Origin of the sequence: Leifsonia stereocauli (genome assembly GCF_038432415.1) — a bacterium.
Classification (GTDB): domain Bacteria; phylum Actinomycetota; class Actinomycetes; order Actinomycetales; family Microbacteriaceae; genus Orlajensenia; species Orlajensenia stereocauli.
Map to the genome: position 1 here is coordinate 112545 of NZ_JBCAUN010000003.1, position 57671 is coordinate 170215.

Consider the following 57671-nt stretch of genomic DNA (forward strand, 5'->3'; position numbering starts at 1 on the left):
GTCACCGACTCAGGCGGGAGTGGAGAGGAGGGAGAACAGCAGGTAGCCGAGGCCGCCGACGGCCAGGACGGCGCCGAGCGTGCGCACGACGATCGACTCGATGCGCGCGAGCTTGGGCTGGAGCAGTCCGAGGGGGTTCAGGATGTCGGACATGTCACCCGGGTCTCCGAGGCGTGACTGCGCCGCGGTTTCCTCGTCGGTGACGGTGGTGCGAAGTGGAGTAGGGCTCACGTTTCAACGTTAACCACGGCGGTGCTCAGCCGACATTCCCCGTATGCGGGACAAATGGCGCGCGGATGCCCCCACAGTGCGGGGTCGCGCGCGATTCGTCGACGTGGTTCGGGGTACAGGGAGGCCATCCGTGTCGGCGCTTCTGCCGACCGGGGCGATTCGCTGGTGCGAACCGCCGGGGCCGTGCAGCGCCGATGTCGGTGGGCCGACGTACCGTCTCTTGCATGAGCACCATCGAGATCAACACCCCAACGGAGGCCCGCCGCTTCGCGTGCCCCGACTGCCGCTCGGGTGCCACGGTGCAGATCATCTACGGCGTCCCCGACGACGTGCTGCGCACGGCGGCCGACGAGGGCGACGTCGTGCTCGGCGGCTGGCTGACCGAGATCGACGCTCCCACCCGTCACTGCCGCGCCTGCGGCTCGGAGTGGGTCGACGCCGACGAGTACGTGGAGCGGTTGCACTCCTCCTGAGTCGAACGCAGCCCTAGGCTGGACGTGATGACGGATGCGCCGATCACGCAGAACATCCCGCTCACGCCGCAGAAGCGGTGGCGAGCCTATTGGGTCTGCGTGGCTGTCGCCGCTCTCACCATCCTCGATCTCTCCAAGGTCAACGTGGCCCTGCCGTCGATCGAGAAGTCGTTCGGCGCGACTTCCACCGAACTGCAGCTGATCGTCTCGGGCTACGTCCTCGCCTTCGGCCTCACCCTGGTTCCGGCCGGTCGCTTCGGCGACGTCCGCTCGCGCAAGGCGTTCTTCATCGTCGGCCTCACGCTGTTCACCCTCGCCAGCGTCGCCTGCGCCCTGGCCCCCACCAGCACCTTCCTGCTCGTCGCCCGCCTCGTCCAGGGTGTGGCAGCCGGAATCCAGATGCCGCAGGTGCTCGGCCTCATCCAGCAGCTGTTCCCCGGGGCCGAGCGCGCCAAGGCGTTCGGCCTGTTCGGAGCGATGATCGGCATCGCCACCGCCGTCGGTCCGACGCTCGGCGGTCTGCTCATCGCCATCGGCGGGGAGAGCGACGGCTGGCGGCTGATCTTCTGGATCAACCTGCCCCTCGGGATTGCGGCTCTTGCGCTGGCGATCTGGCTGTTGCCCCAGACGAGGGAGAGATCGTCGCGGTCGGTCAGCATCGATCCCGTCGGGATCCTGCTGTTCGGCATCACGATCCTCGCCCTGATGTGGCCGTTCCTCCTCACCACCGGCGCGCCCACCGACGACCCGGCCCGCTGGTGGCTGCTCGTGGTCTTCGTGCTCGGAGTCACGGCGTTCATCGCCTGGGAGACGCGCTACGCCGCCGCTGGGCGGGATCCTCTGATCCCGCTGAAGCTGTTCCGCATCAGTTCGTTCCGCAACGGATCGGCCCTCATCGCCGTCTACTTCGCCGCGCTGCCATCGGCCTTCCTGCTCACGACGCTCTACCTGCAGCAGGGGCTCGGACTGGCTCCGGTGTTCGCCGGCATGGTGTCGATCGGTTTCGCGCTCACCAGTGCTCTCTCGTCGTGGCGCGGCGGCACTCTCGTCTCGCGCTACGGACGGGCGCTCGTGGTGTGGGGACTGGTCGGCGTGCTGCTGGGCGCCGGCCTGCTCGTGGCCGCGGCCATCCTGACCCCGCCTGAGCTCACGCCGTGGTTCATGGCGGCGGCCATGCTGGTCGCAGGCACCGGCGGTGGCTTCGTGGTCTCGCCGAACCAGACGCTGACGCTCCACGACATCCCCGTGCGTCAGGGCGGGCTCGCCGGTTCGGTGGGGCAGCTCGGCCAGCGCATCGGAACAGCCATCGGCACGGCCGTCGCCCTGTCGCTGTTCTACTCGACCATCTACCGGGAGAAGGACAGCGGCGAGAGCGACCTCACGCTCTACCACCACGCCTACGGCTACGGGATGCTGTCGGTCGCGTTGTTCATCGCCGTCGCGTTCGCCATCGCGGTGCTCGACCTCGGCTCGCGCCGCAGGCGGGGTGCGGCGGCGGGCGAGGACGCCGCTTAGACCATTGTCGCGGCCGGGACCCTGTCGGGGTCCTCCGTGGTCGCACGCAATCGCGCCACGATGGTCACGATCACGATGACGACCACGGCGGTGATCGCGGCCATGGCCGTCGGAGTCGACATCAGGTCGCCCGTGAGGCGGGCGATCGCGACCCAGGCGATGCCCCAGCAGAGTGAGGCCGTCGGAGCGAGCCTGCCCTCACCCCGGAGCGCCAGCCCGATGCCGATCAGGCCGGCGACGGCGATGACGATCACGCCCCACACGTCGGGCTCGAGGCCGAATCCGTCGAAGCCGACGGCGACGAGACCGGCCGTGATGTTCGCGACTGTCGCGATGGTGACCCACCCGAGGTAGAGCCCGATGGTGCCGTCGGTGATGATGGCGTCGATCACCCCGTCTCCGCGGTACCGCCTGGCCAGCAGGAAGCAGCGGATGAGCACCAGGAGCAGAGCGATGATGATGGGGATGCTCAGCAAGAGCTGGTCGAACTGGATGCTGAGGATCCACGCCGCGTTCAGGATGAGCGACGCCGCGATCCAGTAACCGAGCCTGCGCTGGCGCTCGGCCGTGCGCTGCGCCGGGAAGAACTGCCAGACGGCGTAGGCGAGCAGCCCGGCGTAGATGACGCTCCAGATGCTGAATGCGCCCGAGCCGGGTGCGACCACCGTGGCGTCCGCTGCGAGGGCTCCGCCGGCGGCATCCTGGATCGGGGTTCCGCCAGCAGCACCCGAACCGATGAATGAGCCCACGACGGCGATGACGGCGCTCACCGCCACGGTGATCATGCGGGCGTAGTCGCTCCCCGTCGCCGATTGCTGTGTCTGCGGTGCCATGGTTCTCCCCGTCGTCTACCCGGGTTCCAGCGTAGGGCGCGTACCCCGTTCAGGGGGCATCCGTTCAGTGAATACACGGATGCGGTGAGCCTCCTCAGGCGCCGCCGTCCCCCGCGAGGTCGACGCCAGACGAGCGTCAGCGACCGACCGTGAGTGCGATGGCGCGGTGGTCCGATCCGTTGGCGTCGAGCACGTGAACGGATGCGGCGTCGATTCCGCGCGTCAGAGCGTGGTCGAGCGCCACCAAGGGGATCCCGGCCGACCACGTGAACGGGAACCCCGCCGTGTCGGTGCGCACCAGGGGTGCCTCATCCGTCACCGGAACGAGCATGTGGTCGTCGGTGGAGGTGTTGAAGTCGCCGATCACGACGAGGCGCTTCGACGTGTCATCGGCGAGGGTGCCGGCGAGGTTCTCGAGCATCCGGTCGCGATCCTCGTGTTCGCCAGGGCGGAAGGAGGCGAGGTGCACGGCGAAGAGCCGGGTGACTCCCTGCGCTGTGTCGACGTCGACGCTGAGGGCGCGCTTCCAGCCGAGGCCGAGGTCGAGTCGCTGCCCGTTCGAGAGTTCCGTCGTGCTCCAGACGCCCACGGTGCCGGCGACGAACGAGTACGGGTAGCGCTCGGCGAGGGCGGTTGCGACGGTGTCACGGATGTCGGCGCTGAGCTCCTGCAGCACGATCACGTCGGGCTGGTCGTCGGCGAGGGCGCTGACCATGGCCGCGGCGTCGCCATTGCCGGCCTCGAGGTTCTCGCTGACGATCGTGGTCGTCTCGGCCGTGGCGGCCACGGCCGGAACGGGGAGGGCGGCGGGCAGCACGACGAAGCACCACGCCAGCGCTGCGGCGCCGGCTCCGATGAACGCCGCCGGCGTTCGCGCGATGATCGCCCCGACGAGCAGCGCGATCACGATGACGCCCAGCCAGGGGAATGCGGCCTCGACGAGTGAGAGTGTTCCCGCGAAGCCGGGCAGCGCCCGATGGAAGACCAACAGCGCTGCGAGCACCAGACCCCACACGAGCACTGAGACTCCACGCGCTGTGCGTCGGCGGGCGCGTGTGGTCATCGGTCGATCATGGCAGCACCGGATGCCGCGAAAGTGAACGACAGCTGAGTGCGGGCTGCGCGCCCGGGAACGCAGCGAGAGTCGAGCGCGCTGCGAGCGCCCGACCCTCGGAGTACTGCGTGACTGTCTCTACAGCTTGGCCGTGACCTCCGACTTGCCGCGCTTGGGCTTGGACGCGAAGGTGACCTCGGCCTCCTCGAGCGCCATGCCACGGGTCTCCGGGATCTTGAAGAACACGAAGATGCCCGAGAGCAGGGCGAACGCCGCGTACATGCCGTAGGTGAAGGTGAGCGAGAACGCCGCCAGCGCGGGGAACGACACCGTGATGAGGAAGTTCGCGATCCACTGCGCTGCAGCGGCGAGGCCGAGGGCCTTGCCACGGATGCGGCTCGGGAAGATCTCGCCGAGAAGCACCCACACGATCGGGCCCCACGAGGCACCGAAGGAGATGACGAAGATGTTGGCTGCGACGAGCGCGATCGGGCCCCAGGCATCCGGCAACGAGACCTCGCCGTTCGATCCCGTGACGGCGAACGAGAACGCCAGCGCCATCGCGCCCAGAGAGAGGAACATGCCGGCGGAGCCGGCGAGCAGGATCGGACGGCGACCGAGGCGGTCGACGAGGAGGATGGCGACGACGGTGACGGCGACGTTGGTGATCGACGTGATGACGCTGATGAGCAGCGAGTCGGACTCAGCGAATCCGACGGCCTTCCACAGGGTCGTCGAGTAGTAGAAGATCACGTTGATGCCGACGAACTGCTGGAAGATCGACAGGGTCAGACCGATCCACACGATGGGCTTGAGGCCGAACGCCTTGCCGCGCAGGGTGGCCTTCTCGCCTTCCTTGTCCTCGTCGATCGCCTTCTGGATGTCCTCGACGGCACGGTCGAGATCGTCGGCTTCGACGAGGGTGGAGAAGATCTCGCGCGCCTCGTCGGTGCGGCCCTTGGTGAGCAGGTACCGCGGTGACTCCGGCAGTCGCAGGGCGATCACGCCGTAGACGACGGCCGGGATGGCGCCGACGAGGAACATCCAGCGCCAGGCCTCGAGCCCGAGCCACAGCACCTCGTCAGCGCCGCCGGCGACACCCGCGAGGAGGGCGTCCGACAGCAGCGCGGCGAAGATACCGATCGTGATGGCGAGCTGCTGCAGCGAGGCCAGGCCACCACGGATCTGCCGAGGCGCGATCTCGGCGATGTAGGCAGGGGCGACGACAGAGGCGATACCGATGCCGAGACCGCCGACGACCCGCCAGAGGGCGAGGTCCCAGACGGAGAAGGCGAGGCCGGCGCCGATCGAGCTGACGAAGAAGAGCACGGCACCGAGGAGCATGACCTTGAGGCGGCCCCAGCGGTCGGCGAGAGTTCCGGCGAGGTACGCGCCGAGGGCGCAGCCGAGAAGGGCGATGGCGACGGTGAAGCCCGTGATGACGTCGTTGAGGCCGAAGTCCTGCTGGATCGAGTCGACGGCGCCGTTGATAACCGACGAGTCGAAACCGAACAGGAATCCACCGACGGCAGCCGAGACCGCGAGGCCTATCGCCCTGCGTCGATACTTGCCGGTCGGGGCCTTGCCGCTCGTCTCCGTGGACTTGGCACCCTCATTGGAAGTCGTCACGACTCTCCCCTTCAATCGTTCCGGCGCGCTCGTCTGGGCGTGCTCGTGTCAGCTGCGCACTGCTGATGCGTGGACGTGGCTGAGCGGAGATTCATACGGACAGCAGACGGCTTCTTCGGCATCATCAGGTCCTCGGCTCGCACAGGAGCCGCCCTCTCCACGGCATCCATCGTATGCCCGCGTGAGGTTGCCGAGGTCAACTGGGGGGAGGGTTGACAACGGCGGTTCGGGCGCGCTCGATCGCGGCGATGCCGAAGAGGCATCCGGCGATCACGAGAACAGCGCCCGGCAGATAGCCGGTGCCGATGGGGGAGTCGTGGGAGGCGAGGAACAGGTTCGACAGGATCACGAACTCGGCGATCTGACTGCCGAGAACAAGCCCGAGAGCGAGCACGCCCCAGGCCAGGCGACCGCGGTGCGGCGGGGAGAGCAGGAGCAGGACGATGGAGGCGACGACCGGGGCGAGGAGTGCGATGAGGCCGAGAACGGATGCCGGAACCCAGCCGAGCACGCCGAGGGTGGCATCCGTCAGCGCCGCCAGAAGCTGACCGGTGCCGATGACGGCGCCCGATGCCGCTGCCACGAGGCAGGCGACCAGGGCTGTGCGCGACGCTGCAGCCCAGGACGCCCACAGCAGCCAGAAGCCCGTCATCACGAACGAGGCGAGGGCGGCGAGCACGACGGCGCCGAGGATCGGCTCGAACGGCGCGCTCACGATTCCGTAGTCGCGCAGGTGGTCCTGCGCCTCGACGCAGGCCAGGGAGTCGAGGTCGACGACGCACGGCTGCCATCTGATGCTGGCGGCGAGGATGAGGGCGGTTCCGGCGACCACGAGGAGGATGGCGGTCGGGGCCCACGGGGCGCGGGATGCCGAGCGCTGCGGGATCACCGCCGTCGCCGAGCCAGCCGAGCCAGCCGGGTCCGGCGCCGCCATCGCCGTCACCGCCGCCGGGCGTCGACGGCCAGAGCGCCGATGCCCGTGACGAACACGGGGAAGGCGGCCAGGACCAGCAGGAAGGCGATCTCCGTGCCCGTCATGACGATGGCTATCCCGGCGATGGCCGCGATGACCGACGACGCCACACAGAGCACACCGATGACGGCGGCCAGCGAGATCGAGCGCGGCATCCGCGTGTCACGTGCTCCCATGGCACGAGTCTGGCCTGATCTCGCCATCGGCGACAGGGCGTTCAAGTGAACTCTTGAACGCGTCGACGCTGTGACCCTACTGGTGCGCTTCGGGCGGTCGCTGCGCTCGGCCCTCAGCGAGCGGGAACTCCTCCCTTGCTCGCTGAGGGCCGGACGAAGTCCGCGCCCGAAGCGCAGCCAGACCGCTACGCGTTCGCCGGGTCGCTCTCCGATTCCGGAACGACATCGGTTCCGGATGCCGCAGACACCGATCCGGTGACGGCGGCGAGCTCGGCGTCGATGTCGGTCGCACCCTGGAACTGCGAGTTGTAGAGGCGGTAGTACGCGCCCTCCCGCGCGATGAGCTCCTCGTGCGACCCCTGCTCGACGATGTCGCCGTGCTCCATCACCAGGATGAGGTCGGCGTCACGGATCGTCGACAGGCGGTGCGCGATCACGAACGAGGTGCGACCGTTGCGGAGCGCAGCCATCGCGTGCTGGAGGAGCAGCTCGGTGCGGGTGTCGACCGATGAGGTCGCCTCGTCGAGGATGAGCACCGACGGAGCGGACACGAACGCTCGCGCGATCGTGATGAGCTGCTTCTCGCCCGCGGACACGTTCGACGCGTCCTCGTCGAGGACGGTGTCATACCCGTCGGGCAGCGAGTGCACGAACCTGTCGACGTAGGTGGCCTTCGCGGCCGCCACGATGTCGTCGTCCGTCGCGCTCTGCTGCCCGTAGCGGATGTTCTCGCGGATGGTTCCCGCGAACAGCCACGGGTCCTGCAGCACCATGCCCGTGCGCGATCGCACGTCGTGGCGCCGCAGGTCGGCGATGTCCTGACCGTCCATGAGGATGCGGCCGCCGTTCAGTTCGTAGAACCGCATGATGAGGTTCACCAGCGTGGTCTTGCCGGCACCCGTCGGTCCGACGATCGCCACCGTCTGGCCCGGCTTCACCCGGAACGACAGGTCGCGGATCAGGGGCCGATCCGGCGTGTAGGAGAAGGCGACGTTCTCGAAGGAGATCGTGCCGTCGCCATCGACCGGCTTCGGGGCGTCGGCTGCGTCCGGCTCCTGCTCCTCCTCGTCGAGCAGTTCGAAGACCCGCTCGGCAGAAGCGACACCGGACTGCACGACGGCGGCCATTCCGCCCAGCTCCGACAGCGGCTGGGTGAACTGCTGCGAGTACTGGATGAACGCCTGCACGTCGCCGAGGCGCAGCTGGCCGCTGGCCACCATGAGCCCGCCGAGCACGGCGATGCCCACGTACGTGAGGTTTCCGATGAACATCATTCCGGGCATGATCATGCCCGACAGGAACTGCGCCTTGAACGAGGCCTGGTACAGCTCCTCGTTCTCCGCCTTGAACTTCGCCATGGCGTCTTCCTCGCGGCCGAACACCTTGACGAGGGCGTGACCGGAGAACGACTCCTCGACACGGGCGTTGAGGCGGCCGACCTTGCGCCACTGGATGTTGAATGCCTTCTGCGACTTGGGCCCGATGACACCGAAGATCACTCCCATGAGCGGCAGGGAGACGAGGGCGACGATGCTGAGCTGCCACGAGATCGAGAACATCATGATCAGAACGCCGACCACTGTGAGCACGCTCGTGATGACAGTCGAGAGCGACTGCTGCATCGTCTGCGTGATGTTGTCGATGTCGTTCGTGACGCGCGAGATGAGCTCGCCGCGCTGCACCTTGTCGAAGTAGCTGAGCGGCAGGCGGTTGATCTTCGCCTCGACGGATTCGCGGAGGCGGTACATGGTGCGCATCATGATGATGTTGATCACGAAGCCCTGAATCCAGCTCAGCACCGAGGCCACCAGGTAGAGCGCCAGCACGAACATGAGCACCTGGCTGAGTCGGACGAAGTCGACCCCCTCGCCCGGTGTGATGTTCATGGCGGCGATCATGTTGGCCTGATCGGTCTGGCCGTCGGCGCGCAGGCCCTCCACGACCTGGTCCTGGGTGACGCCGGCAGGCAGTTGCGCGGAGACGACGCCCTCGAAGATGATGTTGGTCGCCTCGCCGAGCACCTTCGGTGCCGCGACGGTGAGGAGCACGCCGATCGCGCCGAGCAACGACACGAAGATGAAGGCGACGCGGTGCGGCTTCAGCAGGCCGATGAGACGACCGAAGCTCTCGCGGAAGTTCGCGGCCTTGCCCGGCTTGACGCTGTCCCAGTCGCCGGAGGCGAGGCGCGCCTGCTCGGCGAGTTCGAGTTCGAGCTGCTCCTCTGCGGAGATCGCGCTTGTGGTCCCGGTGCTCATGCGCCTGCCTCCACTCCGAGCTGCGATTCGACGATCTCACGGTAGGTCTGGCTCGACTCGAGCAGCTGCTCGTGAGTTCCGACTCCCACCATCCGTCCGTCGTCGAGCACGACGATGCGGTCGGCATCCGTGATGGTCGAGATGCGCTGGGCGACCACGATCTTCGTCACCTGTGGCAGCTCCCTCCAGAGGGCTTGTCGTAGTCGGGCATCGGTGGTGAGGTCGAGGGCCGAGAACGAGTCGTCGAAGACGAGCACGTCGGGCTGGTGCACGATCGCCCGCGCGATGGCGAGACGCTGGCGCTGGCCGCCCGAGACGTTCGTTCCGCCCTGGGAGATGCGGGCCTCGAGCTGGCCGTCCATCTCAGAGACGAAGTCGGCACCTTGGGCGATCTCGAGCGCCCGCCACAGCTCGTCGTCCGTCGCCTCCTCCCGGCCGAAGCGGAGGTTGGATGCGATGGTCCCGGTGAACAGGAACGGACGCTGCGGCACCAGTCCGATGCCGTTCCACAGCAGGTCGAGGTCGGCCTGGCGCACGTCGACGCCGCCGACCGACACAGTGCCGGCCGTCACGTCGAAGAGGCGGGGGATGAGCGAGACGAGGGTGGTCTTGCCGGCTCCGGTGGACCCGACGACGGCCACGGTCTCACCCGGTTCGGCCCGGAAGGTGATGCCGGAGAGCACGGGCTGCTCGGCGCCCGGGTAGGTGAAGCCGGCTCCATCGAACGACACCGACCCGGGCTCCGGGAAGGTCGTCGCGGGCTGGGTCGGGCGGATCAGCGTGCTCGTGCTGTCGAGCACCTCGCCGATGCGGTCGGCCGACACGGCCGCGCGCGGGATCATGATGGTCATGAAGCTCGCCATGAGCACGCCCATGAGGATCTGCATGATGTATTGCATGAAGGCGAACAGCGTGCCGACCTGGATGTCGCCGTTGTCGACCCTGATGGCGCCGAACCAGATCACGGCGACGACGGTGACGTTGAGCACCAGCATCGCGAGCGGGAACAGGACGACGAAGAGCGATCCGACCTTGCGGCCGACGACCATGATGTCGTAGTTCGCCGCGGCGAATCGCTCCTCCTCGATGGGCTCGCGCACGAACGCGCGCACGACCCGGATGCCGGTGAGCTGCTCGCGCATGATCCGGTTCACGGCGTCGAGGCGCTTCTGGTACGTGCGGAACAGCGGCACCATGCGGCTGATGATGAGACCGGCGACGATGAGCAGGGCCGGGACCGCGATCGCGATGATCCAGGTGAGCCCGATGTCCTGGCGGATGGCCATGATGACGCCGCCGATCGCCAGCAGCGGCGCCGAGACGAGCATGGTCGCGCCCATCATCGCGAGCATCTGCACCTGCTGGACGTCGTTCGTGTTGCGCGTGATGAGCGATCCGGCGCCGAACTGCGAGACCTCGCGTTCGGAGAACCCGCTCACCCTCTCGAAGATGTTGTCGCGGATGTCGCGGCCCATCTGCATGGCCGCGCGTGCGGCGAAGTAGGTGGCGATGATCGACGCGATGATCTGGCCGAGGGAGATGCCGAGCATCATGACGCCCGTCGACCAGATGTAGCCGGTGTCGCCTGTCGCGACGCCCTCATCGATGATCTGGGCATTGAGGGTGGGCAGGTACAGCGACGCGAGGGCGGCGATGAACTGGAAGACCAGCACGCCGAGCAGCGCCCAGCGATACGGCCTCAGGTAGCGGACGAGGAGTTTTCCGAGCATCAGATCTCCGAAGGGTGGTGGAAGGCAGGGCAATGCGGGATGTGAAGGCAGTATCCACGTACCCACCGACACTGCAGGATGCAGAAGCTGTCGCCGGTGGGACGAGCGCGGTAGGAGGGTGGTCCCCCGCGCGGCCGATCAGCCTTTCAGAATTGCACGCGCTCGCGAAGAGGTCAAGCGAACAATGCTCGTCTCAGGTGACGGATGCGGCGGACAGTGCTCGCGGGCGCCGCGAGATGGAGATGCTCACGACGGCGGCCACGATGCACAGGCCGGCAGCGCCGAACCAGGCCAGCGTGTACTCGCCGGTCGCATCGCGCACTGTCGCCGCCGCAGTGGCGGCGATGGCGGCCCCGACCTGGTGCGAGGCGAAGACCCAGCCGAAGACGATCGGGCCGTCCTTGCCGAACACCTCGCGGCAGAGCGCGACAGTCGGCGGAACCGTCGCCACCCAGTCGAGCCCGTAGATGACGACGAAGATGATGATGGGCGGAGCGACGGTGGCCGACAGCAGGAACGGAAGCACGAGCAGGCCGAGGCCGCGGCCGGCGTAGTAGACGGCGAGCAGGATGCGGGGGTTCACCCGATCCGTCAGCCACCCCGATGCGATGGTGCCGACGATGTCGAAGATGCCCACGACGGCCAGCAGGCCCGCGGCCGTCGTCTCGGCCATGCCGTGGTCGTGCGCGCTCGGGATGAAGTGGGTGCCGACCAGGCCGTTGGTGGTCGCGCCGCAGATGGCGAAACCCGCCACGAGGGCCCAGAAAGTGCGCACCCTGCTGGCCCTGGCGAGAGTCGACAGCGCGAGCTTCGCCGCGTTGCCCTTCGCCGGCGGCTGGTAGACGTAGGAATCCGGCGCGCCGAATGGCGTGAGCCCGAGGTCGACGGGGTTGTTGCGGAGGAAGAGGAGCACCAGCGGGACGACGGCGAGCGCGCCGCAGGCCACGAGCAGGGTGGCCTGACGCCAGCCCTGCTGCTCGACGAGGATCGCGATGAACGGCAGGAACGCCAGCTGGCCCGTCGCGCTCCCGGCCGTCAGGATTCCCACCACGAGGCCGCGGCTGCGCACGAACCACTGGTCTGCCACCGTCGCCGCGAAGACCAGCGCCATCGATCCCGTGCCGATGCCGATGAGGAAGCCCCACGTGAGCACCAGCATCCAGGGCTCGGTCGCGAACACGCTCAGCCCCGCACCCGCCGCGACCAGCAGCAGCGCGCAGGTGGTGACTATGCGCATGCCGAAGCGCGCCATGAGTGCCGCGGCGAACGGCGCCATCAGGCCGTAGAGCAGCAGGTTCACCGTCACGGCCACCGAGAGCTGGGTGCGCGACCACCCGAACTCCGCCTCGAGCGGCAGCATGAGCACGCTTGGCGCCGCCCGGAACCCGGCGGCACCGACCAGCGCCAGGAAGGCGACGCCGGCGACGATCCACGCCGGGTGCACGCGCCAGTTCGGATGTGGGCGCTGCGCACTGTTCGGCGCCGGCGGGGTGGGCATGGTCTCGAGTATGGCCGACTCCCGGAGGGCATCCGCATCACCGACGGCATCCGACGCCGCGCCCGACCTAGGCTGGGCCCTGTGAGACGACTCATCGCCCTGACCATCGCCGTCGCGATCGCCGTCGGAGGTGCGCTGCTCCCGGCGGCTCCGGCGCTCGCCGACGTCGACGACTTCACCTTCGAGAGCTTCCATGGCGACTATTCGCTGGGTCGCGACGCCGAAGGGCACTCGACCGTCGAGACCGTCGAGACTCTCGTGGCGGTGTTCCCGGATGCCGACCAGAATCGCGGCATCCGTCGCAATCTGAACGCCGAGTACGACGGGCATCCGACCGAGCTGACCATCGTCTCCGTCACCGACGGCGCAGGCGAGAAGCGTACTTATGAAGAGGACAGTGACGACGGCGTCGTGAGCCTCACCATCGCGGGCGACGAGTACGTGCACGGGCTCCAGATGTACGTGATCACCTACACCGAGAAGTACCTCGACAGGTACTACGCCGACACGGATGCGCAGGAGTTCTACCGCGACACCAACGGCACGGACTGGGCGCAGCCGTTCGGCCGGGTCACCGCTCGCGTTCACCTGACCGACGAGCTCCTACAGGCTCGAACTGGGGAAGCCGATGCGGCGTCGGGCGCCGAGGGTGCAGACGGTCCGGCCGAGATCTCCGAGACCGCCGACGGCTACGAGTTCGCGGCATCCGATCTCGGGCCGCACGAGAACCTGACCTTCTCCATCGGCTTCGAGAACGGCACGTTCGTCCCGCGCGACGACGGCTTCTTCGCCGCCCCGTGGCCGATTCTCGCGCTCGTGTTCACCCTGCTCACGGTGCTGGCCATGATCGGGGCGTTCGTCGTGCGCTCGACCCGGCTGAAGGACGCCCCGGGCCGGGGGATCATCGTGGCCGAGTACCTGCCGCCGCCCGGGGTGAGCATTGCACTGGCCGGCGTCATCCTCAACAGGACCACGACGGCCCCTCCGGCGCAGATCCTCGCGCTCGCCGTCGCCGGCCGCGTGCGCATAGTCGAGGTGGCGAATCCGCGCGCCGGGGGCAAGGACTCCTACGAGATCGAGTTCCTGCAGACCCGCGCCACGGGTCGCGAGGCCTTCCGTAATCCCGAGCCGAGCGTCGACGACCTCGAGGTGCTGCACGCCATCTTCGGTGACTCGCTCACCCCCGGCGAGCGCCGGCCGCTCGGGAAGACGGACTCGAAGGCGCTGAAGCGCCTCACCGCTGCTGGCAAGAGGGTGCGGGCTGATGCCGTGACGGATGGCTTCCGCAGGCCGTTCCCCACGGGCCCCGTCACGCTCGTGGTCGTCGGAGCGATCGTGGCCGGCATCCTGGCGATCCTCTTCTCCGCCGTCTCCCTGGCCACCGTCTACGGCGGCTTCTGGCCCGGCGTGTTCATCGGCGTCGCGCTGCTCGCCCTGATCGGTGCCTGCATCGCCGTGGCCAAGTACCCTCTCGACGCCAAGGGAGTCGCGGCCCGAGATCACCTCAAGGGGCTCGACGAGTACATCGAGCTGGCCGAGGCCGACCGCATCCGGTACCTGCAGTCGCCACAGGGAGCCGAACGCACCCCGATCGCCACCGACGACAGCGAACAGATGCTCGACCTCACCGAGCGGCTGCTGCCCTGGGCCGTGCTGCTCGGGCACGAGAAGAAGTGGACGGCCGAACTCGGCCGCTACTACGAGCAGACCGGATCACAGCCGGGATGGTACGTCGGGTCGCATCCGTTCAACGCGGCGCTCTTCGCGACGAGCATCAGCTCGGTCTCGACCAGCGTCACCTCGAGCTACTCGGCCTCCGGCGGCGGTTCGGCCGGCGGTGCGTCGTCGGGCGGCGGCAGCGGCGGAGGCGGTGGCGGCGGGGTGTAGAGGGAGTCTGCTCGCCGAGGGCCGAGCGCAGCGGCCGCCCGAAGCGTTTCGACCGCGGACTTCGTCCGGGCCTCAGCGAGCGGTCATCGCCTAGGCCGTCGGCGGATGCGTCATGTCGGTGAACGACAGGGCCGAGTCCCACGCGAGCCGGCTGGAGGCCTCGCCCCGGCCCGTGCGCACCCTGTATGCCGCCCACTTCGCGTACCGGCCGTCGGCCCGTCGCGCCAGCACCGGAACCGCCCGCAGGTGCACACCCTCCCGGGGCAGCTCCTCGCCTGGGAAGGTCAGCGGCGTCGGATTCAGCGTGACGCCGCTCGGCACCACGGGAACGCCATCGCGCAGCAGGGCGGCCTTGCGCAGCGACACCTGCCCGGGCTTCAGGGCCACCGGGGCCAGCGGAATCCAGTGGGCAGGCACCGGCGACTGCAGCCTGTAGGCCCGCTCCTCCTGAGTGAGGCCGGTCGGCCATGGATCCGGCTCCGGAGCCCGCTCGCTCGAGCGTCGCCTCGGATCGCCGCTGCGACCCTGCACGGAGTTCTCGATGGCCCACGCCATGTTCGCCATCTCGTCGCGGAGGAAGAGCACGTCCTCGAGGGCCTCGCCCACGAGGGTGCCGACAGCGGTGGGAGGCAGCACGATGCCGGGAAGCATCCGCCCGGCGGCCGATGCCACCCCGAACATCGTGAATGCCGGGTCGACGAGTTCAGGCACCGTCACGGCGTCGCCGAAGTCGTCGGTGAGGGTGACGACGCCCACCCTGTTGACAGCTCCCAGCAGGCCGTCGACGGGCACGGCGAGCCAGTCGTCGCCCGACGACAGTGCGAACTCGGCCAGACAGAGTCTGGCGAGGTCGTTGGTCTGCGCCTCGATGGCGCCGATGTCGACGGCACCGTCCTCCAGCTGCCAGTAGCGGTCTGCCGGCATGCCCGGGAATCGCAGCGGGGTGGCGAGCATGGTGGCCTCGCTGGCCACCGGAGCTCCCGCCGCCGCCTCCTCGGGCAGCGCGCCGCTCGCACCCTCCACCCACTCGAGGTCGCTCCAGCGCACCGACGCCGAGCCGAACTGGGTGCCGCGAGCGAACACGGCGTCGGCCTCATCGCCGAAGCGCAGCGCGAAGCTGTACTCGAGCCGCTCAGTCGACCACGCTCCGCCCGAGTCCGGTGCGCCGCCCAGCCAGTCGAGCCACTCGGCGATCACGGCGCGGGTGGCAGCGGCATCCGTCGCCTCCCCGATCCAGGCGGGGTCGCCCGCGCGCAGCTCGGTCGCGAGCGAGCCTCCGTCGGGCACGGCTCCTCCCAGCACCGCGAACAGGCGCGCGGCCTGGGGGTCGTTGAGGCCCAGCGGATCGTTGGGGTCGTCATCGAGGGCGAGCGGATGCCGCCCGGCGAGCGAGCGCGCCAGCGTCTTCTCCCCGGCATCCGTCAGCAGGTCGACGAGCTGGGCGCCGGCCTCGGCGCGTTGCCGCAGCCCGTCGCCGAAGGCCAGCTCGGGGACGTCCTGCACGAGTTCCTCGAGCAGTGCCCCCTCGCGCCAGGGCCGCCACTCGACCCCCGCCAGATCGGACGAGGAGGCCGCGGCCCCCACGAGCGGCGCCCACGCCGTGATCGGCAGCGCGCTCGACGCCACGTGCACCGACACGACCGAGCCGGCATCCTCGCCGGTGAGCTCGCCGAACTGCCACTGCCTGCCGAGCATCCAGGCGGCGTCGCCGATGCGCGCCTCGGAGCCCGGTGCCGGGTCGCCGGTGATCGAGTCGGGCTCGAGGCGCACCATGGCGGGCGGGTCGGCCACCTGCAGCAGCTTCACTATCGCCGCCACGTTCTGGTCGGTCACGGCGTTCACCATCATGTCGATGGGGATGTTCACGGCCATCACTTCACCTCCGAGAGGAACGGGATGGCATCCCCGGACCATTTCACCTTGGCCAGTTCGGTGAACTGGAGTCCCTTGCGGATCTGCAGCCACGGGCTCGCCACGTAGATCGCAGGCAGGATGGCCGCGTCGCCCGGGGTGTGCTCGTAGGTCACCAGTCTGGCCTTCGCGAGGTCGATCGCCTCGAGTACCGTCGCCACGACCGAGTCCGTCGTCCAGCGCCTGCCGTCAGGTGACACGGCCGAGAGCAGCACCTGCGGCGCCCGCGCCGAGGCCTGGTTGGCGTGCACGGCGAGGCCGGTGGTGGCCCGCGCCGCCCGCAGCGGATTGTCCGGCGCCGCCGGGTCGAACGCGCGCGGGTCGGGCTGGTACGGCAGCGTCTCGGCCCAACCGTCGATGGCGAGGCCGGCGAAGGCTCCTGCCACGGAATCGTCATCGCCCACGATCTCGACGACGAGATGACTCGCGGATGCCGCAGGCCATGGCACGTCGTTGGGCAGGGATCCGGCCAGCCAGCGGTCGGTGCCGGCCGCGGGGTCGCCCGTGGCCTCGTCGCGCTCGGTCAGCTGCACGACGCGCAGCGGGATCGGCGTGCCGAGCGCGCCGCCGAGAAGCTGCGCCTCGGCCAGCCGCCCGACGCCGGCCTGCACAGTCGCGTGATCACGGACGAAGGCGTTGAGCTGGGCCCGAGCCGGCTGCTTCTTCATGGCCGGCTTCGTGACGGCCTCCGAGAACGAGTCGGTGCCGTCCGGCTTGGCCAGCAGCGGCAGCAGCAGGAAGCCGTCGCCGAGGATGCCCTCGGCCACCGCGCGGCAGGCGTCGACGATCTCGCCTTCAGTCGCAGCAGGGTCACGGGCCGGGTCGCGGAGGGCGGCCAGAGTCGCCCGGGCCTGTTCGAGGCGAGCGGATGCAGCCTGCCAGGCGCCGACGGCCCAGGCCACGTTCGACGGGATGGCGGCATCCGGAACCAGGGGAATTCCGAAGGCCGCGAGGCCGCGCACTGCGGCGACGACGCCGGCCACGTCGTCCTCTTCCACCGCCAGGGTGTCCGGATCGACGGCGGCGATCACGGCCTGGCCCGAGGCGAGCACGGCGGCGAGGGCGTCGAGCACCGCGTCGCAGCGACCCTGCAGTTCGGCCGTGTCGAACCGGCGTTGGGGGGTGACGCCGGTTCGCACGAGGGAGTCGGGGCCGAGCGGAGTGCCGCCGGCCGCGAGGGAACGGAGGCTGCCGGCGAGGGCGACAGCGTGCAGCAGCTCGTCGGCGAGCGGGGAGTCGGCCATCGCCGGGATGGCGGCGCGCAGTTCGCGGTCGAGGGATGCCGCGTCGTCGGTGAAGACCAGGTCGAGGGCGGCCCAGCCGGCCTCGGCGAGGGTGTGCTTGTTGCCTGCGGCATCCGTCACCGCGATGTCGGCCGGGTCACCGAGACGCCTGGCCGCCCACGCCTCAAGGCGGGGCTCGGCGAGAGCCCGAGGGCGGGGGCTCGGGGTCGCCCAGCCCGTCGCTCCGACCGGGATGACCGCGAACACGCCGTGCGTGAGGATGCGGCCGGTCTGGCGCACGCTCAGAACGCCGAGGTCCGGGTCGACGGCGGCGCCGCTGGCCATGGCGTCCATCGCCGCGGAGGCACGCGACGGGTTGCCCGACGAGTACTGCAGCACGCTCTCGCTGAGCAGGGCGTCCGAGACGGCGTCGAGGGTGGCGGCTGCGCCGCGCAGTGCGGCGAGCACGAGGTTCCACTCGGCGTCCGACACTGGATCCCAGGTCTCGATGAAGGCGTTGTCGGGCTTGCGGGAGAGGCGGGTGCGCAGCGGCGGGTTCGCACCGGCGAGGGAGTCGAGCGGGAACAGCCGCAGCAGTTCGGCGCCGTCGACGACGTCGCCGCCGGCTACCCGCGCGGCCGCGACCTCCTGGGCCTCGTCGTTTCCGAGCTGGTCTGTGGCCTCGGGCGCGATCTGCCGCAGGCTCAGCTGGAAGCGGGCTGCCGACGTTCCGGCGAGGCCGCGCTCGATCTGGTAACCGAGCAGGGCGCCGATCGACTGGCCGGCCTGCACCCCCTCGAGAACGCGGCGCAGTTCGACGCCGCGACGGCTCGACAGGTCGATCGCGAACGGCTGGGCGCCGGGCTTCGCGCCGATGTTGGAACGGTGCGCGCTCGCGAGAACGCCGGCGGCGACGGCGTGCGAGCTGCTCGGCGCGTGGATCCAGCCGTCGGGATCGCGGCGGGTCGCCCCCAGCCTGATCTGCTCGACGTAGCCGAACGCCCCGATGGTCATGCCGACGGGGGCTGATGCCGCGAGCGTGGCCCGGCGCGCTGTCGCCAGGCCCGTCGCCCAGGCGTCCACTCGGTGCGATGCGAGATCGAGCGCATGGGCGACGGCGATGCGGCGCTCGTCGAGCGGAGCCGCCGCGAGGGCGATCATGGCTGCCCGCACCTCGCCGCCCACGCCGAAGGCGTAGAGCAGTTCGGTGATGGCGCTGCCGCCCAGCCACTTCGCCTGGGCGGTGTCGCCGAGGTCGAGGGCGACCTGCGCGAGCGAGGTGCGGGCTTCGGCGACCGGTTCGAGGGCGGAGATGCTCACGCGCTCCCCGGGCTGACCCTCGAAGTGCTGCACGGCGGCCACCGTGTCGGCTGCGGCGAAGAAGCGAGAGGGGGCCGTATCGTCGACGGCGGCGTCGGCGGATGCCGCCGATCTCACCATCGCGGCGATGTCGGGGTCGAGCTGCACGAACTCGAGCAGCGGCCCCACGAATTCCTGCGGCGTCGCCCGGAAGCGCAGCCGCTTGGCGCTGTCCCACGCGATGTCGAGCAGGGCCTGCAGCACGCTGTCGACCTTCGGGGTGGTGCCTGCGAGGATCTCGGCCACGACCTCGGCGTCGCGGTCGGACACCAGCGGCAGGCCGATGGTGCGGGAGTCGTCGTGCGGCGCCGGCGTCTGCAGGATCTTGGCGGCATCGACCGAGAACTGCGCCAGCATGGCCGTGCGCAGGTGCGCCTCGGCGAGCAGTTGGGAGGGGTCGGCTCCAGTCGCCGCTGCGAAGGAGGCGAGCTGGGGGCCGTCGACGGCGGGCCTCGCCCGCACGCCCGTGGCCACGGGGCTGGTGCCCATCATGTCGAGCAGGTCCTGGTCGCTGAGCTGGTCGCCCGGGCGCACGTGGGGTACGGCGGGTGCCCGGCTCGCCCAGCGCGCCAGCGTTCGGCGGATGAGCGGCACGAGGTGCGCCGTGATCTCACTGGACCGCGGGCTCCAGGCGTCGAGATCCGTGACCGGAAGCACGCCGTAGGGCTGGGCGCCGATGCGCAGGGTGGGGGCCGGGCCCGCCCCGCGCACGTGATCGCGGTGCAGGCGTCTGGCCGACTCGATGCTGCTCGGGGTGACGGCCGGGATGGCGAGGTCGTCGAGGCGTTCGAGCACCCCATCCCAGGTGGCGAACCAGAGGGCGGTGTTGGCGGCCTCCTCCGCCTGGTCCTGGGTGGAGACAGGGTCATTGGGGTCGAGGAGATGCTCGACGGATGCCGCGTCGAGGCCGAGTGCCGCCGCGAGACGCGTCGCGTCCCGTGACGGTGTGCGCGGCTCCAGCGATGGGGCGCCGGCGCTCGCCGCCGGGCGGTACGGCGATCGCTCGGCATCCGCATTGTTCGTGGCCGTCCCGGCGGCGAGCAGTGAGACGCCGTCGCTGAACCTGTGGCTGGTGAGCAGTTCGACGAAGTCGGCCGCGTTGGCCTCCTCCGATACCGAGTTGCGCGTGCCGACCACCACGATGCTGTCTATGAGCGTCGTGCCTCCAGGCAGCGGCACCTCCACGCCCAGACCGGCCCTCACCGCCGCGGTGAAGTCGACGGTCCACTCCGAGCCGACGGGAACGTTCAGGCCGGCCACCTCGCTCAGCTCGTCGTCGCCGAAGGCTATGGGCGAGAGCGGAACGTCGGGGGCGACGGGCGACCCCGTCACCGTGATGGGCGCCCCGCCGCTCGGGAACACGCGGACCACGAACTGGTCGGGCAGGCAGCGAGCCACGGTGCCGTGGGCGACCTCATCGGGAGAGTCGGGGAAGGTCGGGTCGCCCTGACCGCGCGTCGCGAGGTTCGTCGGGGTCGTCACCTCGGCCACCCAGCCTGCACGGCGGGCACCGACGGCCTCGGTGAGCGCCGACCACGCAGCGGGGTCGGCTGCGTCGACCCAGACAGCGCGCCAGTAGGCCTGGCCCGCGGCGACCTCCGCATCCGTCACCGACCGCAGCAGGCTGTCGATGTGCGCCTCGTCGGGCGAGATGCGCACCCGCAGGGTCGAGGTTCCGGGCGCGAGCTTGCTCTCGATGCGCACGGGCAGCAGCACGAGAGGCACCTCGGGTGAGGCGTCGCACGGGTCGAGTCGATCGCGGAGGCCGCCGATGATCTCGCGCAGGTCGTCGTCGAGCTTCAGGATGTCGCCGCGCAGGCCGCGATCGGCCGGCTTGCGGAGGAGCGTGCGGCGCTTCTCGGTCAGGGTGGCGATGCTCTCGCGCACCCTGGCGAGGTCGTCGGGGGTCTCGACGGGCATGGTCTACGCCTCTCTCACGATGAGGTCGGTCGCCTGGAACGCGACCCGCACAGGGCGGTGCAGGTGGTCTTCGGCGTAGGCGGCGGAATGGGGTGATGTATCGGTCAGGTGCTTCTGCGCTGCAGGCAGATCGGTGTCGGGGGGCCGCTTGAAGCGGGTGGCGCTCGGGTGCTCGGCGATGGTGATCCACCACTTCTCGCCGTCGAGTTCGTCGACGCTGAGGTCGACGCCCACGAGCGCGATGTCGGGGTCGAGCACCTCGGAGAACAGGATGCGGGCGGTCTTCTGGGGCGAGTCGACCTTCTCGAAGATCGGGTCGCGCACGGTGCCCTGGTTCTCGACGGCCTGGATGATGAGGTCGGGGAAGCGCCGCACGAGTTCGCTCTTCACGACGATGACGGCGCAGTCCTTGCCGCCGCTGCCGCCGAGCGAGACCTGGTCGACCAGTGGCTTCTTCGGGAACAGGTGGATGGGCTTCGGGAGCTCGTCGGCGGCGGGATTCCAGAAGCGATGGAAGTAGGTGCCGCGCTGATCGGTCGGGTAGCCCCGCCAGAGCAGCTCACGCCCCATCTCGTCGCTGAGGCCGACGAAGAAGGCTGCCATGAACTCGCGGTTGGTCGAGAGCACGGTGACGAAGTCGTCTGCCGGCAGCAGGCCGAGCCCCGGAACGAGCCAGTCGCGGTCGTACTCCTCGAGCGCGCGGTACATCGGCCGGTCGAAGCGGGGCGCCGCCATGATCGGCGCGATGCGCGGCTGGGCGACCCACCGCTCGGCGAGACCGGCGCTGAGGTGCAGCCGCCCCGCGAGGGAGGAGCGCACAGTGTGCCGCGGATCGATCGCCGTCGTGATGGCAGCGGATGCCACGGCCAGGGCATCGCGATGGGGAACGGTGTCGATCGTGAGCAGGGCGCCGGGGTCGATGAGTGTGGTCATCTCAGCGCGCAGCACGTCGAACGGCAACTGGTCGATGCGATCGAGGGTGGGGGTGAGCTTCACCTCGGCGAGGTCGGCGAACTGCGCCAGCCCGGCGTCGAGTTCGGCGGCGTCGCGGGTGTCGCCGAGCTTCTTGAGGTGCTGCACGTCGATGACCCGCAGGCCGCGGCCCCCGACGAGAACGTGACCCTCGACGGGGATGCGGCGGGCTCCCAGGGCGCCTCCTCCGAGGACACCGCCTCCGGCGCCGCCCCCGGCGAGCACCCCGCCGCCGACGGGGATGCGCACCGCGGCACCGGCGCCGCCCTGAGGCAGGCGGCCGACGGCTCCGCCGATGGGGGATCGACGGGTGAGCGGGATGCGCGGATTGAGCGGCGACACGACGGGGCCGCGGATGACGGGGCCATCCACGACGGGTCCGCGGATGATCGGGCCGTCGATGACGGGGCCGCGGATGATGGGGCCGTCGATCACGGGACCATCGATGACCGGGCCATCGATCACCGGGCCATCGACCACAGGCCCGCCGGGCCGCACGTCGACGACGCCGAGGTCGACGAGCACCCTGTCGTTCAGCTTCACGGCCGTGCCCTTCAGCTGCTCGCGCAACGGGCTGGAACTCGTCGCCTTCGACAGCGACAGCTCGGCGGCGAGAGGGCCGACGCGCTGGGCGCGGATCGACTCGACGGCGGGAATCGTCGACGAGCGCAGCAGCTTCTCGGTCCACCGGGTCGCCACGGCCGCGCCGAGGTCGAAGCTCGCGTCGGCTGCCTTCCATCGGCTCGGCTCCGTGAGGTAGGTGGCGAAGCCGCCCTGCCCTTCGACCTGGGCATTCGCCCGCTTCAGCAGTCCGCCGACGGCATCGACGGGCGTACCGATGGCTGCGCTCACGAGCTGGAGGTCGAGGTGGGCCACGACGTCGGAGGTGAGCCTTCCGATGCCCTCGGGGTTCGAGTACACCCTGGTGAAGTCACGCAGGGTCGCCTCGGTGCCCACGACGTTGCCCGCACGCTCCTGGGAGGCGGCATCCGTTCGCCGGATCATCGGACCGGCCGGCCGGGTGACTCGTCGGAACGCGCCGGTCGTGGCCGCGACGGGCGTGGCGCTCAGGGTCACGTCGGCGAAGAGCGTGCTGCCCGCGCTGACCGAGATGCGCGTGGCGAGTGGCGACGCCACCTGCAGCAGGTGCCCGGTCTGCAGCTCGCCGAGCCTGCTGTGCAGCCTGGTGGCGAGGAGCTCGGCGAGCTGGGCCAGACGGATGGCGCGGTTGGCTGACTCTACCTCGCCGAGCTGCGCCCACGCCGACTGCATGAGGCGCTCCTGGTCGCGCTGCACGACGCGGGTGCCGAGCCCGCCCACGATGCGCTTCACCGGGGCGAGGTTGAGCTCGGCGAACCAGTCCGAACCCTCGATGACGGCGCTCCCGCGATGCAGCTTGGCGTAGATGCGCGGCCCGATGATGGGCAGGTCCGGCACACCGTCGGTCTGCTCCTGCGTGCCCTCGATGGCTGCGGGGAGGTCGAGCTCCGCGTGCAGCTCGTCGATCATGGCGTCGGGCCAGACCGCGGTCTCGGCCACCTGCTGCTCGGGGGTCTTCGGCAGGCTGGGCGAGAACAGCGCACAGCGCAGCACCTGCTTGCGCCCCACCTCGTCGGCCCCGAGAGCGCGCAGCGGCTTTCCGGGCTGCGAGGTGTCGATGAACTTGCGTCCGACCTCGTAGGGGGCCGCGACACCCTGCAGCTCCAGGGCGAGCGACCTGAAGTCGCCGTTGGGACCGGTGCGGAACTCCCAGCTGTCGTAGACGGGCAGGCGCATGGGATCCGGCGACGACGTGGTCCAGGCCGGCTCGAGGGTGCCGCCGGTCAGGCCGAGTCCGCCGCGCACCCCGACGTCGGTCGTCGGAACGAGGGCGGCGATGTAGTCGGTGTTCTCCTTGAGGATGCGCGGGGAGATCACCCGTGAGAGGTTGACCTGAGCATGCGCCGGCGAGAGGCGCGCGCTCAGGTCCTGCCCGGTGGAGGTGGCCGGCGCCTGCGCGTGCGCCCAGAGATCGGCGTGCGTGAGGACGGGCAGCTGGGCCAACGGAACCTGGAACACCGGGAGCAGGGCGCTGGTCGCCGGCTCGCGGATGACTGTGGAGCGCTCCAGCACGACGAGGGTGAGCCAGGGACGCATGACGGCGGCCTGCTTCGTCGCACTGAACGCCCACGGCAGCTCGGGGCGATCGAACTCGATGTGTGCGAGCACGGTCTCCTCAGCCGTCTGGGCCCCCGGCGCCGGAAAGCGCCGCACGATCTGCGCCGGGTCGATTCCGCGCACGTCTCCCGGCCCGTACAACGTCACCGAGAGACCCGCGGATGCCGCTCCTCCGGCGCTGTCGGCCAGCGGCACCTCCACTCGCGAGGTCGAGCGCACCGTGCCTGCCGCCGGTGTGCTCGCGGCCGAGGACAGGCCTCCGACGGCCGACGACGCGAACTCGAGCGACTCGATCGCGACGGCGCTCACGTCGAACTCGTCCTCGGGCTCGAGCGCCAGCACGAAGGCGTCGCGCACGACGTTGGTCGCCGTGGTGGTGAGGGGCGAGACGACGCTCGCGGCGATGGCATCAAGGTCGGCCATCAGGTCACCCCTTCACGATCAGGCGCGTCGCAGATGCGGCGCTCTCGGAGTTGACGGCCGCAGTGACGAGGGCGGCCTGCGTGGCGGTGAGTTCGCCGAGGCCGGCGACCAGGGCGGCGCCGGTGACGGCATCCGCGATGATCGAGGTGCCCTTGTCGGCGACCGTGACGCCGGCATTCGGCGGCTTCGGTTGGGAGTACGGATTGCCGACGTCGGCCACGGCCCGCCCCACGTTGGTCTTCGTGGCGTAGGAGCTGGCGTAGACGCCGAACTTGCCGGCGAACTCGATGAGCGAGTCGGGCTCGTCCGGATTGCGCACGTAGGTCTCGTATGCGACCGTCGCGGGCGTGGCCGTGCCGACCTTCGGTGTCGTGGCGGCGGCGATGCGGCATCCGCCGGTCATGTCCTCGAAGCCGGAGCGGGCGAGCAGGCCCTCACCCTCGAGCTCGAAGAACTGGCCGGGGGCGAACGCCGTCTTGAGCTCGCTCACGGCGCCGACGAGGCCCGAGTCCGGGGTCGATGTCGGTGTGCCGATGGTCACCATGTCGGCCGTGACCGGAGCCGAGCCGATGCGGGCGATCTTGACCCCGAACGGCACCTGGGTCTGCGAGACCTCGACGCCGGCCAGCGGATGCGCGATGCGTCCGTCGATGTCGTCGACCTCGGCGAGGGTGACGAGCTGCGCGGCATGATCCGGCAGTTGCACCTTCCAGGCGTCGTCCTCGTTCATCGCCTTCGCCGCGATCTGGAGCGCGTCCACCTTCGTCAGGATCGGGGCGGGCTTCTCGCCCCACTCGACGGGGCCGAGATCCTCGTCGAAGGTGGGCAGGAACCAGACGTCGACCTTGATGTGGCCGGCCAGGCGGAAGGGCTTGGTGCCCTCGAGGGAGCCGCGGAACACGATGGAGCAGAGGGTGCAGCCGAACAGCTCGACCTCGACGCCCACCTCGATCGTGATCTTGAACGCGAACCGCGGCGCCCAGATGAAGATCATGTCGAGCGTGAGCCAGGCCTTCGCCGAGATGACGGCGAAGTCGGCGTTCAGGCGGCCGTCGACGCCGAGCATGACCGAGCCTGCCGTGATGGCGAAGTAGGCCTTGATGACGAAGCTGATCGCCTTCGACGGCGACAGGTCGATGGTGACGCGGTCCATGTCGCCGAGCTTCGGCTTGCCGCCGGTGAGCTTCTCGTACTCGGGGTGGAAGCCGCCGACGGAGAACTCGAACGCGCCGCTGCCCGACCACTGGATGTAGAGCCCGAGGTCGCCCGAGATCTTGATGCCGGCGACGGTGGAGTCGCGCATGCTGGCGAACAGCAGCAGGTAGTCGGGCGTGATGGCGATGAACACGTCGGCGCGGATGTCGGTGATCGGCGCCTCCTTCGTGGGCACCCGCACCCGCAGCGAACCGAGGATGACGATCATCGGATCGGGTAGGGCCAGCACGACGCCGAGCTTCATCTCGACGAACTTCGCCTGCGAGCCCCAACCGAGCTCGACGATCGGACCGAAGACGAAGCCGCCGTCCTTCGGCGGGAACACGTTCGCCACCTTGTCGAGCAGCTTCGGCGCCTCGGCGACGGGGTTGTCGGGGAACAGCATCTTGTCGAGGATGTGCTCCTTCATGCCCGACCGCAGGGCTTCGAGGTCGAGACCACGGTTGATGGCGAGGATGCCGCCGATGCCGTTCAGCGTGAAGCCCATGCTGAGGTCGATGGCCACGGGGAAGCGGACGCCGATGACGAGGACGAGCGAGAACGGGTCCGGCGACAGGATGACGATGGCCGACACCCCGAACTTGAGGATCTGCAGCTGCACCACCCCGCCGAACTCGACCCGTTTCACGTCCTGGCCGTCGACCTTGTATGTGCGCTCGACGCGCTGGATGAAACCGCCGCCGGTGACAGGTCCGGCCTTCACCCGCAACCCGATCGCATCGGGCCAGCGCGGCGAGACCGGGATGTCGAAGATGGCCTGCTGCTCGACATCGCCGTTCAGCGCGACGATGAAGCCGGTGCCCACGATCTGCAGGCCGACGGCATCGCCGAGCTTGGCGGCGATCGAGGTGGTGAGCTCGAACCCTGTCACCTCGCGGGTCTCATTGCGTCTCAGCCCGAACGCCACCTCGCGCAGTTCGACGCCGGGGAAGGAGAACCGCACGGGCAGCACAGCGCGCTCGTTGCCGCGGCCATCCCCGAGGTAGACGCCCTGCCCGCTGTCGACCGAGATGGTGGTGAGAGTCGTGGTCTTCGGCTCCTGCGAGCCCGGCATGACCTTGGAGAGCAGCGGATCCTTCGTGAGCCCCGGCTCGAGCATGGTCTGCATCCGCAGGCCGAGAATGGCGACGTCGCCGATGAACCACTTGCCGTCACGCTCGAGCAGGCTCGTCTTCTCCTCGGCGGTCGGATTAGCGATCTCGCGGTCGCTGAACTGCAGGAACGCCTCGAACGAGACCTTGTCGAGCGTCATGGCGCCCAGCGTGACGGGGCCGAGGTTCTGCAGCTTGGCTGCGAGCAGGAACTTGCCGCCGGTGCGGTCGAGCGCGAGAACATCGCCGAGTTTCTTGGTGAGGCCCTGTACGCCGAGCACAGTCGAGCCGAAGCTGTCGAGCAGTTTTCCGGAGCCGGCGCCCAGATCCTTGAACGGCTGCGCCCACGGATTCCAGAGGTCCATCAGGCCTGAACGAATGGTCTCGTCGACTGTGCCGTCGGCCTTCTTGGCGAGCTCTTTGGCGACGATGTTGAACGCCTCGTCCATGGCGGCGAGTGCCATGCCGATGCGCACGGCGACGCGGGACGCCGTGTCGACGTTGAAGTCGTCCTTGTCGATGTCGTCGGCCGACTCCTTCACCATCTTGGCGATGAGGTCGGTCTGCTTCTTGATCGCCTTCGCGATCGGCTCGACGAGGGCGACGGCGGCCTTGATGTCGGCCTTGAGCTTCTCGAAGGTCGGCTTGACGTCGCCGACGACGCCGAACGTGACGATGGACTCGAGGAACGGCACCGTGTCCTTGAACGACGTGCCGCTCATCTCGCCGAGGCGGGAATTGGCGAAGGCTTCGATTCCGTTGAGGAATCCGGTTCCGATGTCGGTCATCGTGTCCCACTGTGCGGTGCGGGCGCTTCGTGGCGGCGTGCGTGCCGTGACGCCTGGCTTCCTGGTGTGCGTGCGCCCGCAGCGGTGCAGGCGTATCGGCTCCGGGCGAACGATCGGGCGGGGTGGAGGCTCGACGCGCGGGCGGAGGACGCCCGAACACAGCGGGCATCGCGAGAATTCAGTTCGTTCGGGGTGCAGCCAACTGACGCGAAGGGGCGGGAGCTGACAACTGATCTGCAGCCGACTATAGACCCGGGGCGGGGCGCGCTTCTAGGGGCAGGCCCCGGTCCTCCGTTCGCTGAGGACCGAGCGGAGCGACCGTCCGAAGCGCGCTGGGCAGAACTGTCGAGATCCCGCACCCGGCATCGACATACTGATGGGAACGCCATCCGGCCTCCCGAACCTCAGTGCAAGGAGTGGATCGTGAAGTACCTCATCCTCATCAAGAGCAATCCCGAGTGGGCCGGCGCCTTCGCCTCGTTCACGCCGGAGCAGCAGGCCGAGGGCATGGCCCTCTACGAGAAGCTGTTCGCCGACCTGCAGGAATCAGGCGAGCTCGTCGACGCCGAGCAGCTTGCAGCCCCCGAGACCGCGCGTGTCGTGAGCGTCGGCGCCGACGGCCCCGTCGCCAGCGATGGCCCGTTCATCGAGGCCAAGGAGTGGTTCGGCGGCTACTACATCGTCGACGTCGCCTCGCTCGACCGCGCGGTCGAGATCGCCGGGCGCCTGCCGGAGGCGCAGGGCGGCATGGTGTCTGTGCATCCGGTCATGGCCAACGCCGGCATGGAGCTCTGACGGCGCGTCCAGCTGATGACCGACGTCGAACGGATGCTGCGGGCCACCGCCCCCGCCGCCCTCGCGATCCTCGTGCGTCGCACCCGCGACTTCGAGGCGAGCGAGGACGCGATGCAGGAGGCGCTGCTCGCGGCATCCGTTCAATGGCGGACCGATCCACCCGAGAACCCGCGGGCCTGGCTCGTGACTGTGGCCCATCGCCGCTACGTCGAGCAGGTGCGCAGCGAGGTGGCCAGGCGCCGTCGCGAGGAGACGGTGTTCGACCTCGATGCAGCTCCCGATGCCGTGCCGTCGCGCGACGACTCGCTCACGCTGTTCCTGCTCTGCTGCCACCCGGCCCTTCCATTGCCGGCCCAGGTCGCGCTGACACTGCGCGCCGTCGGCGGCCTCACGACGGCCGAGATCGCGCGCGGACTGCTCGTGCCCGAGGCGACGGTCGGGCAGCGCATCTCGCGGGCGAAGGCGCGGATCCGCGCGAGCGGCTCGGAGTTCCGGATGCCGGCGGACGACGAGCTGGGCGACCGCGTCGCCGCGGTCTGCGCCGTGCTCTACCTCGTATTCACCGAGGGGCATACGGCGACCGGCGGGGAGTCGCTGACTCGCGTCGACCTGTCGTCCGAGGCGATCCGGCTCGCGCGGCAGCTGCAGGAGGCGACGCCTGCGACTGCACCATGGCGTGGTGAGGTGGCCGGGCTGCTGGCGCTCATGCTGCTGACGGAATGTCGTCGCTCAGCGCGTATCCGCTTCGACGTCGACGGCGGGCCCGGCACCCTCGTGCCCCTGGCAGAACAGGATCGCGCGCTCTGGGATCGCGCGCTCATCGACGAGGGCGTCGCGTTGGTGACGGGCGTGCTCGAGTCCGCGCCGGCGGGGCCATACCAACTGCAGGCCGCCATCGCCGCCGTGCACGACGAGGCGCCGTCGACGGCCGAGACCGACTGGCCCGAGATCTTGGGCGTCTACGAACTGCTGCGCCGCATGGCCCCGGGCCCGATGGTGGAGCTCAACTGGGTGGTGGCGATGGCGATGGTGTGGGGCGCGGACGTCGGGCTGCGCGAGCTCGAGACCGTCGCGCTCGAGCCGGCACTGGCCGGGCACTTTCGCGTGCACGCCGTGCGAGGTCATCTCCTGGAGCTGTCGGGGGCCACGGATGCCGCCCGCGCCGAGTTCGCGACGGCGGCGCTGCTCGCGCTCAACGCCGCCGAGCGGCGCTACCTCGAGGGCAAGGCTGGCTGAGCCGCCCACTCGCCCACCCCCCGCTCGCTGAGGGCCGAGCGGAGCGACCGCCCGAAGCGGATGAAGTTCGGGCGCGGTCGGGCGCTTCGGCCGCGGACTCCGTCCGGGCCTCACCGAGCGGCTGATGAAGCGGGCCTGCACCCTTGCGCGCTGCAGCCCCGCGGGCGTGGGATGGTCTCGCGATGCGCCACCCGACGCACCTGCACCTGCCAGAAGGAGCGTCCCCATGACCAGTCCCATGTTCCTGCAGCTGACCGGCATCACCGGCGAGAGCGCCGACGTCGAGCACGTCGACGAGATCGATGTGCTCTCGTGGAGTTGGGGCGCATCGAATTCGGGTGGCGGCGGATTCGGAGGTGGCGGCGGCGGTGCCGGTCGCGCTGGCAAGGTCACGCTGCAGGACTTCCACTTCACGCATCACGTCGATGCGGCATCCGCCGGCCTGCTGCTCGCCTGTGCGACCGGGAAGCACATTCCCGATGCCGTCTTCGCCGTCCGGCGCCCCGGTGAGAGCCCAGCGCAGTACGTCGTCTTGCGGTTCAAGAACGTGACGGTGTCGTCTGTGCTCGCCGACGGCACAGCGGCCGACGATGCCTTCGTCGAGAGTGTCGGCCTCGACTACGGCGCTCTGAGCTTCGAGTACAGCCGGCAGTTGCCTGATGGATCACTGGCTCCGGCCTCGGTGTTCCAGTGGGACGTGGCGGCCAATCGCGAGGGATTCTGACTGGTGACAGCAGCTGCTGTCCGGGCGTAGCGTGGCGGCATGGCCGACTGGGACGAGGTGCGACGGCTCGCGCTCGAGCTGCCCGACACGACCGAGGCCGTGAGCTGGGGCAGCGCGCACTGGCGCGTCCACGACAAGGGCTTCGTGTGGGAGCGACCGCTCCGCAGGAAGGAACTCGTGCACCTGGGGCTCGACGAGCAGGCCGAGCCCGTGCTCGGGGCGCGCGTCGAGGACGAGGCGACGAAGCTCGCGTTGCTGGAGGAGGACGCCGATGTGTTCTTCACCACGCCGCACTTCGTGGACTTCCCGGCGATCCTGGTGTGGCTCGACCGCATTCCGCGGCGCCGACTCGAGGAGCTCGTCGTCGAGGCGTGGTTCGCGGTGGCGCCGGCCAAGATCGCGAAGATCTGGCTCGAGGCGCATCCGGACTGAAACAACGAAGCGGGGCCGACCCGAAGGCCGACCCCGCATCCGTCACGGCTGACTCAGGGAGTCAGCGCTGTCAGTGCCCCACAGCCCGCAGCGCGTTGACGATGCCGGATCCGTAGAACCCGTTCTTCGCCTTCGTGCCCTCGCAGGTGTGGGTGTCGGTCACGACGGCACCCGAGACCAACGTGCGCGTGTACGTGAACGCAGCCGGAACCGGGCAGGCCGTGGCGACGGCGCTCTGCTTGAGCCGCGCCTCCACCAGCTGGGCGGGCAGGTACTTTCCGCCCCGGATGATGTCGGGCAGGCCGTACTTGCTCACGATGAGCGCGGCGACTCCGACGGCGTGCGGCGACGCCATCGAGGTGCCCTGCAGGTACTGGTAGTACCCGCAGGTGGTGCCGGCGGCATCACAGCTCTTCACTGCCCACGGGACGACCACGTTGCCGGCGTCATCGATGGCACCCTCGGACGCGGCGAGTGCCGCGGGGTAGGCCGCCAGGATTCCACCCGCGTAATCGCGCGTGCCTGCAGGGGTGTCGTAGACGTCGCCACCGGGAGCCGCGACATCGACGTAGCCGTTGCCGTAGTCGGAGTAGTACGCCTTGCGCTTCGTCTGGCCGGTGCTGCTGACCGCGACGACGCCCTTGCCCTCGGACGGCATCGAGATGCAGCTCGCGGGGTCGAGGAGGTCACGGGTGTAGGCGACCTCGCCGGGAACGTCGGCGAAGTCGGGGCTGCCGGCATCCGTCATCGCCTTGGTGTAGTCGGTGGCACCGTTGCCGGCCGCCGCGATCAACGTCACGCCGCGGAGGCGGGCGAAGTCGAGCGCGCGCTGCATGGCGGTGATGATGGTGCGCTGCTCCTGCTGGTCGGCGGGGGAGTCCGCCGAGTTGTTCGTGCAGTTGAACAGCCACGGGTCGACGTAGTAGCTCATGTTGACGACGTCGACGCCGATCTTGCCGGCGTAGGTGAGGGCGTCGAGCGACGGCTGCAGGAAGAAGTATCCCGAGTCCTGTCCGGCGCGCAGGTTCACCAGCGACACGTTCGGAGCGACGCCGGCGATGCCGATGCCGTTGATGGGCGAGCCGATGGTGGATGCGACGTGGGTTCCGTGGCCGTTCTCATCGACGTTGGACGGGTCGGTGCACGACAGGTCGGGCTCCTCCTCGCACGGCCCGTCGATCGAGGCTCCGTTGGCGTCGACGGGGATGTCGACGGTGAAGTTGCGGCTGCGCTTCGCGTCGAAGTTCGGAGCGATGTCAGGATGCGCTCCATCGACGCCGGTGTCGAGGATGCCCACGAGCACCTTCTTGCTGCCCTTCTCGTACTTGTAGGAGCCGTCGGACGTCGCACCGATCTGCTTCATGTCCCACTGCAGCGATGCAAGAGGTTCCACCGCGGCCGCGCCCTTCTTGGCGGCCGCGGCCTTCGGTGCCGTGGCGTTGCCGGCAGTGGCGCGCACCTCGGCCTCGGCCTCGTCGACCTTCTTCGCGTCGCCCGATGCCGAGCGCGCTTCAGGCACGTCGGCGATGACGCGGTTCTGGGCCGTTCCCTCGATGACTCCCTGGGCTGCGGCATCCGTCGCGAAGTCGGCATCGGTCGTGCGCACTGTTGCGACGCCCACGTCGGTGTTCTCGGAGACGATGGTTCCGCCGGCCGCTGTCACTGCGGCTGCGGCGTCGGCCTTGGAGGTGCCCTCGGCGAAGAGGACGACGAACTCCTGCTCGCCCGTCACCTCACCGGTCTCGGACGTGACCGCGCTCGCCGGAACGGCTGCCAGCGCCGTGAGGGCGAGTGCGATGGTCGATGTCACTGCGATGGTTCTCAATCTGCGCATTTCTATCCTGACGTCGTAGTAGGAGTGCGCGCCGGTGGACTCCGGCGTATGAGTCGCGATGATTCCACCGCTTCATCGCAGGCTGCAAGGGTGTGGAGCCAAGAAGGTCGATGTCCCACAAACGGGTGACAGGAATCCGCAGATCCTGCGACGAGAGCGTCGCGATGGTGTACTCGCGCGCAGCATCCGCAGCCGGCCTCCGCGAGGTCTCTGCATGCGATCTCGCGGATTCTGTCGATAACGCGCCGACCCGTTCGACGCCATGATGAGACGGATGCTCCGCCTCATGCATCCGAACGACAGGGAACCCTCATGCGCACGCTCATCGTCACCGAATTCATCTCCCTCGACGGAGTCGTCGACTCCCCCGGTGGCGGCTCGCACCCCCGCGCCGGCTGGACCTTCAAGGAGGTGCCGTTCGTGGCGGAGGCCTACGAGATCAAGGGCACCGAGCAGCTCGAGGCCGGGGCGATGCTCATGGGCCGCGTGAGCTACGAGGAGTTCGCGCCGGTGTGGCCGAGCATGGTCGACGACTTCGCCCAGTACAACGCGATGCCCAAGTACGTGGTATCGACCACGTTGACCGAGCAGCCGACGTGGAACAACACGTCGATCGTGCGGTCGCTCGACGACGTGGCGGCCCTCAAGGAGGGCGATGGTGCTCCGATCATCGTGCACGGAAGCGCGACGCTGGCGCAGAGCCTGGCGGCGGCCGGGCTCGTCGACCGGTACCACCTGCTCGTGTTCCCGGTGCTGCTGGGCGCCGGCAAGCGGCTGTTCGCCGACGACGCCGGTGCGCAGTTCGCGAGACTGCAGCTCGTGGAGCAGGCGGCCTACGAGAACGGGATCATCAAGGCCGTGTACGACGTGGTGAAATAGCGCGCTTCGACCGCCGACTTCGTCGGGGCCTCAGCGAGCGGGGACTCGGGTAACCGCCCGAAGCACGTTTAGTGCGCGGTCTCCCTGACGATGCGCACAGCTCCACCCGCCACAACCGCGTCAGTGGCGACAGGCTCGCCCGTGGCGATGTCGGTTCCCGTGACGCCGACGGATGCGGCACCATCAGCGTGGTTGATCACGATGGTGAAGCGCGTGCCGTCGTCGGCGACCCGGGTGACCCGCTCGAGGCCGGCCGCCGGACGGGCGACCGAGGCACCTGCTGAGGTGAGTACATCGGAGACGAAGTCCTCGAGGTCGGCCCCGTCGAGGCGCGTCGAGAGGTACCAGGCCGATCCGTCGCCCAGGTCGTTGACCGTGACGGCCGGCTGGCCGGCAGCCGGACCGTCGACGTAGCTCGTCACTGCGGTCGCGCCCTCGAGCACGATGGCGTCACTCCAGACCGAGCCGCACCAGGCGGCGCCGTCGGCGCCCGTGCCCGAAGCAGCGGCATCCGTCGCCGCGGACAACTCGACCCGATCGCCCGACTTGAGCGGCAGGAACTCCTCGATCGACAGCCCGAGCACTTCGCGCAGCTGGCCCGGGTAGGAGCCGGCCGGCACGTCGTCGTTCGATGACACGATGCCCGAGAAGTACGACACGGCGAGGGTTCCGCCCGCGGCGACATAGCCGCGCAGGTTCGCCGCGCCCTCGTCGTCGAGCAGGTAGAGCGATGGCGCGAAGACCGTGGAGTATCCCGAGAGGTCGGCAGAGGGGTGCACGAAGTCGACGGTCACGCCGAGGTTCCAGAGTGCTGTGTAGAAGGCCTCGACGCGCTCGCGGTGGGCGAGGTCGACCGAGGGCCGCCACTCCAGGTCCTGGGCCCAGAACGATTCCGTGCTCCAGATGATGGCGACGGATGCCTCCACCCGCGACCCGCGCAACTCCGAGGAGGCACCCAGCAGCGCCCCGAGCGACACGACCTCGCGCCAGGTGCGCGATGACGTTCCGGCGTGGGGAAGCATCGCCGAGTGGAACTTCTCGGCGCCGAAGCGGCTGGCCCGGAACTGGAAGAACAGCACGGCATCCGAGCCTCGGGCGACGTGCGACAGCGAGTTGCGAGCGAGCTCACCCGAGCGCTTGGCGATGTTGCGCGGCTGCCAGTTGACCGCAGAGGTCGAGTGCTCCATGAGGATCCACGGCTTGCCACCGGCGAGGGAGCGGGTGAAGTCGGCGTCCATCGCCAGCATCACATGGTTGTCGTCGCGCTCGGCGGTCAGGTAGTGGTCGTTCGAGACGATGTCGACCTCGCGCGCCCACGCCCAGTAGTCGACCGAGGGGCAGTTCGTCGCCATGAAGTTCGTCGTGATGGGCTGGGGTGCGTGAGCGCGGATGGCGTCGCGCTCGCCGATGTAGCAGGCGAGCAGCGCATCCGACGAGAACCGCTTGAAATCGAGGCGCTGGGCCGGGTTCGTGATCGAGGCCGACTGCCGCGGGGCGTCGATCTCGTCCCACTCGCCGTAGCGCTGGCCCCAGAACGACGTGCCCCAGGCCGCGTTCAGCTGCTCGAGCGATCCGTAGCGGTCCTGCAGCCAGCGCCTGAAGCCGAGTACCGAGTAATCGTCGTAGCTCTCGCCGATCGGGGCGCCGTACTCGTTGTGCACGTGCCAGAGCACGACCGCGGGATGCTGGCCGTAACGCTCGGCGAGGGCCGAGGCGATGGCGACGGATGCCGCACGGTACTCGGGCGACGACGGGCTGACGAGACCGCGCGAACCGAAGCCGAGGGTCACGCCCTCCCGCGTCACCGGGCGGGAGTGCGGGTACCTCTTCCAGAACCAGGCCGGTGGCACGGTCGTGGGAGTGCCGAGGTCGACGTCGATGCCTGCGCCGGCGAGGAGGTCGAGCACCTCGTCGAGGAAGCTGAAGTCGTACTCGCCCTCGCGCGGTTCGAGAAGCGCCCACGAGAAGATGCCGACGCTCACCAGGTTGACGCCTGCCTCGCGCATCAGCTCGATGTCCTCGAGCCAGGTTTCGCGCGGCCACTGCTCGGGGTTGTAGTCGCCGCCGAAGCGGAGCTGCGCGGTACCCGGGATCCAGCCGGAGCGAGCGGATGCCGCAGGAGAGGAGTCGACGGGGGTTCCGGCATCCGTCACCGCAGTAGTCACCGCATCCGTCACGTCGAACGCGTGCTGGACAGGTGCCGCGAGCGGGCTTCCCGTGTGCTGGGTCGACATGGGGCGATCTCCTTTGACTGTGTGCGTTCCCAGTTCTAGCACACAAGCAAACACAAGCAAAAGCGGGGCGCAATCGTGTTGACAACGCAATCAGTCTGTGCGTTACTGGGATCGCTCACAGGCACAGCGGCGTTCTTCTCAGCGAGAGCGGTGGTGCCACAAACCTGCACAACACAGCTTTCGACAAGGAGGACGAAATGCGAGCTCGACTTCGCATCGGCGCCATAGCAACAGCCGCCGCAGCAGCGCTCATCATGACGGGATGCACGGCGACAGCCGATTCCGGCAGCGACGGCGGATCATCGGACGAGAAGGTGGAACTCACCTACTGGGCCTGGGCGCCCAACCTCGACAAGGTGGTCGACATCTGGAACAAGGCGAACCCGAACATCCAGGTCACCGTCGCCAAGCAGGACGGCGGCGACCCGGCCATCACCAAGCTCCTCACGGCCATCAAGGCCGGCAGCGGTGCCCCCGACCTGATCCAGGCCGAGTACCAGAAGATCCCCACGCTCGTCTCGGCCGACGCCATCGCCGACATCGCGGGCGACGGCGCGGCGGACCTCTCCTCCACGTTCCCCGACGGCGTGTGGAACTCGGTCACCCTCGGCAGCGACGCCGTGTACGCCATCCCGCAGGACACCGGCCCCATGATGTTCTTCTACCGCGACGACATCTTCCAGGAGCTCGGCGTGAGCGTTCCCACCACGTGGGACGAGTACGCGGATGCCGCCCGCACGATCCACGCCGCAGACCCCACCAAGTTCCTCGGCACGTTCTCCGCGAACGACGCCGGCTGGTTCACCGGCCTCTCGCAGCAGGCCGGAGCCTCGTGGTGGAGCATCGACGGGGACGCCTGGGGCGTCGACATCGACGCCGAGCCCACGCAGAAGGTCGCCGAGTACTGGGGCGGACTCGTCGAGGAGGGCGTGATCGACAACAAGCCGATGTACACCCCCGAGTGGAACGCCGGACTCAACGACGGTACGCAGGTCGGCTGGACCGGCGCCGTCTGGGGTCCCGGTGTGCTCTCGGGCAGCGCAGCAGACACCGCCGGCAAGTGGAAGGCGGCGCCGCTCCCGAACTGGGACGCGTCCAGCCCGTCCAACGGCAACTGGGGTGGATCCTCGACCGCCGTCACCACGCAGTCGGAGCACGCCGAAGCCGCGGTCGAGTTCGCCACCTGGCTGAACACCGACCCCGAGGCCGTCAAGGCTCTCGTCACGGAGACCGGCATCTACCCGGCGGCGACGGATGCAGCGGCATCCGCCCTCACCGAGGCTCCTGCGTTCTTCAGCAACCAGCCCGATTTCTACGACGTGGCGGCCGAGGCGGCCCAGTCGGTCGGTGACTTCACCTACGGACCGAACGTCAACGTCGCCTACAGCGCGTACAACGACGAGTTCGCGAAGGCGGCGGAGTCGAAGCAGGCCAGCGCCTTCCTCGAGGCCGTCACGGCGATGCAGGACATCACCTTCGACGACATGAAGGCCAGCGGCTTCACCGTCGAGTAGCACCACCGGGCGGGGGTCGAGTCCATGGGACCCCCGCCCACCCTTCACACCGCTCACTGCGGCCCGGCCGCAGGCCGCGGCCGCAGCGAACAGCACTTCCAGGAGAACCTGATGACAGCGACAGTCGAGAGACCGGCCAGGCAACGGCGGGCCTCGCAGCGACCCGCGGCGCTCAGCCCGGCCAAGCGCAAGGCGGCCCGCAAGCGCGCGGTCGTGCCCTACATGATGCTGCTGCCGGGCATCGTGCTGTTCGTCGTGTTCATGGCGGCGCCCATCGTCTACACGCTCTACCTCAGCTTCCAGAAGACCGTCGTGAAGGGACTGGGCCTCGGCTCCGGCGCCCGCTCCCAGGTCTTCGCCGGGTTCGACAACTACATCGCGTCGCTGACGGACCCCGCCTTCGCGGCATCCGTCGGCCGGGTGCTCCTCTACGGGCTCATCCTGGTTCCGACCATGCTCGTCCTGGCGCTGCTGTTCGCGTTGCTGCTCGACTCCCGCCGCACTCGCGCTCGCGGCTTCTCGCGGGTTTCGATCTTCCTCCCCTACGCCGTTCCGGCCGTCATCTCCTCGCTGCTCTGGGGCTTCCTCTACCTGCCCGGCGTCAGCCCGTTCTACTGGATCTTCGACCAGCTCGGCTGGGACGTCCCGTCGATGCTGTCGCCCGGCCTGGTCATCTTCGCCATCGCCAACATCGCGCTCTGGGGCGGCGTCGGCTTCAACATGATCGTGATGTACACGTCGCTGAAGGCCGTGCCGAGCGAGATCTACGAGGCGGCCACCATCGACGGCGCATCCGAGGTGCAGATCGCGCTGCGCATCAAGATCCCGATCATCGCGCCGGCGCTCGTGATGACCGCGCTGTTCTCGATGATCGCCACGCTGCAGGTCTTCGCCGAGCCGATGACGCTGCGCCCGCTCACCAACAGCCTCTCGACCACGTGGTCGCCGCTCATGCTCGTCTACCGCGATGCCTTCATCCGCGACGACGTGTACACGGCGTCGGCAACGTCGATCATCATCGCCCTGGCCACCTTCGCCATCTCGTTCTTCTTCCTCCGCGTCGTTCAGCGTCGCGCCTTCGGTCAGGAGGACTGATCCATGACTGCCACCACGAACATGCCCGCCGTGAACCCCGCTGCGTCGGGTTCGGGCTCCGACTCCGGACTTCCCTCGACCACGGATGCTCCGCGCCTGCCGTCTCTGTCTCGCCGGTCTTCCTCGTCGCCGGCCGCCCGGCGTGCCAAGGCGCCGATGTCGATCGGCACGACGCTGGTGCTGCTCATCGGTGCCCTGTACTGCCTCACGCCCGTTCTCTGGGTCGTGATCGCGTCGACCAAGGACGGCTCCGAGCTGTTCAGCACCTTCACCTTCCTGCCGTCGACCCACCTGTGGGACAACATCGTGGAGCTCACGGAGTACCGCGGCGGGCTCTACTGGCGCTGGATGCTCAACACCGCGCTCTACGCCGGGGTGGGCGCCATCCTCTCGACCTACGTGTCGATGCTCTCGGGCTACGCGCTGGCCAAATTCACCTTCCCGGGCAAGTCGGGCGTCTTCAAGGTGCTGCTCATGGGCGTGCTCGTGCCCGGCGTGATCCTCGCGATCCCGCAGTACTTCATGCTCGCGCAGGTGGGTATGACCAACACCTACTGGGCCGTACTGCTGCCGCAGATCATCAGCCCGTACGGCATCTACCTGGCGCGCATCTATGCGGCTGCCGCGGTGCCGACCGAGATCATCGAGTCGGGCCGCACCGAGGGTGCCGGCGAGCTGTTCATCCTGCACCGCCTCGCGATGCCGATGATGCTCCCCGGTCTCGTCACGGTGTTCCTGTTCCAGTTCGTGGCCATCTGGAACAACTTCATGCTGCCGTACATCATGCTCGGCGACGACAAGCTGTTCCCGATCACCGTCGGCCTCTCGGGCCTGCTCAACCAGGGGTCGACGGTGCCGGCGCTCTACACGCTGGTGATCACGGGCGCACTGCTGTCGATCATCCCGCTCATCGCGCTGTTCCTCGTGCTGCAGCGCTACTGGCGGGTGGACCTCGCGGCCGGTGCGGTGAAGGCGTGATGTCACCGGCATCCGCCCGACCGCCCCTAGGCTGACACCGTGGCAGAGAGCACCCCGCGCAAGCGCCCGACCATCGAGGACGTCGCGCGCGAGTCCGGCGTCTCGCGCGGCACGGTGTCACGTGTGCTCAATGGCGGCCATTGGGTGAGCCCGGATGCCGCAGCCGCCGTCGAGAAGGCCATCAAGAAGACCGGCTTCCGGGCCAACCCGCACGCCCGCAACCTGGCGACGGCGCGCGCGAACTCCATCGCGTTCCTGCTCACAGAGTCGCACGAGCGCCTGTTCGAGGACCCGAACTTCTCCGCCCTCATGCGCGGAGCCGCCCAGGCCCTCGCCGAGCGCGACCTTCCGCTCGTGCTGCTGATGGCCGGGTCTGACGACGAGCAGCGCCGCGCCACCGAGTTCATCACCGCCGGCCACGTCGACGGAGCCCTGCTGGTGTCGTCGCACCGCGGACGCGAGAGCTTCCTCGGGGAGCTCGTGGCCGCCGAGATCCCGGTGATCGCCTGCGGCATCCCGCTCGGCTACGAACGTCGCATCGGCTACGTCTCGGCCGACGACCTCGAGGGTGCGCGCGACATGGTGGTCTACCTGCGCGGCCTCGGACGCAGGCGCGTCGCCCACATCGCCGGACCTCTCGACACCTCCGGGGGAACCGGGCGCCTCGAGGGGTACCGCCTCGAGATGGGCGAGGACTTCGACGAGTCGCTCGTCGAGGAGGGCGACTACTCGCGCACCAGCGGAGAGCGGGCCATGCGCGCGCTGCTGGAGCGGCATCCGGATGTCGACGCCGTCTTCGCCGCCAACGACCTCATGGCAGCTGGCGCCCTCGACGTGCTGCGCGCCGCCGGACGCACCGTGCCCACCGACGTCGCCGTCGCCGGCTTCGACGACGCCCCCATCGCCACGCGCACCTCGCCCGAGCTCACCACCATGCGTCAGCCCTTCGACCGCATCGCGCGGGAGATGGTGCGGATGCTGCTCGAGGTCATCGACGGCCAGCCGGCAGCGCGGCTCACGATGCCCACCGAGCTGGTGGTGCGCGGGTCGGCTTGAGGGTCGCCCCTGCTGGCTGGGGCCTGGACGAAGTCCTCGGTCGAAGCGCTGTCTAATGCTCGGCCCACTTTCGGTGCACCGGCCCGCGTTCCACTGTGGGCCCGAGCGCAATGAGTGGGCCAGAGCGCGTTCCTGTCGCGCTCAGCTCAGCGTCACCATCCGCACGATCCCCGCCACAACCGCCACGAACACGAGGATGTCGGTCCACGTGACCACGACCTCATCGGTGTTCTTGCCCTTCTTCGGGATGTGCCTGAAGCCCGCGAGTCCGAGGTAGATCGCGCCGGGAAGCGCACCGAGGATGCCCCAGTCCGGAACGAACGGCGCGAAGAGCGCGACGAATCCCAGGCAGAGGTTCGCGAACCCGAGCTCGTGCACGACGAGTTCAGCACTCTCGTCCTCGATGCCGAGGATGCCCTTCGTGGTGCGCCCGGGATTCGCCAGCTGGCTGATGCCGGCCACGAACAGTCGCGTGCCGACGCCCCAGAACGCCCACCAGATGCCGAACACCACGAGCGGATCCCCGCCGGCCACGACGAGCTGGATGAAGCCGGACACCAGCGGAAGCACGAGCGTCTGGGCGAGAACGAGGGCGATGTACACGGCGGATCCTCTCGACGATGAGGCGATGTCCACAGTGTGGCACCGCATCGGGCTCTTGTCCCATCCGTCGCCCGGGTCTACCGTGAGGAAGACCGCACTGTAACCATTTCGGGGGACAAGTTCATGGTCATCAACGCTGCACACACATCGGCAGAACGTCGGAGTCCGATGCTTCGGCGGTTGGCGCTCGCCACCGTCGGCACGCTCGCCTTCGGTGCTCTCGCCACGGTCGCTCCGGCGACAGCCCAGTCGCAGAGCGCGACGGTCTCAGCGGCATCCGTCACCGGAAACGGAGGCGGCCATGGCGGCCATCCGGGATCGAACCCGACGACCTCCACCTCCACGGGGTACGGGGGCGCCGTCTCGTCGGTGGACGCATCCGCGAGCCGCGTCGGCATCGAGGTGCTGAAGCGCGGGGGCAATGCGGCGGATGCCGCCGTCGCCACGGCCGCAGCGCTCGGCGTGACCGAGCCCTACAGCGCTGGCATCGGCGGCGGCGGGTACTTCGTCTACTTCGACGCGAAGTCGGGCGAGGTGAGCACCATCGACGGCCGCGAGACCGCGCCGGCAGGCATCACCCCCGACGCGTTCATCGACCCCGCGACCGGAGCGCCCTACCCGTTCACGCCGCAGCTCGTCTCCTCGGGCGTCTCGGTGGGAGTGCCGGGAACCCTCGCCACCTGGGACGCCGCGCTCGACGAGTTCGGCACCAAGCGACTCTCGTCCATGCTCGCGCCGGCCATCCTGCTGGCCGCGAAGGGCTTCCCGGTCGACGACACCTTCCGCAACCAGACGCTCGACAACAAGGCGCGCTTCGCCGCGTTCCCCGACACGGCCAAGCTGTTCCTCCCGGGCGGCGACGCCCCGAAGGTCGGCACCACCTTCCGCAACCCGGCGCTGGCCAAGACCCTCGCGCTCATCGCCCTTCGCGGACCGAACGCGCTCTACCAGGGCAGGCTCGCCGCCGAGATCGCCGACGTGGTGCAGAATCCGCGGATCGACCCGGCCTCCACCCTCCCCGCGCCGGCCGGCACCATGACCACGGCAGACCTCGCGGCCTATGAGGTCGTGCAGCAGGCGGCCACGCAGGTCGACTACCGCGGCCTCGACGTCTACGGCATGGCGCCGTCGTCTTCGGGCGGCATCGCGGTGGGCGAGGCGCTGAACATCCTCGAGAACCACGATCTGTCGTCGACGGATGCCGCAGCCGCCCTGCACCTCTACCTCGAGGCTTCGGCGCGGGCCTTCGCGGACCGTGCCGCGTACCTCGGTGACCCCGCCTTCGTCGACGTTCCGACCGAGACGCTGCTCAGCCAGGAGTTCGCCGACGCCCGCGACTGCACCATCGACCCGTCATCCGCCTCTGCCCGTCCGGTTCCAGCCGGAGCGCTCGACGTCGCCGGATGCGCATCCGTCGCCTTCGAGGAGGCAGCCGACACCGAGAACGTCTCGACCACGCACCTCTCCGTTGTCGACAAATGGGGCAACGCCGTGGCCTACACGCTCACGATCGAGCAGACCGGCGGATCGGCCATGGTGGTTCCGGGGCGCGGCTTTCTGCTCAACAATGAGCTGACCGACTTCAGCACGGTCTACAACGCCACGGACCCGAACCGGATCGAGCCGAACAAGCGGCCGCGGTCGTCGATGTCGCCGACCATCGTGCTCGACGACGGCAAGGTGAAGTTCGTCGTCGGATCGCCCGGTGGCGCGACCATCATAACGACGGTGCTGCAGATCCTGATGAACCGCATCGACTTGGGCATGACGTTGCCCGAGGCCGTCGCGGCGCCGAGGGCGTCGCAGCGGAACGGTCCCACGACGTCGGCCGAGCCCGAGTTCATCACCGCCTACGGTGCCGCGCTCGCGCCCTATGGCCAGGTGCTGGTGCCCTCCGGCGACCAGTTCACGTCGGCCGCGCAGATCGGCGCGGCGGCGGCGATCGAGGTCGGGCGGAAGGGCCTGCTGACGGCGGCCGCGGAGCCCGTGCGTCGCGGCGGCGGCACCGGCCTGGTGGTGCGGCCCTCGCGTCACTGAGGACCCGACGGAGTCCGCGGCCGAAGCGCCTCAGCCCCCGCTCGCCGAGGTGCCGGCCACGGATCCCTCGCCTACTCGGCGGGGTTTAGGTGTCACGGCGGAGGTTCCTGCCCCCGCCAGGACACTTAGACCCCGCCAGGTCAGCGCGTCGGCGAGCGGACCGACCTTGTAGTGTTGTGCGTTCGCGGCCGCGCACTCGGCTGCCGCATCCGTTCCCCCACCCCGCCGTCGCCGCCGCCCGGAGTGGACTCCCGCGCGACGTTGCGCTCACCACCGCCACCTCGTCAACGCGCTCTCCCGGAGCCACCCAGTCGGAGTTCGAACTCATGCCTGCTGCCGCGCGCCCAGCCTTCATCTTCACCCCGGTCACCGTCCGGACCGCACTGCGGTCCCCGCGCCAGCTGTCGCGCGAGGTGCTCGCCGGCATGGTGACCACGCTCGCGCTCGTGCCCGAGGTCATCTCGTTCTCCATCGTCGCCGGGGTCGATCCGATGGTGAGCCTGGTCGCCTCCATCGTGCTGGCGCTCACGATGTCGATCCTCGGGGGTCGCCCCGGCGTCATCACGGCGGCCGCCGGATCCGTCGCCCTCGTCATCGCACCGCTCGTGCACGAGCGCGGAGTCGAATACGTGCTCCCGACGGTGATCCTCGCCGGCCTCATCCAGATCGCCTTCGGCCTCGCCGGCCTCGCCCGCCTGATGCGCTTCATTCCGCGGTCGGTGATGATCGGCTTCGTCAACGCCCTCGGCATCCTCATCTTCGTTGCGCAGGTTCCCCACGTGATCAACGTGCCCTGGCTCGCCTACGTGCTCTTCGCGGTGACGCTCGCGATCATCTTCATCGTGCCGCGGTTCACCATGGCGGTGCCGTCACCGCTCATCGCGATCGTCGTCGTCACGGCCGTCGTCATCATCGCGAACATCACGGTTCCGAACGTCGCCGACGAAGGGCCGCTCACCGGGCAGCTCCCCGGCATCACCCCGTTCCTGGTGCCCCTGAACCTCGCGACGCTGCAGATCATCCTGCCGACGGCGTTGAGTGTCGCCTTCGTCGGCCTGATGGAGACCCTGCTCACGGCGAAGCTCGTCGATGAGATGACCGACACCCCGTCGCACAAGAATCGTGAGTCGTGGGCGCTCGGCGTCTCGAACATCCTCGCCGGCTTCTACGGCGGCATCGCCGGCTGCGCGATGATCGGCCAGACCGTGCTCAACGTCAAGACCGGCGGCGCCCGCACCCGCATCTCGACCGTCGTCGCGGGCGTCTTCCTGCTCTTCCTCGTCACGGCGTTGAGCTCGATCATGGGCCAGATCCCCATGGTCGCCCTCGCTGCCGTGATGATGGTGGTCGCCATCACCACCGTCGACTGGCACAGCCTCAAGCCGTCAACTCTGAGACGAATGCCGATCCCCGAGACCCTCGTCATGGTCGTCACCGTGGTCGTCGTCGTCGCGACGAACAACCTCGCCCTCGGCGTGATCGTCGGCGTGATCCTGGCGATGGTGCTCTTCGCCCGCCGCGTCGCCCACGTCATCACCGTCGAGCGCACCCTCAGCGACGACGGAGAGAGCGTGCACTACGACGTGCTCGGGCCGCTGTTCTTCGGCAGCAGCAACGACCTCGTCGACAGGTTCAGCTACGCCGACGATCCGACATCCGTCACCATCGACCTCAGCCAGGCCCAGATCTGGGACGCCTCCACCGTCGCCGCGCTCGACTCCATCGAGACGAAGTACCGCGCTCACGGGGCCGCCGTCACGATCGAGGGGCTCGATGAGCGCAGCACCGGATTCCACAGCCGCCTGACGGGGCGCTTCGGGGTCTGACGTCGGCGCCCAGCGTCTCGCCGATCTGCACCGATCCGTTCTGCTCTGAGCGGATAGGGGTGACGTGGCGGCGCCCGCGAACTAGCCTCGCGCTATGGGTACCGTCATCCCGATCCGCCGACTGGACACGTTCACGATGCTGACGCAGCGCGAGCCGCAACGCCAGGTGCCGACCCCGCAGCGGGAGCCGCTCTGGCGCGACCTCGTCGGCGCCTTCCTCCGCGAGACGCGCGCCGAGCAGCACCGCATCCTCGCCGACGTGGCCTCAGCCGCCGGCGTGAGCACGCAGTACCTCTCCGAGATCGAACGCGGACGCAAGGAGCCGTCGAGCGAGATCCTCGGCGCCGTCGCCGAGGCGCTCGGCCTCACGCTGCACGACATCGCGGCAGGCGTCGGCGCCATGATCGAACGCCGAGACGGCGAACGGATGCGGCGACTCAGTGCGCTGCTGCGCTCGCGCCCGTCGTCGGCAACCGTGCCCGCACGTGGTGTGACCGACGTGCCGCCCGTGCCCGACGAGCCGAGTGCCCCGGGCGTGCCAGAGGCCCCGGAGCCGCCGTTCATCCCGTCCGAGCCGAATGCGCCAGACAATCCCGGTGCTCCGGATGCCCCCACCGAGCCGGACTTCCCGCTGACGCCGACCGAACCCGGCATCCCGATCGCCCCGGAGCCCGGCTTCCCGAGCGCGCCCGAGGAGCCGATCGCGCCGTTCGGTGCCGTGTCGATCTCCTACTCGGGGATGGACGTGGTCCTCGCCGCCTGATCCACCGCCGCCAGCTCTCCGCTCGTTGAGGCCCGGACGAAGTCCGAGGCCGAAGCGCAACTCCCGAGCGCGCGCCCGTGATGCGCTTCGGCCCCGCTCCGCGGGGCCCTCAGCGAGCGGGTGGTAAGGCGGGGGACCCAGCCCGCTGCGTCGCCACCACCGCATCCGCCAGCCCGTACTCCACCGCAGCGGCCGCCGGCAGAATCAGGTCGCGGTCGGTGTCCCGCCTGAGCGACGCCAGGTCGCGCCCGGTATCGGCCGCCAGCACCTCCTCCAGCTCAGCGCGCACCCGCAGCACCTCGTCGGCGTGGATGATCAGATCCGGAATCGATCCCTGCCCCTGAGTCGACGGCTGGTGCAGGATCACGCGCCCGTGCCGGAGGATCGCGCGATTGCCCGGCGCCCCTCCCGCGAGCAGCACCGCCGCAGGGCCAGCAGCCTGCCCCACGCAGGTCGTCGCCACCAGTGGACGGATGTGCTGCATCGTGTCGTACACGGCGAGCATCGCCGACGGCGAGCCGCCGGGGGAGTTGATGTAGAGGCTCACCGGCGCATCCGTGCTCTCGGATTCGAGGTGCAGCAGTTGCGCGATGAGCACGTTGGCCACTCCGTCGTCGATCTCGGTGCCGAGGTAGACGATGCGCTCCGAGAGCAGGCGGCTGTAGACGTCGAGCGAGCGTTCGACGTTGCCGCGGCGCTCGACGACAGAGGGGATCGTGTAGGTGCTCATGCGCGCGGTCCGATCGGCAGCGACCCGAACGTCCGCGGATAGATGTCGGGCATGCTCGACACCACCCGATCGAGGAAGCCGTAGTCGCGGGCCTGCTCCGCCGTGTACCAGCGGTCGCGGAGCGAGTCGACGGTGAGAGTCTCGACGCTCTGCCCCGTGGCATCGGCCATGATGCCGAGCACGAGGTCGCGGGTGTAGCGCAGGTCGTCGGCCTGCAGCTCGACGTCGACGGCGGTTCCGCCGATGCCGGCGGAGCCCTGGTGCATCAGGACGCGCGCGTGGGGCAGCGCATACCGCTTCCCCGGAGTGCCCGACGTGAGCAGGAACTGCCCGGCGCTCGCCGCCATGCCGATCGCGAGGGTCGACACGTCGTTCGGGATCGCCTGCATCACGTCGCGGATCGCCAGCATGGCCGACACCGATCCGCCGGGGGAGTTGATCCAGAAGCCGATGTCGGCGTGGGCATCCTCGGCGCTCAGCATCAGCAGCTGGCTGCAGAGCCTGTTGCCGAGGTTCTGGTCGAGCTCGCTGCCGAGCATCACGACGCGGTTCTGGAACAGCCGCGTGACGAGTTCATGGTCGATGGGTTGGATGGCGGTGTCTGTGCTCATGCAGTCCACTGTCCGGTGAACGGATGCCGCGGCTCCACCTTTTCCGCGCAGGGCGGTTCTGCCCTCAGCGGTTCTACTCTCGGCGATCTCTTGTGGCCGAATCGGCGACCCTTGTCATGCCAGCATGTCGATGCGAGCATGAGGACATGCGCCACCGCTCGGCTCGTCCCATCGCCCTGGTCCTCGCGGGTGCGCTCACCGCCGGTGCCGCCGTCCTCGGCGGACTCGTCGGGGCTGTCGCTCCCGCGGCCGCCGATGTCGGCCCGGTCAATCCCGTCCGGGTGCCGATCGGCACGGCGCCGGCGCATCCGGCGAACAGTGGGTTCCTGGTCTTCGTCGAGGGCGACGTCTTCCTGAACGCCGACGAGTCCGAGGGCACCCTCGCCCTCGGCGGCGACCTGTCCTTCGGGGTCACGTACAACGTCGAGGCGGGCGGCGGCACCGTGACCCCCACGTTCATCGCTCCTGGCGACACGGTTCCGACAACGCTGTACGTGGGCGGCGGCATGGACTTCTCCCAGTCGGGCGGAAACATCCTGCGGGTGCTCAACGGCGGATACGCCAAGGTGGCCGACACCTCGACCTACCTCGCCCATGACCTCGACCAGAACAACACCCCCATCGACTGGCGCATCACCCAGCCCGGGGCGGCGGCCGAAGCCATGCCGCGCGTCGAGGGCACCTCCCGGCAGACGCCCGCCTCGATCGGCACTCCGGTGCCGTCGAGCCTCATCGACATCCCGGCAGCCTTCGACACCTATCGCGGACTGTCCACCGATCTCGGCACCTGCCCGAACACCGTCGTGCTGACGGATGACCAGGGCGCGCCTCTCGCGTCGCCGTTCGCCGCGGGCGCCCGGGGTCACGTCAGCCTGACCACGGGCCAGACGAACGTTCTCACCATCACGGCCGACGACCTCGCCGCCCTCGGCGAGCTGGCCTTCGACGACGAGCCGACGCCGACGACACCTCTTCTCGTGAACGTCACGGGCGACTCGTTCACTGGAACCATGCCGAACTCCCCCGGCGTCTCCTCGGCGCAGGCGCCCTACATCCTGTACAACTTCCCGACGGCCACGACCATCACAGTCACCGGCGGGGACTCGCTGGAGGGCACGATCTACGCCCCGCGCGCCGACCTGCGCTGGAGGGTCACGCAGAACATCGAGGGCAATGTCATCAGTGCGAGCTTGGTCCATGGCTCCGGCGGTCCGGTCGGAACGACCCCCCGCGAGGTGCACGACTTCCCGTTCGCAGCGGAGCTCAGCTGCTCGACTGCCGTGAGCCAGGGGGAGCTCACTCTCGTGAAGGTCGTCGAGGGGGGCGACGCGGATGCTGGTGACTGGGAGCTCTCGGCCACCGGTCCGACCCCGATCACGGGTGCGTCTGGGGAGGACGCGGTGACGGATGCCGCGGTCGATCCCGGCGACTACACGCTGGGTGAGTCCGGTGGTCCCGCCGACTACACCGCCGGCGACTGGAGTTGCGACGGAGCCGGCGTGGTCGACGGCGTGGTGTCGGTCGAGGCCGGCGATGACGTGACGTGCACGATCGTGAACACCTTCGACCTGGCCGATCCGAAGCTCACGTTGGTGAAGGTCGTCTCGGGCGGGGCGGCCTCTCCGACCGACTGGGTGCTCTCTGCGGCGGGTCCGACCCCGATCGCCGGCGCGACCGGATCGACGGCCGTCACGTCGGCCGAGGTGCTTCCGGGCGACTACGTGCTCAGTGAAACGGATGGCCCCGACGGCTACACCGCCGGGGACTGGGTCTGCACCGGCGCCACCGTGGCGGGAGACACCGTCACGGTGGACTGGGGTGACGACGTCTCCTGCTCGATCATCAACACGGCCGGCGGCGGCACGGGCGGTGGCGATGGCGGTGGCGGGGACGGCGGTGGCGACGGCGACGGCGGTGGCGATGGCGGTGGCGCGGGCGGAAACGGAACCGACACCACAGCGGACGGCGGAACGAGCACGCTCCCATCGACCGGTGTCGACCCGTGGGGCCCGGTCGGGGCGGCAGTGCTGCTCACCCTTCTGGGCGTCATGCTCCTCGGAGCCGCCCGCATCCGTCGTACACGGTAGAACCCAGCACCCGCTCGCTGAGGGCAGAGCGAAGCGACCGCCCGAAGCGCTCAGAAGGGCCGCTCCGTTGCGCTTCGGCCGCGGGCTGCGTCCGGGCATCAGCGATCGCGAATGATCGGCCCTAGCGACGACGGCGGTGGAACAGCACGGCCAGCCCGATGTTGAAGACGCCGCACGCGATGATCACCCAGGCGAGCAGGGCGTTGTCATCCGTCGTCACGAGGTTCAGCACGCCGACGACGAGCATGATCAGCCCCACGATCACGAACAGCGTCGTGTAGGTGCGTACGGATCGGTCCTGATCATCAGCCATGTGGCTGAGCGTAGCGGCGGATGCGGGCGCCGTCACGCAGCCGCCCTGCACCGACCGGATCCGGCCAACCGCGCAAGCCCCAACGGCGCCACCCCCGATCCTGCCAAGCTGGGTCCCATGCTCGCGCTCGAAGTGATCGTCGCGATCGGACTCGCCATTCTCGTCGGCGGGCTGATCGCGGCACGGCTGCGCGTCACGACGCCCGTGTTGCTCATTCCGCTCGGCGTGCTGCTCGGCTTCATCCCGGCCTTCCGCGAGATCGAGCTCCCGCCCGAGGCCGTGCTCCTGCTGTTCCTCCCGGTGCTGCTGTTCTGGGAGAGCCTCACCACGTCGACGCGCGAGATCCGCCGCTTCATCCGGGTGATCCTGCTGAACGGCACGCTCCTCGTGTTCGTCACGGCATTTGGCGTCGCCATCGTCGGCACCTGGTTCGGATTGCCGTGGGTCGTGGCCCTCGTGCTCGGCGCCGTTCTGGCGCCGACGGATGCCACAGCCGTGAGCGAGCTCGCAGGCTCCCTGCCCCGCCGCCAGCGCACCGTGCTCCGAGCCGAGAGCCTCATCAACGACGGCACGGCGCTGGTCATCTACGCCCTCGTCGTCTCCGTCGCGGTGAGCGGGCAGGAGATCACGCCGCTCGAGATCACGTGGACGCTCCTCGTCTCCTACGTCGGCGGCATCGCCATCGGCGTGGCACTGGGCTATCTCGGGTCGCTGGCCTTCCGCATCCGGATGCCGCTGATCAGCAACGTCGGACTCATCATCACCCCCTTCGCGGCCTTCCTCATCGCCGAGGTCGTCGGCTCGTCGGGTGTGCTCGCGGTCGTCGTGTGCGGTCTGGTGATGGCTCGCATCGCGCCGCGTGTGGCGGGGCCCGAGGCGCGCGACCAGGCGCAGTCGTTCTGGACCGTCTCGACCTACCTGCTCAATGCGGCGCTGTTCGTACTGATCGGCCTCGAGGTTCAGGTGGTCATCCGCGAGCTGCCGCCGTCGCAGCTGGGGCTCGGCGTGGTGTTCGGCGTGGTGGTGTGGATCGCGCTCATCGTCATCCGGGCGGCGTTCGTGATGCTCAGCACAGTGGTCATCCGCCTCGTCGATCGTCGGCCGTACCAGCGCACTCTGCGCTCGTCGCGGCGAGGTCTCGTGATGTCGTCGCTCGCCGGATTCCGTGGCGCCGTCTCGCTGGCCGCCGTGCTGGCCGTGCCCACGGTCATCGCCTCGGGAGATGCGTTCCCCAACCGCGACCTCGTGGTGTTCGTGACGACGATCGTGATCGTGCTGACTCTGGGCGTGCAGGGGCCGCTGCTCCCTTTCATCATCAAGTGGGCACGCCTCCCTGCCGACGACGGCATCGACGAGGAGCGCAACTTCGCCGAGCTGGCGGCATCCCGGGCCGCAGTCGAGGCGATCCCGGGCATGGCGAACGAGCTCGGCATCGAAGACAGCGTGCGTGACAAGGTGCTCGCCGAGACCGAGCATCACATCGAGGTGCTCGAGGCCGTCGCCTCCGACGAGCCCGACGAGGAGGCCACCCGGCAGAAGGAGCAGTACAACCGCCTGCGCCTCGCCGCCCTCGAGCTCAAGCGCGAGACCATCGTGAACCTCCGCGACGAGCAGCGCATCGACGACATCGTGTTGCGCCGCATCCAGTCCCAGCTCGATCTCGAGGAGCTGCGGCTGACGGGTCGCACGGAGGAGTAGCGCCTCGCCCCGCACTCCCCTTCCGCGGGCCGGGGTTGACCTCCGCCCGCACCGGAGAGATGCTGTCGGCATGATCCAGTCGGCGTTCGCGATCCTCGAAGTCCCCGACCTCACTGCCGCCCTCGCCTTCTATCGCGACATCGTCGGCGGCGAGCTGCGCTACGCCTTCCCAGACGAGACTGAGCCTGTCTACGTATCCCTCCAACTCGGCTCCAGCGCATTGGGCATCGGCCTGACCGAGCATCCGGATCCGGTGGGTGGCATGCTGCTCTGGATCTACGTCGACGACGTCGATTCGGCGACGGATGCCGTCCGCTCAGCCGGCTTCCCCGTCGACGAGGAGCCCGCCGACCAGCCGTGGGGCGAGCGCGTCTCCCTCGTGCGTGACCCCTTCGGCACCCGGGTCAGGTTCGGCGCGCCCCTGGCGCCCTGAGGCGCTTCGGGCGGTCGCTGCGCTCGGCCCTCAGCGAGCGGTGGTGCCCGCTCGCTGAGGCCCGGACGGAGTCCGCGGTCGAAGTGCTTCGGCGAGCAGTGGTCCCCGCTAACTGAGGCCCGGACGGAGTTCGCGGCCGAAGCGCCTCAGCCAGCGGCATCCGTCAGCGACCCCGCGAACTCCCGCATCCGTCGCGCCAACTCCTCGGGGATCTCGGCCGCGGTGAAGTGCCCTCCCTCCTCCAGCCGATCGAAGGTGCGGATGCCCGTGTAGTGCCGCCGCGCCAACGACTCGGGGTAGCCGCCCTCGTGCTTCTGGATGGCGACGGCAGCGGGCACCGATGTCGGCGGGATCGAGTCCGGCCTGTCGGCGCCCTCGTAGTACGGGCGGAACGACGTGCCGATGCTCTGGGTGACCCAGTAGATCATCGCCTCGGTGAGGATGCGGTCGCGCGAGATGCGCCGCTCGACCGCGCTAGGGTCGCCGGGTGGGGTGTCGCTCCACTCGACCAGCTTCTCGGCGATCCACCCGAGTAGCCCGGCGGGGGAGTCGTTGAGCGCGGCCGCGAGGGTGTCGGGCCGGGTGTTCTGCACGTGACCGTAGGCGCCGTCGGGCCCGCCCTTTGCCGACAGCTCGTCGAAGAAGGCTTTCTCCTCGGGGTCCGTCAGCGCGTCACGCTCGTCGTAGCTCGGGAAGTGCGCACTCGTCGCCAGGATTCCGACCACCTGCTCCGGATGCTGCGCCGCGAGAAGGTCGCTGATGTTGGCCGTCACGTCTTCGCCGTACGTGATGTAGCGCTCGTAGCCGAGCACCTCCGTCATCAGCGCGTGCATCGTGTCGCCCAGCCGCGTCTCCGACAGCGGTCCGTCGGCATAGGGCGAGGAGAACGCGAAGCCGGGCAGGCTCGCGACGACCACGTTGAAGTCGGGCAGCTGGTCGGCGAAGTCGAGCTGCAGGGCGAAGGTGTGCGGCCATCCGTGCATGATGAGGAGCGTCGGGGCGTTGGCGTTGGCGTCGCGGCCCGTGCTGACGGCGTCGTCGTCGGCTGCGGCATCTGTGCCGGCATCCGTTGCCCGTCGATGCACGAAGTGCACCGCACTGTCTCCGATCTGCGCGATGAATTGCGGATGCGCGTTGAGCCAGGCCTCGCGGGAACGCCAGTCCCAGTCGATCCACGTGTCGATGAGCTCGCGCAGATAGGTCGAGCTCATGCCCGACGCGGGTTTGCGCGGCGAGTCGGGGAGCAGGCGGGTGCGCCTCAGGCGATCGCGGAGATCGTCGAGAACGTCGTCGGGAACATGGAGCTCGAATGCCTGTGGAGCGCTCATGCCGGACAAGCTACTCCGCCCCACCGACACTCGCGCCCAGACCATGGCGCCGGACTCAAGGGCGAGCGTAGAGCGTCTGCGAGTCAGCGGAGTTGAGGCCCGGCCCCCACTGCGCTGAGGCGCATTCCTGCGGGCTGGCAGCGGGCAGGGGCGCCGATCTCCGCTGACTCGCGGGTGACGGATGCCGCGGACGGGTGCCGCGACTCCGGGCGCTGGCTGCCGCCCGCGCCCGCGCCGCGCCGCAGGCCAGCTGCCCGCCCGCCTGCCCCCCACCCTTGCCGCTGTCACACCCCCGCGCCACCATGGCTACATGGTCACGCCGGTCGAGCACATCACTCCGCAGCAGTTCTCCGATGCCGACGGCGTCGACGACTGGCGGGTGCTCTACTGGGGCGCGCACGCGTTCTTCCGAGCCGAGTCCGCCGAGTCCTACGCTCAGGGCGCCGCCTTCGTCGCGGACATCGCCGCGCTCGTCGCCGAGACCCAGCACGATCCCGACGTCGACCTGCGGCGCGAGGGCGTGGCGGTGAAGCTCATCACCCGCGGCATCCGTGATCTGAGCACGCGCGATCTCGAACTGGCCCGCGCCATCTCCGCGGCAGCTGCGCAGCGTGGGCTCGTCGCCGATCCGAGCATGATCCAGGTCGTGCAGGTCGCCGTCGCCTCGGTTCCGGATGCCGCCGTGTTGCCGTTCTGGCAGGCGGCGCTGGGCTACGTGCGTCCGAACGAGTCGCACCTCGTCGATCCGTTGCGGCGCAACTCGTCGTTCTTCCTGCAGGACGAGATGCCGGCAGATCGGCCCCGCCGCGGACGCATGCACGTCGACGTGGCCGTGCCGCACGACCAGGTGCACGCCCGCATCGACGCCATCGTCGCTGCCGGTGGACGCATCGCCAACGACAGCGAGGCACCCGAGTGGTGGACTCTCGCCGATGCCGAGAACCACGGCGTCGACATCACCACCTGGTGGGGTCGCGACTCGGTGCGTCTCGAGGAGGCGCGAGACGAGGAGCGCGCGAAGTAACCCGCTGAGCAGCGCGGGGAGTGACGTGGTCGGCGGCTAGTCGACGACGGCGCGGATGTCGGCGACGAGCTCGGGGAGCCCGCCCGAGAACACGTGCCCACCCCGGTCGACCCGCCGCATCTCGGCATCGGGCAGTTCGCGAGCGTAGCGGTCGAGATGATCGGCGGGCACCACGTCGTCGTCGCGAGCCTGATAGAGGAAGATCGGCAGCCCGGCGGGAAGCCTGCGCGCGAAATCGGTGGGCAGCACGAACTCCTCCAGCTCGTTTCCCCAGTAGGGCGTGGCGACGAGGAAGAGCGCGCGGATGTCCGCATCCGTCGGCCCCTCCACGAGTAGTTTCAGCACAACCGAGGCGCCCAGCGAATGACCGACCACGAGCACGGGACCCGGCGCAGCGTCTAGCAAGCGCACGATCTCGCCCTTCCATGCCTCGTACGTCGGGTCATCCGGCGTCGGCATGATCGGAAAATCGACGGCGAAGGCCGATCCGAGCGACGCCCGCAGGGAATCGACGAGGTCCGAGCTGCCTTCACCTGGGCTCTGCAGTCCGGCGCTGTGCAGAACGAGCACCCGGGTGGGCGCGTGGGCTCCACTGCTCACGATCTGACTCCTTCGTTCGGCTGACGACGGCAGATGAGTGGGAGCACGCTGCGGATGGCCATCGTCATCGATGCGCGCCATTGGTGATGGCGGCACTGTACTGCGCATCCGTCTGCGGCATCCACCCCTCCACATCGGCGCTGTGGGGGACTACGGTCGAATGAGGCGACGAAAACGCAGCGATGACGACGAAGACATTAGCGACGCGGAGGATCACCCCATGCCCACGACTTCCATGACCTGCATCCTGTTCGAGGGGCCTCTCGACGAGGCCGCCGAGTTCTACACCTCGCTGGTGCCCGACTCGGAGATTCTCAACATCGACCCGTGGCCGGAGGGATCCGACCACGCCGGCAAGCCGCTCGCGGTCGACTTCACCGTCGCGGGCGCCCGCTACCAGCTGATCGCAGGTGGCCCGGATGTCGCGCTGACCCAGCTGGTGTCGATCAAGCTCGAGGTCGACGACCAGGCCGAGGTCGATCGTCTGTGGGACACCCTTCTGGCCGACGGCGGTGAGCCCAGCCGGTGCGGGTGGCTCACCGACAAGTACGGCCTCTCCTGGCAGCTGGTTCCCCGCGGCTTCACGGAGCTGATGGCGACGACGGATGCCGGTCTCAAGGAGCGGCTGTTCAAGGCGATGCTCACCATGAACAAGCTCGAGATGGCGGTCTTCGAGGCGATCGCCGCGGACCGGCCCTGAGGCGTCCTGAGACAGCAAGACGGCTGAGACGCCTGGGACAGCGAGACGGCTGCGACGCCTAAGCGGCCGCGGGAGCGGAAAGAAGGAGACCCGGGACGCCATGAAGCTCCATCGCGTCGACTCCACGGGCATCAGCGCGCTCGGATACGACCCAGACCGTGAGCTGCTCTGGGTGCAGTACGAGAGTGGGTCAATCTACGAATACGCCGGCGTGCCCCAGGATCTCTACCGCCGCATGCTCGCCGCGCAGCCACACCCGTGGTCGCACTACGGCGAAGAGGTCAAGTCGTACCCCAGCCGGATGGTGCGCTGAGCTTTCGCCGCTCGAAATCGCCGCGGAAGGGTCAGTGCTTCGGCGAGGTCTTCGGCACAGGGCTGATGGCCGCCGACGCGTCGTCAGTAAGGTCAGAGGCATGGGGGAGATGAAGAAGAAGCGAACGCCAGCGGCCGCCGTCAGGCGCACGGGCAGCTACCGCTTCACCAAAGAGTTCATCTCGGCGACCACCCGCGTGCTGATGGGCGTGCTGCTGGGAATGGTCGCGCTCGGCTTCATCCTGGGTTTCATCAGCGACGGTGTTGCGGGCGAGGCGGGTGAACTCCTCGGGACCATCGCGATCAGTCTCATCCTGGGCGGCTTCCTCCTTCCACTGCTGGTCGCCGCCGTCCTCGGCGGCGAGGCCATCATGGCAGGCGGTGGCATCATCGGCTTCCTGCTGATCGTCGGCCTGGTCATGACGGCCGCCGGATCTGCCGAGATCGGTCGTGACTTCGTCGGAGACGAGTGGAGGCCCGGGCTGTTCTCGGGCGGCATCGCGCTTTCGGTCCTCGCCGTCGCGGGCTTCTGGGTCATCGGTTGGATCATGAAGGTGCCGATGTGGATCCTCGGCTCCTCCCGGACTTATCAGCGAGCGGATGCCGCGCAGCCAACGGACGCCGATCCGGCACGTTCTGTGCGGCGTCGCTGACGCTGACGCGCATCCGCGCCGAGGTCGGCGAGACGCTCATACCCGAGCGACCGCCCACCGGAACGAGTTGTGAAGCACGTACCCGCCCTGCACGTCGCGGAACGGGGCGGCGGCCGCCACGATCACGGCGTGCAGCGAGGCCATCACGTCGGCGTCCTCCCCGAGGAGGATGCCGCGCACGAGAGTGACCTCGTCGGACGCGAACCACGGCACGTCCACCACGCCGGAGTCCACGACCTGGAGCCCGCCAGCTGCGAGCGCCGTTTCGATACCGCCGGCCGGCCGCAACGGGCCGTCGGGATACGGTTCGTCATCTCGGGCCTGGGCGATCGCGGCCTCGACCACGTCGATGTCGTTGAGAGCAGCCTCCGCCCAGTTGGACACGGCCACGATGCCTCCCGGTCGCACCACCCGGGCGAGCTCACGCACCGCGGCCGTCGTGTCATCGGCGAACTGCAGCGCGTTCACCGCCGTCGCCACGTCGAATGCGGCATCCGCGAAGGGAAGGTCTTCGATGTCGGCGAGCACGACCTCGGTGCCGGTGCCGGTGCCAGCCTCGCGAGCGAGAGCGACCATGGCGGGAGCGGGATCGGCACCGACGACGTTCGCTCCAAGCGACGCGAGCAGGCTGACGAACTCACCGCTGCCGCAGCCCGCGTCGAGCACGCGCGTTCCGGGTCCGATCGCGGCCGCTTCGATGATCGCCCGTCGCGCCGGATCGGCGAACGATCCCCAGAGCTCGGCCCAGCCCTCCGCGACCTGCGACCACCCGCCGGCGTCTGCGCCATCCACCATGCGGCCACAGTATCCCGAAGCGCCGATGGTGGCTCTACTCCACGTACGCCGTCATCCGGATCGACACGAGCACACCCGGGATCACCGCGCCGAGCTTCGCGGCGTATCGCGTGGGCGGCTCGATCGGGAACCAGCGCGCGTACTCCTCGTTCATCCCCGCGAAGTCGTCAGGGTCGGCGAGCAGCACCCCCACCTCCACGACGTCGTCGAGGGTCGCGTTGGCCGCCCGCAGCACCTCTTCGCAGTTGGTCAGCGACTGCCGAACCTGCTCGCCGATCGTGGGCCCGGCGAGCTTCCCCGTTGCGACGTCGATTCCGGCCGTGCCCGAGATGTAGACGAACGGACCGGCCTTGACGCCCTGACTGAACATCGGCGAGCTCGGGGCTTGGGTGGTGACGAGAACCTGGCGCATACGCACGAGGATGGCCCTCTCGTGGCTGCGTGTCTAGATGAGGCAGTCTCCCCGATCGAGAGGCCGGTATCCAGCATCCGGAATCCGTCATCCGGCCGAGCACGATGGTGCTACTCGAGACGTCGGCCATGGCACGTGAGGCCTCGCCCTCCGTCGCAGATCGCTGGCTCACGCATCGGGGCTGACACTGATGTTGCCGGTGTGAGCGCGGGTGGACACTGAGCCCGGGGTCGAGGAGACCCCGGACGGAGGAACCCGATGTTCTCTATTCGATCCAGGACCGTGGCCACGTTGACGATCGCCGCGACAATTCTGCTGGCCGGTGGTGGCGTCGCGGCAGCGGCCAGCGCCAGCTCCGCCTCGCCGAGCGTGGTCTGCAGATCGGTGCTCGGCGTGTTGCGCGCGCCGAGCGACGGCGCGTGCAAGAAGGGAGAGGCACCCTTCGACTTCGCCGGCGCCCGAGGACCCGCGGGCCCGACCGGTCCGAAGGGCGATACCGGTGCGACTGGGCCCAAGGGCGACGCAGGCGCTACGGGCCCCACCGGCCCCACCGGCCCCGCCGGCCCGACCGGCCCCGCCGGAGCATCCGGAGGCGGGATCGACCCCATCAGCGTCGGCACCTCGTCCACCACGTTCGCCTTCCCGGCCGGCGAAGC

The 57671-nt window shown here is 69.2% G+C and carries 46 protein-coding genes (1 of these 46 only partly in view); 23 read left to right on the top strand and 23 right to left on the bottom strand.

The features are described 5' to 3' along the window. Window positions 1-9: 9 nt before the first annotated feature. On the bottom strand, window positions 10-231 hold the full coding sequence (locus tag AADV74_RS14700; RefSeq protein WP_342115418.1) for a hypothetical protein: 222 nt from the start codon (window positions 229-231) through the stop codon (window positions 10-12). Window positions 232-455: 224 nt separating this feature from the next. Between AADV74_RS14700 and AADV74_RS14705 the strand changes: the two genes are divergently transcribed. Next, on the top strand, window positions 456-704 hold the full coding sequence (locus tag AADV74_RS14705) for a hypothetical protein (RefSeq protein ID WP_342115420.1): 249 nt from the start codon (window positions 456-458) through the stop codon (window positions 702-704). Between the two features lie 27 nt (window positions 705-731). Beyond that, window positions 732-2219: an MFS transporter gene (locus tag AADV74_RS14710; RefSeq protein WP_342115422.1), complete on the top strand. Its 1488-nt coding sequence runs from the start codon at window positions 732-734 to the stop codon at window positions 2217-2219. Here AADV74_RS14710 and AADV74_RS14715 read toward each other — a convergent pair. From AADV74_RS14715 to AADV74_RS14750, 8 genes are all read right to left on the bottom strand, one after another. After that, complete coding sequence (locus tag AADV74_RS14715; protein WP_342115424.1) at window positions 2216-3052, bottom strand: tryptophan-rich sensory protein; 837 nt, start codon at window positions 3050-3052, stop codon at window positions 2216-2218. The genes AADV74_RS14710 and AADV74_RS14715 overlap by 4 nt on opposite strands. 136 nt (window positions 3053-3188) lie before the next feature. Next, complete coding sequence (locus AADV74_RS14720) at window positions 3189-4115, bottom strand: endonuclease/exonuclease/phosphatase family protein (RefSeq protein ID WP_342115426.1); 927 nt, start codon at window positions 4113-4115, stop codon at window positions 3189-3191. Between the two features lie 129 nt (window positions 4116-4244). Then, the gene (locus tag AADV74_RS14725; RefSeq protein WP_342115429.1) at window positions 4245-5750 is read right to left on the bottom strand and encodes a sugar porter family MFS transporter; all 1506 of its coding nucleotides are present in this window, start codon (window positions 5748-5750) and stop codon (window positions 4245-4247) included. A gap of 181 nt (window positions 5751-5931) precedes the next feature. Beyond that, complete coding sequence (locus AADV74_RS14730) at window positions 5932-6669, bottom strand: hypothetical protein (RefSeq protein ID WP_342115431.1); 738 nt, start codon at window positions 6667-6669, stop codon at window positions 5932-5934. 5 nt (window positions 6670-6674) lie between these two features. Next, a complete protein-coding gene (locus AADV74_RS14735; protein ID WP_342115432.1) occupies window positions 6675-6884 on the bottom strand; it encodes a hypothetical protein in 210 nt (69 codons plus the stop codon). Window positions 6885-7069: 185 nt separating this feature from the next. Next, window positions 7070-9139 carry an ABC transporter ATP-binding protein gene (locus AADV74_RS14740; RefSeq protein WP_342115434.1) on the bottom strand — a complete coding sequence of 690 codons (2070 nt, stop codon included), beginning with the start codon at window positions 9137-9139 and terminating at the stop codon, window positions 7070-7072. Further along, window positions 9136-10869: an ABC transporter ATP-binding protein gene (locus AADV74_RS14745; RefSeq protein ID WP_342115437.1), complete on the bottom strand. Its 1734-nt coding sequence runs from the start codon at window positions 10867-10869 to the stop codon at window positions 9136-9138. Before AADV74_RS14745 ends, AADV74_RS14740 begins: the two co-directional genes overlap by 4 nt. Before the next feature lie 193 nt (window positions 10870-11062). Then, window positions 11063-12367, bottom strand: a complete 1305-nt coding sequence (locus tag AADV74_RS14750; RefSeq protein ID WP_342115440.1) for an MFS transporter — start codon at window positions 12365-12367, stop codon at window positions 11063-11065. A gap of 81 nt (window positions 12368-12448) precedes the next feature. Between AADV74_RS14750 and AADV74_RS14755 the strand changes: the two genes are divergently transcribed. Then, entirely contained in the window at window positions 12449-14254 is a 1806-nt protein-coding gene (locus AADV74_RS14755) for a DUF2207 family protein (protein ID WP_342115442.1), read from the top strand. A 90-nt stretch (window positions 14255-14344) separates the two neighbouring features. On the opposite strand, the gene AADV74_RS14760 is transcribed toward AADV74_RS14755, so the two are convergent. Genes AADV74_RS14760 through AADV74_RS14775 form a run of 4 tightly spaced genes read right to left on the bottom strand, consistent with a single transcriptional unit; the run spans window position 14345 to window position 27313 of the window. After that, window positions 14345-16126, bottom strand: a complete 1782-nt coding sequence (locus tag AADV74_RS14760) for a hypothetical protein (RefSeq protein WP_342115444.1) — start codon at window positions 16124-16126, stop codon at window positions 14345-14347. Next, window positions 16126-20667 carry a hypothetical protein gene (locus AADV74_RS14765; RefSeq protein ID WP_342115447.1) on the bottom strand — a complete coding sequence of 1514 codons (4542 nt, stop codon included), beginning with the start codon at window positions 20665-20667 and terminating at the stop codon, window positions 16126-16128. The genes AADV74_RS14760 and AADV74_RS14765 overlap by 1 nt, the downstream gene beginning before the upstream one ends. Before the next feature lie 3 nt (window positions 20668-20670). Then, window positions 20671-24219, bottom strand: coding sequence for a hypothetical protein (locus tag AADV74_RS14770; protein WP_342115449.1), 3549 nt, complete (start codon window positions 24217-24219; stop codon window positions 20671-20673). A gap of 4 nt (window positions 24220-24223) precedes the next feature. Then, entirely contained in the window at window positions 24224-27313 is a 3090-nt protein-coding gene (locus AADV74_RS14775) for a DUF6603 domain-containing protein (RefSeq protein WP_342115451.1), read from the bottom strand. Window positions 27314-27736: 423 nt separating this feature from the next. Between AADV74_RS14775 and AADV74_RS14780 the strand changes: the two genes are divergently transcribed. The 4 genes from AADV74_RS14780 (at window position 27737) to AADV74_RS14795 (ending at window position 30500) form a co-directional block, all read left to right on the top strand. Continuing rightward, window positions 27737-28108, top strand: coding sequence for a YciI family protein (locus AADV74_RS14780; protein ID WP_342115454.1), 372 nt, complete (start codon window positions 27737-27739; stop codon window positions 28106-28108). Window positions 28109-28123: 15 nt separating this feature from the next. Further along, window positions 28124-29344, top strand: a complete 1221-nt coding sequence (locus AADV74_RS14785) for an RNA polymerase sigma factor (protein WP_342115456.1) — start codon at window positions 28124-28126, stop codon at window positions 29342-29344. Between the two features lie 226 nt (window positions 29345-29570). Next, window positions 29571-30068 carry an Hcp family type VI secretion system effector gene (locus AADV74_RS14790; protein ID WP_342115458.1) on the top strand — a complete coding sequence of 166 codons (498 nt, stop codon included), beginning with the start codon at window positions 29571-29573 and terminating at the stop codon, window positions 30066-30068. A gap of 39 nt (window positions 30069-30107) precedes the next feature. Beyond that, window positions 30108-30500 (top strand): MmcQ/YjbR family DNA-binding protein, encoded by a 393-nt coding sequence (locus AADV74_RS14795; RefSeq protein ID WP_342115460.1) that lies wholly within the window; start codon window positions 30108-30110, stop codon window positions 30498-30500. A 70-nt stretch (window positions 30501-30570) separates the two neighbouring features. On the opposite strand, the gene AADV74_RS14800 is transcribed toward AADV74_RS14795, so the two are convergent. Next, window positions 30571-32325 (bottom strand): S8 family peptidase, encoded by a 1755-nt coding sequence (locus AADV74_RS14800; protein ID WP_342115462.1) that lies wholly within the window; start codon window positions 32323-32325, stop codon window positions 30571-30573. Between the two features lie 321 nt (window positions 32326-32646). Here AADV74_RS14800 and AADV74_RS14805 point away from each other — a divergent pair, with 321 nt between their 5' ends. Beyond that, window positions 32647-33213 (top strand): dihydrofolate reductase family protein, encoded by a 567-nt coding sequence (locus AADV74_RS14805; protein ID WP_342115464.1) that lies wholly within the window; start codon window positions 32647-32649, stop codon window positions 33211-33213. A 68-nt stretch (window positions 33214-33281) separates the two neighbouring features. Here AADV74_RS14805 and AADV74_RS14810 read toward each other — a convergent pair whose 3' ends face one another. After that, a complete protein-coding gene (locus tag AADV74_RS14810) occupies window positions 33282-35447 on the bottom strand; it encodes a beta-galactosidase (RefSeq protein ID WP_342115466.1) in 2166 nt (721 codons plus the stop codon). Between the two features lie 197 nt (window positions 35448-35644). Between AADV74_RS14810 and AADV74_RS14815 the strand changes: the two genes are divergently transcribed. From AADV74_RS14815 to AADV74_RS14830, 4 genes are all read left to right on the top strand, one after another. Beyond that, window positions 35645-36961, top strand: coding sequence for an ABC transporter substrate-binding protein (locus AADV74_RS14815; protein ID WP_342115470.1), 1317 nt, complete (start codon window positions 35645-35647; stop codon window positions 36959-36961). Window positions 36962-37072: 111 nt separating this feature from the next. Beyond that, the gene (locus AADV74_RS14820) at window positions 37073-38056 is read left to right on the top strand and encodes a carbohydrate ABC transporter permease (RefSeq protein WP_425287311.1); all 984 of its coding nucleotides are present in this window, start codon (window positions 37073-37075) and stop codon (window positions 38054-38056) included. Window positions 38057-38212: 156 nt separating this feature from the next. Then, a complete protein-coding gene (locus AADV74_RS14825; protein ID WP_342116380.1) occupies window positions 38213-39034 on the top strand; it encodes a carbohydrate ABC transporter permease in 822 nt (273 codons plus the stop codon). Window positions 39035-39073: 39 nt separating this feature from the next. Continuing rightward, window positions 39074-40090, top strand: coding sequence for a LacI family DNA-binding transcriptional regulator (locus AADV74_RS14830; RefSeq protein ID WP_342115472.1), 1017 nt, complete (start codon window positions 39074-39076; stop codon window positions 40088-40090). A 141-nt stretch (window positions 40091-40231) separates the two neighbouring features. Here the strand turns inward: AADV74_RS14830 and AADV74_RS14835 are convergent, their stop codons facing one another. Further along, on the bottom strand, window positions 40232-40693 hold the full coding sequence (locus AADV74_RS14835; protein ID WP_342115474.1) for a hypothetical protein: 462 nt from the start codon (window positions 40691-40693) through the stop codon (window positions 40232-40234). 168 nt (window positions 40694-40861) lie between these two features. Between AADV74_RS14835 and ggt the strand changes: the two genes are divergently transcribed. The 3 genes from ggt (at window position 40862) to AADV74_RS14850 (ending at window position 45319) form a co-directional block, all read left to right on the top strand. Further along, window positions 40862-42730, top strand: a complete 1869-nt coding sequence (gene ggt / locus AADV74_RS14840) for a gamma-glutamyltransferase (protein WP_425287312.1) — start codon at window positions 40862-40864, stop codon at window positions 42728-42730. 326 nt (window positions 42731-43056) lie between these two features. After that, window positions 43057-44556 (top strand): SulP family inorganic anion transporter, encoded by a 1500-nt coding sequence (locus AADV74_RS14845; RefSeq protein ID WP_342115477.1) that lies wholly within the window; start codon window positions 43057-43059, stop codon window positions 44554-44556. Between the two features lie 94 nt (window positions 44557-44650). Further along, the gene (locus tag AADV74_RS14850; RefSeq protein ID WP_342115478.1) at window positions 44651-45319 is read left to right on the top strand and encodes a helix-turn-helix domain-containing protein; all 669 of its coding nucleotides are present in this window, start codon (window positions 44651-44653) and stop codon (window positions 45317-45319) included. A 109-nt stretch (window positions 45320-45428) separates the two neighbouring features. On the opposite strand, the gene AADV74_RS14855 is transcribed toward AADV74_RS14850, so the two are convergent. Both AADV74_RS14855 and AADV74_RS14860 read right to left on the bottom strand, forming a co-directional pair. Then, complete coding sequence (locus AADV74_RS14855) at window positions 45429-46049, bottom strand: ClpP family protease (RefSeq protein WP_342115479.1); 621 nt, start codon at window positions 46047-46049, stop codon at window positions 45429-45431. Then, on the bottom strand, window positions 46046-46660 hold the full coding sequence (locus AADV74_RS14860) for a ClpP family protease (protein ID WP_342115480.1): 615 nt from the start codon (window positions 46658-46660) through the stop codon (window positions 46046-46048). Before AADV74_RS14860 ends, AADV74_RS14855 begins: the two co-directional genes overlap by 4 nt. A 146-nt stretch (window positions 46661-46806) precedes the next feature. On the opposite strand from AADV74_RS14860, the gene AADV74_RS14865 reads away from it, so the two are divergent. Then, entirely contained in the window at window positions 46807-48747 is a 1941-nt protein-coding gene (locus AADV74_RS14865; RefSeq protein WP_342115482.1) for a collagen-binding domain-containing protein, read from the top strand. Window positions 48748-48868: 121 nt separating this feature from the next. Here the strand turns inward: AADV74_RS14865 and AADV74_RS14870 are convergent, their stop codons facing one another. Beyond that, window positions 48869-49060 (bottom strand): hypothetical protein, encoded by a 192-nt coding sequence (locus tag AADV74_RS14870; protein WP_056165233.1) that lies wholly within the window; start codon window positions 49058-49060, stop codon window positions 48869-48871. Between AADV74_RS14870 and AADV74_RS14875 the strand changes: the two genes are divergently transcribed. Both AADV74_RS14875 and AADV74_RS14880 read left to right on the top strand, forming a co-directional pair. After that, entirely contained in the window at window positions 49061-50758 is a 1698-nt protein-coding gene (locus tag AADV74_RS14875) for a Na+/H+ antiporter (protein ID WP_342115486.1), read from the top strand. Between the two features lie 70 nt (window positions 50759-50828). Then, window positions 50829-51191 carry a VOC family protein gene (locus tag AADV74_RS14880; protein ID WP_342115489.1) on the top strand — a complete coding sequence of 121 codons (363 nt, stop codon included), beginning with the start codon at window positions 50829-50831 and terminating at the stop codon, window positions 51189-51191. Window positions 51192-51337: 146 nt separating this feature from the next. On the opposite strand, the gene AADV74_RS14885 is transcribed toward AADV74_RS14880, so the two are convergent. Continuing rightward, window positions 51338-52519: an epoxide hydrolase family protein gene (locus AADV74_RS14885; RefSeq protein ID WP_342115491.1), complete on the bottom strand. Its 1182-nt coding sequence runs from the start codon at window positions 52517-52519 to the stop codon at window positions 51338-51340. A gap of 310 nt (window positions 52520-52829) precedes the next feature. Between AADV74_RS14885 and AADV74_RS14890 the strand changes: the two genes are divergently transcribed. Then, the gene (locus tag AADV74_RS14890; protein ID WP_342115492.1) at window positions 52830-53543 is read left to right on the top strand and encodes a 4a-hydroxytetrahydrobiopterin dehydratase; all 714 of its coding nucleotides are present in this window, start codon (window positions 52830-52832) and stop codon (window positions 53541-53543) included. A gap of 36 nt (window positions 53544-53579) precedes the next feature. Here AADV74_RS14890 and AADV74_RS14895 read toward each other — a convergent pair whose 3' ends face one another. Then, on the bottom strand, window positions 53580-54143 hold the full coding sequence (locus AADV74_RS14895) for an alpha/beta fold hydrolase (RefSeq protein ID WP_342115494.1): 564 nt from the start codon (window positions 54141-54143) through the stop codon (window positions 53580-53582). A 220-nt stretch (window positions 54144-54363) separates the two neighbouring features. On the opposite strand from AADV74_RS14895, the gene AADV74_RS14900 reads away from it, so the two are divergent. The 3 genes from AADV74_RS14900 to AADV74_RS14910 all read left to right on the top strand — a co-directional run bounded on the left by AADV74_RS14900 (window position 54364) and on the right by AADV74_RS14910 (window position 55808). Continuing rightward, entirely contained in the window at window positions 54364-54843 is a 480-nt protein-coding gene (locus AADV74_RS14900; RefSeq protein ID WP_342115496.1) for a VOC family protein, read from the top strand. A gap of 100 nt (window positions 54844-54943) precedes the next feature. Continuing rightward, complete coding sequence (locus AADV74_RS14905; protein ID WP_342115498.1) at window positions 54944-55156, top strand: KTSC domain-containing protein; 213 nt, start codon at window positions 54944-54946, stop codon at window positions 55154-55156. 100 nt (window positions 55157-55256) lie between these two features. Beyond that, window positions 55257-55808 (top strand): hypothetical protein, encoded by a 552-nt coding sequence (locus AADV74_RS14910; protein WP_342115500.1) that lies wholly within the window; start codon window positions 55257-55259, stop codon window positions 55806-55808. Between the two features lie 36 nt (window positions 55809-55844). On the opposite strand, the gene AADV74_RS14915 is transcribed toward AADV74_RS14910, so the two are convergent. Both AADV74_RS14915 and AADV74_RS14920 read right to left on the bottom strand, forming a co-directional pair. Next, complete coding sequence (locus AADV74_RS14915) at window positions 55845-56603, bottom strand: class I SAM-dependent methyltransferase (protein ID WP_342115502.1); 759 nt, start codon at window positions 56601-56603, stop codon at window positions 55845-55847. A 34-nt stretch (window positions 56604-56637) separates the two neighbouring features. After that, complete coding sequence (locus tag AADV74_RS14920) at window positions 56638-57015, bottom strand: RidA family protein (protein WP_342115504.1); 378 nt, start codon at window positions 57013-57015, stop codon at window positions 56638-56640. A gap of 282 nt (window positions 57016-57297) precedes the next feature. Between AADV74_RS14920 and AADV74_RS14925 the strand changes: the two genes are divergently transcribed. Continuing rightward, window positions 57298-57671: the 5' portion of a hypothetical protein gene (locus AADV74_RS14925; protein WP_342115505.1), read on the top strand. The gene runs 223 nt beyond the window's last position; only the first 374 of its 597 coding nucleotides appear in the window; the start codon lies at window positions 57298-57300; its stop codon lies beyond the right edge, outside the window.

Coding starts and splice junctions, on each gene's coding strand:
- AADV74_RS14760 (WP_342115444.1), bottom strand. CDS start 16,126: ATGGCCGTGAACATCCCCATCGACATGATGGTGAACGCCGTGACCGAC.
- AADV74_RS14720 (WP_342115426.1), bottom strand. CDS start 4,115: ATGACCACACGCGCCCGCCGACGCACAGCGCGTGGAGTCTCAGTGCTC.
- AADV74_RS14735 (WP_342115432.1), bottom strand. CDS start 6,884: ATGGGAGCACGTGACACGCGGATGCCGCGCTCGATCTCGCTGGCCGCC.
- AADV74_RS14705 (WP_342115420.1), top strand. CDS start 456: ATGAGCACCATCGAGATCAACACCCCAACGGAGGCCCGCCGCTTCGCG.
- AADV74_RS14750 (WP_342115440.1), bottom strand. CDS start 12,367: ATGCCCACCCCGCCGGCGCCGAACAGTGCGCAGCGCCCACATCCGAAC.
- AADV74_RS14795 (WP_342115460.1), top strand. CDS start 30,108: ATGGCCGACTGGGACGAGGTGCGACGGCTCGCGCTCGAGCTGCCCGAC.
- AADV74_RS14790 (WP_342115458.1), top strand. CDS start 29,571: ATGACCAGTCCCATGTTCCTGCAGCTGACCGGCATCACCGGCGAGAGC.
- AADV74_RS14920 (WP_342115504.1), bottom strand. CDS start 57,015: ATGCGCCAGGTTCTCGTCACCACCCAAGCCCCGAGCTCGCCGATGTTC.
- AADV74_RS14730 (WP_342115431.1), bottom strand. CDS start 6,669: ATGGCGGCGCCGGACCCGGCTGGCTCGGCTGGCTCGGCGACGGCGGTG.
- AADV74_RS14845 (WP_342115477.1), top strand. CDS start 43,057: ATGCCTGCTGCCGCGCGCCCAGCCTTCATCTTCACCCCGGTCACCGTC.
- AADV74_RS14915 (WP_342115502.1), bottom strand. CDS start 56,603: ATGGTGGATGGCGCAGACGCCGGCGGGTGGTCGCAGGTCGCGGAGGGC.
- AADV74_RS14825 (WP_342116380.1), top strand. CDS start 38,213: ATGTCGATCGGCACGACGCTGGTGCTGCTCATCGGTGCCCTGTACTGC.
- AADV74_RS14880 (WP_342115489.1), top strand. CDS start 50,829: ATGATCCAGTCGGCGTTCGCGATCCTCGAAGTCCCCGACCTCACTGCC.
- AADV74_RS14775 (WP_342115451.1), bottom strand. CDS start 27,313: ATGACCGACATCGGAACCGGATTCCTCAACGGAATCGAAGCCTTCGCC.
- AADV74_RS14890 (WP_342115492.1), top strand. CDS start 52,830: ATGGTCACGCCGGTCGAGCACATCACTCCGCAGCAGTTCTCCGATGCC.
- AADV74_RS14905 (WP_342115498.1), top strand. CDS start 54,944: ATGAAGCTCCATCGCGTCGACTCCACGGGCATCAGCGCGCTCGGATAC.
- AADV74_RS14820 (WP_425287311.1), top strand. CDS start 37,073: ATGACAGCGACAGTCGAGAGACCGGCCAGGCAACGGCGGGCCTCGCAG.
- AADV74_RS14885 (WP_342115491.1), bottom strand. CDS start 52,519: ATGAGCGCTCCACAGGCATTCGAGCTCCATGTTCCCGACGACGTTCTC.
- AADV74_RS14745 (WP_342115437.1), bottom strand. CDS start 10,869: ATGCTCGGAAAACTCCTCGTCCGCTACCTGAGGCCGTATCGCTGGGCG.
- AADV74_RS14810 (WP_342115466.1), bottom strand. CDS start 35,447: ATGTCGACCCAGCACACGGGAAGCCCGCTCGCGGCACCTGTCCAGCAC.
- AADV74_RS14785 (WP_342115456.1), top strand. CDS start 28,124: ATGACCGACGTCGAACGGATGCTGCGGGCCACCGCCCCCGCCGCCCTC.
- AADV74_RS14900 (WP_342115496.1), top strand. CDS start 54,364: ATGCCCACGACTTCCATGACCTGCATCCTGTTCGAGGGGCCTCTCGAC.
- AADV74_RS14850 (WP_342115478.1), top strand. CDS start 44,651: ATGGGTACCGTCATCCCGATCCGCCGACTGGACACGTTCACGATGCTG.
- AADV74_RS14765 (WP_342115447.1), bottom strand. CDS start 20,667: ATGCCCGTCGAGACCCCCGACGACCTCGCCAGGGTGCGCGAGAGCATC.
- AADV74_RS14715 (WP_342115424.1), bottom strand. CDS start 3,052: ATGGCACCGCAGACACAGCAATCGGCGACGGGGAGCGACTACGCCCGC.
- AADV74_RS14805 (WP_342115464.1), top strand. CDS start 32,647: ATGCGCACGCTCATCGTCACCGAATTCATCTCCCTCGACGGAGTCGTC.
- AADV74_RS14710 (WP_342115422.1), top strand. CDS start 732: ATGACGGATGCGCCGATCACGCAGAACATCCCGCTCACGCCGCAGAAG.
- AADV74_RS14860 (WP_342115480.1), bottom strand. CDS start 46,660: ATGAGCACAGACACCGCCATCCAACCCATCGACCATGAACTCGTCACG.
- AADV74_RS14815 (WP_342115470.1), top strand. CDS start 35,645: ATGCGAGCTCGACTTCGCATCGGCGCCATAGCAACAGCCGCCGCAGCA.
- AADV74_RS14865 (WP_342115482.1), top strand. CDS start 46,807: ATGCGCCACCGCTCGGCTCGTCCCATCGCCCTGGTCCTCGCGGGTGCG.
- AADV74_RS14855 (WP_342115479.1), bottom strand. CDS start 46,049: ATGAGCACCTACACGATCCCCTCTGTCGTCGAGCGCCGCGGCAACGTC.
- AADV74_RS14740 (WP_342115434.1), bottom strand. CDS start 9,139: ATGAGCACCGGGACCACAAGCGCGATCTCCGCAGAGGAGCAGCTCGAA.
- AADV74_RS14770 (WP_342115449.1), bottom strand. CDS start 24,219: ATGGCCGACCTTGATGCCATCGCCGCGAGCGTCGTCTCGCCCCTCACC.
- AADV74_RS14870 (WP_056165233.1), bottom strand. CDS start 49,060: ATGGCTGATGATCAGGACCGATCCGTACGCACCTACACGACGCTGTTC.
- AADV74_RS14910 (WP_342115500.1), top strand. CDS start 55,257: ATGGGGGAGATGAAGAAGAAGCGAACGCCAGCGGCCGCCGTCAGGCGC.
- ggt (WP_425287312.1), top strand. CDS start 40,862: ATGCTTCGGCGGTTGGCGCTCGCCACCGTCGGCACGCTCGCCTTCGGT.